Annotated in this window: 50 protein-coding genes (1 of these 50 cut by a window edge); 20 read left to right on the plus strand and 30 right to left on the minus strand. The window is 57.7% G+C overall.

Annotation, left to right across the window (positions count from 1 at the left end; genetic code table 11):
* The 3 genes from WFK59_RS13080 to WFK59_RS13090 form a co-directional block, all read right to left on the minus strand.
* Nucleotides 1–240, minus strand: partial view of a carbohydrate ABC transporter permease gene (locus WFK59_RS13080; protein ID WP_094122208.1) — the 5' portion only. The gene continues 633 nt to the left of window position 1, outside the view; only the first 240 of its 873 coding nucleotides appear in the window; its start codon is at nt 238–240; its stop codon lies beyond the left edge, outside the window.
* A 57-nt stretch (nt 241–297) separates the two neighbouring features.
* On the minus strand, nt 298–1638 hold the full coding sequence (locus WFK59_RS13085) for an extracellular solute-binding protein (protein WP_336755955.1): 1341 nt from the start codon (nt 1636–1638) through the stop codon (nt 298–300).
* 101 nt (nt 1639–1739) lie between these two features.
* Nucleotides 1740–1940, minus strand: a complete 201-nt coding sequence (locus tag WFK59_RS13090; RefSeq protein ID WP_233985525.1) for a hypothetical protein — start codon at nt 1938–1940, stop codon at nt 1740–1742.
* A 249-nt stretch (nt 1941–2189) separates the two neighbouring features.
* Between WFK59_RS13090 and WFK59_RS13095 the strand changes: the two genes are divergently transcribed.
* Nucleotides 2190–2789, plus strand: a complete 600-nt coding sequence (locus WFK59_RS13095; protein ID WP_336755956.1) for a GNAT family N-acetyltransferase — start codon at nt 2190–2192, stop codon at nt 2787–2789.
* 12 nt (nt 2790–2801) lie between these two features.
* Complete coding sequence (locus WFK59_RS13100; protein ID WP_233985527.1) at nt 2802–3893, plus strand: ABC transporter ATP-binding protein; 1092 nt, start codon at nt 2802–2804, stop codon at nt 3891–3893.
* A gap of 56 nt (nt 3894–3949) precedes the next feature.
* On the opposite strand, the gene WFK59_RS13105 is transcribed toward WFK59_RS13100, so the two are convergent.
* Both WFK59_RS13105 and WFK59_RS13110 read right to left on the minus strand, forming a co-directional pair.
* Nucleotides 3950–5065 (minus strand): ROK family transcriptional regulator, encoded by a 1116-nt coding sequence (locus WFK59_RS13105; RefSeq protein ID WP_233985528.1) that lies wholly within the window; start codon nt 5063–5065, stop codon nt 3950–3952.
* A gap of 40 nt (nt 5066–5105) precedes the next feature.
* Entirely contained in the window at nt 5106–6011 is a 906-nt protein-coding gene (locus WFK59_RS13110) for a BadF/BadG/BcrA/BcrD ATPase family protein (protein ID WP_336755957.1), read from the minus strand.
* Between the two features lie 277 nt (nt 6012–6288).
* Here WFK59_RS13110 and WFK59_RS13115 point away from each other — a divergent pair, with 277 nt between their 5' ends.
* A complete protein-coding gene (locus tag WFK59_RS13115) occupies nt 6289–7446 on the plus strand; it encodes a Gfo/Idh/MocA family protein (RefSeq protein WP_233985530.1) in 1158 nt (385 codons plus the stop codon).
* Between the two features lie 97 nt (nt 7447–7543).
* Here the strand turns inward: WFK59_RS13115 and WFK59_RS13120 are convergent, their stop codons facing one another.
* Nucleotides 7544–8785, minus strand: coding sequence for an MFS transporter (locus tag WFK59_RS13120; protein ID WP_233985531.1), 1242 nt, complete (start codon nt 8783–8785; stop codon nt 7544–7546).
* A 375-nt stretch (nt 8786–9160) separates the two neighbouring features.
* Here WFK59_RS13120 and WFK59_RS13125 point away from each other — a divergent pair, with 375 nt between their 5' ends.
* The gene (locus tag WFK59_RS13125) at nt 9161–9760 is read left to right on the plus strand and encodes a hypothetical protein (protein WP_233985532.1); all 600 of its coding nucleotides are present in this window, start codon (nt 9161–9163) and stop codon (nt 9758–9760) included.
* A gap of 276 nt (nt 9761–10036) precedes the next feature.
* The gene (locus tag WFK59_RS13130) at nt 10037–12427 is read left to right on the plus strand and encodes a glucose/quinate/shikimate family membrane-bound PQQ-dependent dehydrogenase (protein WP_233985533.1); all 2391 of its coding nucleotides are present in this window, start codon (nt 10037–10039) and stop codon (nt 12425–12427) included.
* Nucleotides 12428–12448: 21 nt separating this feature from the next.
* On the opposite strand, the gene WFK59_RS13135 is transcribed toward WFK59_RS13130, so the two are convergent.
* The 3 genes from WFK59_RS13135 to WFK59_RS13145 all read right to left on the minus strand — a co-directional run bounded on the left by WFK59_RS13135 (nt 12449) and on the right by WFK59_RS13145 (nt 15225).
* Nucleotides 12449–13687 (minus strand): MFS transporter, encoded by a 1239-nt coding sequence (locus WFK59_RS13135; RefSeq protein ID WP_336755958.1) that lies wholly within the window; start codon nt 13685–13687, stop codon nt 12449–12451.
* A 110-nt stretch (nt 13688–13797) separates the two neighbouring features.
* The gene (locus WFK59_RS13140) at nt 13798–14694 is read right to left on the minus strand and encodes a LysR family transcriptional regulator (protein ID WP_233985535.1); all 897 of its coding nucleotides are present in this window, start codon (nt 14692–14694) and stop codon (nt 13798–13800) included.
* 162 nt (nt 14695–14856) lie between these two features.
* Nucleotides 14857–15225 carry a helix-turn-helix domain-containing protein gene (locus WFK59_RS13145; RefSeq protein WP_003855685.1) on the minus strand — a complete coding sequence of 123 codons (369 nt, stop codon included), beginning with the start codon at nt 15223–15225 and terminating at the stop codon, nt 14857–14859.
* Nucleotides 15226–15693: 468 nt separating this feature from the next.
* On the opposite strand from WFK59_RS13145, the gene WFK59_RS13150 reads away from it, so the two are divergent.
* From WFK59_RS13150 to WFK59_RS13160, 3 genes are all read left to right on the plus strand, one after another.
* Nucleotides 15694–16353, plus strand: coding sequence for a response regulator (locus WFK59_RS13150; RefSeq protein ID WP_094122195.1), 660 nt, complete (start codon nt 15694–15696; stop codon nt 16351–16353).
* Nucleotides 16350–17705 carry a sensor histidine kinase gene (locus tag WFK59_RS13155; RefSeq protein ID WP_336755959.1) on the plus strand — a complete coding sequence of 452 codons (1356 nt, stop codon included), beginning with the start codon at nt 16350–16352 and terminating at the stop codon, nt 17703–17705. The genes WFK59_RS13150 and WFK59_RS13155 overlap by 4 nt, the downstream gene beginning before the upstream one ends.
* A 277-nt stretch (nt 17706–17982) precedes the next feature.
* A complete protein-coding gene (locus tag WFK59_RS13160) occupies nt 17983–18849 on the plus strand; it encodes a nucleoside-specific channel-forming protein Tsx (RefSeq protein ID WP_336755960.1) in 867 nt (288 codons plus the stop codon).
* Between the two features lie 87 nt (nt 18850–18936).
* Here the strand turns inward: WFK59_RS13160 and yjdN are convergent, their stop codons facing one another.
* Nucleotides 18937–19374, minus strand: a complete 438-nt coding sequence (yjdN, locus tag WFK59_RS13165; protein WP_094122193.1) for a VOC family metalloprotein YjdN — start codon at nt 19372–19374, stop codon at nt 18937–18939.
* Between the two features lie 75 nt (nt 19375–19449).
* Entirely contained in the window at nt 19450–20349 is a 900-nt protein-coding gene (locus WFK59_RS13170; protein ID WP_233985537.1) for a LysR family transcriptional regulator, read from the minus strand.
* 115 nt (nt 20350–20464) lie between these two features.
* Here WFK59_RS13170 and WFK59_RS13175 point away from each other — a divergent pair, with 115 nt between their 5' ends.
* The 4 genes from WFK59_RS13175 to WFK59_RS13190 all read left to right on the plus strand — a co-directional run bounded on the left by WFK59_RS13175 (nt 20465) and on the right by WFK59_RS13190 (nt 26493).
* Entirely contained in the window at nt 20465–21778 is a 1314-nt protein-coding gene (locus WFK59_RS13175; protein WP_336755961.1) for an amidohydrolase, read from the plus strand.
* Complete coding sequence (locus WFK59_RS13180) at nt 21775–23217, plus strand: M20 family metallopeptidase (protein ID WP_336755962.1); 1443 nt, start codon at nt 21775–21777, stop codon at nt 23215–23217. Before WFK59_RS13175 ends, WFK59_RS13180 begins: the two co-directional genes overlap by 4 nt.
* A 166-nt stretch (nt 23218–23383) precedes the next feature.
* Nucleotides 23384–24901: a p-aminobenzoyl-glutamate transporter gene (gene abgT, locus WFK59_RS13185; RefSeq protein WP_336755963.1), complete on the plus strand. Its 1518-nt coding sequence runs from the start codon at nt 23384–23386 to the stop codon at nt 24899–24901.
* Nucleotides 24902–25080: 179 nt separating this feature from the next.
* On the plus strand, nt 25081–26493 hold the full coding sequence (locus WFK59_RS13190; RefSeq protein WP_336755964.1) for an MFS transporter: 1413 nt from the start codon (nt 25081–25083) through the stop codon (nt 26491–26493).
* Between the two features lie 51 nt (nt 26494–26544).
* Here WFK59_RS13190 and WFK59_RS13195 read toward each other — a convergent pair whose 3' ends face one another.
* Genes WFK59_RS13195 through WFK59_RS13205 form a run of 3 tightly spaced genes read right to left on the minus strand, consistent with a single transcriptional unit; the run spans nt 26545 to nt 30388 of the window.
* Nucleotides 26545–27855, minus strand: coding sequence for a c-type cytochrome (locus tag WFK59_RS13195; protein WP_233985542.1), 1311 nt, complete (start codon nt 27853–27855; stop codon nt 26545–26547).
* 11 nt (nt 27856–27866) lie between these two features.
* Nucleotides 27867–29651 (minus strand): GMC family oxidoreductase, encoded by a 1785-nt coding sequence (locus tag WFK59_RS13200; protein WP_233985543.1) that lies wholly within the window; start codon nt 29649–29651, stop codon nt 27867–27869.
* Nucleotides 29652–29653: 2 nt separating this feature from the next.
* Nucleotides 29654–30388, minus strand: a complete 735-nt coding sequence (locus WFK59_RS13205) for a gluconate 2-dehydrogenase subunit 3 family protein (RefSeq protein WP_233985544.1) — start codon at nt 30386–30388, stop codon at nt 29654–29656.
* 274 nt (nt 30389–30662) lie between these two features.
* Between WFK59_RS13205 and sbmA the strand changes: the two genes are divergently transcribed.
* On the plus strand, nt 30663–31904 hold the full coding sequence (gene sbmA, locus WFK59_RS13210; protein WP_233985545.1) for a peptide antibiotic transporter SbmA: 1242 nt from the start codon (nt 30663–30665) through the stop codon (nt 31902–31904).
* 184 nt (nt 31905–32088) lie between these two features.
* Here the strand turns inward: sbmA and yncE are convergent, their stop codons facing one another.
* The 3 genes from yncE to WFK59_RS13225 all read right to left on the minus strand — a co-directional run bounded on the left by yncE (nt 32089) and on the right by WFK59_RS13225 (nt 34958).
* The gene (gene yncE / locus WFK59_RS13215; RefSeq protein WP_336755965.1) at nt 32089–33141 is read right to left on the minus strand and encodes a 7-bladed beta-propeller protein YncE; all 1053 of its coding nucleotides are present in this window, start codon (nt 33139–33141) and stop codon (nt 32089–32091) included.
* A 207-nt stretch (nt 33142–33348) separates the two neighbouring features.
* Entirely contained in the window at nt 33349–33558 is a 210-nt protein-coding gene (locus WFK59_RS13220) for a DUF1471 domain-containing protein (RefSeq protein ID WP_233985547.1), read from the minus strand.
* A 212-nt stretch (nt 33559–33770) separates the two neighbouring features.
* On the minus strand, nt 33771–34958 hold the full coding sequence (locus WFK59_RS13225) for an MFS transporter (RefSeq protein WP_293000149.1): 1188 nt from the start codon (nt 34956–34958) through the stop codon (nt 33771–33773).
* A gap of 104 nt (nt 34959–35062) precedes the next feature.
* On the opposite strand from WFK59_RS13225, the gene WFK59_RS13230 reads away from it, so the two are divergent.
* Nucleotides 35063–36028 carry an AraC family transcriptional regulator gene (locus tag WFK59_RS13230; RefSeq protein ID WP_233985549.1) on the plus strand — a complete coding sequence of 322 codons (966 nt, stop codon included), beginning with the start codon at nt 35063–35065 and terminating at the stop codon, nt 36026–36028.
* On the opposite strand, the gene WFK59_RS13235 is transcribed toward WFK59_RS13230, so the two are convergent.
* The 4 genes from WFK59_RS13235 to gltP all read right to left on the minus strand — a co-directional run bounded on the left by WFK59_RS13235 (nt 36025) and on the right by gltP (nt 41905).
* Entirely contained in the window at nt 36025–37569 is a 1545-nt protein-coding gene (locus WFK59_RS13235) for a methyl-accepting chemotaxis protein (RefSeq protein ID WP_336755966.1), read from the minus strand. The genes WFK59_RS13230 and WFK59_RS13235 overlap by 4 nt on opposite strands.
* Before the next feature lie 236 nt (nt 37570–37805).
* Complete coding sequence (murP, locus tag WFK59_RS13240) at nt 37806–39236, minus strand: PTS N-acetylmuramic acid transporter subunit IIBC (RefSeq protein WP_336755967.1); 1431 nt, start codon at nt 39234–39236, stop codon at nt 37806–37808.
* Nucleotides 39236–40147, minus strand: a complete 912-nt coding sequence (murQ, locus tag WFK59_RS13245) for an N-acetylmuramic acid 6-phosphate etherase (protein WP_336755968.1) — start codon at nt 40145–40147, stop codon at nt 39236–39238. Before murQ ends, murP begins: the two co-directional genes overlap by 1 nt.
* A 456-nt stretch (nt 40148–40603) precedes the next feature.
* Nucleotides 40604–41905 (minus strand): glutamate/aspartate:proton symporter GltP, encoded by a 1302-nt coding sequence (gene gltP / locus WFK59_RS13250; RefSeq protein WP_233985553.1) that lies wholly within the window; start codon nt 41903–41905, stop codon nt 40604–40606.
* 585 nt (nt 41906–42490) lie between these two features.
* On the opposite strand from gltP, the gene acs reads away from it, so the two are divergent.
* The 3 genes from acs to actP all read left to right on the plus strand — a co-directional run bounded on the left by acs (nt 42491) and on the right by actP (nt 46568).
* Entirely contained in the window at nt 42491–44446 is a 1956-nt protein-coding gene (acs, locus tag WFK59_RS13255; protein WP_336755969.1) for an acetate--CoA ligase, read from the plus strand.
* A 140-nt stretch (nt 44447–44586) separates the two neighbouring features.
* The gene (locus WFK59_RS13260; RefSeq protein WP_069729448.1) at nt 44587–44916 is read left to right on the plus strand and encodes a DUF485 domain-containing protein; all 330 of its coding nucleotides are present in this window, start codon (nt 44587–44589) and stop codon (nt 44914–44916) included.
* Nucleotides 44913–46568: a cation/acetate symporter ActP gene (gene actP / locus WFK59_RS13265; protein ID WP_233985555.1), complete on the plus strand. Its 1656-nt coding sequence runs from the start codon at nt 44913–44915 to the stop codon at nt 46566–46568. Before WFK59_RS13260 ends, actP begins: the two co-directional genes overlap by 4 nt.
* 73 nt (nt 46569–46641) lie before the next feature.
* Here the strand turns inward: actP and WFK59_RS13270 are convergent, their stop codons facing one another.
* The 3 genes from WFK59_RS13270 to WFK59_RS13280 all read right to left on the minus strand — a co-directional run bounded on the left by WFK59_RS13270 (nt 46642) and on the right by WFK59_RS13280 (nt 48442).
* Nucleotides 46642–47187 carry a YfaZ family outer membrane protein gene (locus tag WFK59_RS13270; protein WP_031375496.1) on the minus strand — a complete coding sequence of 182 codons (546 nt, stop codon included), beginning with the start codon at nt 47185–47187 and terminating at the stop codon, nt 46642–46644.
* Between the two features lie 141 nt (nt 47188–47328).
* A complete protein-coding gene (locus tag WFK59_RS13275) occupies nt 47329–48024 on the minus strand; it encodes an LrgB family protein (RefSeq protein WP_336755987.1) in 696 nt (231 codons plus the stop codon).
* Nucleotides 48017–48442, minus strand: a complete 426-nt coding sequence (locus tag WFK59_RS13280) for a CidA/LrgA family protein (protein ID WP_233985557.1) — start codon at nt 48440–48442, stop codon at nt 48017–48019. Before WFK59_RS13280 ends, WFK59_RS13275 begins: the two co-directional genes overlap by 8 nt.
* Nucleotides 48443–48545: 103 nt before the next feature.
* Between WFK59_RS13280 and WFK59_RS13285 the strand changes: the two genes are divergently transcribed.
* Complete coding sequence (locus tag WFK59_RS13285; protein ID WP_233985558.1) at nt 48546–49448, plus strand: LysR family transcriptional regulator; 903 nt, start codon at nt 48546–48548, stop codon at nt 49446–49448.
* A gap of 44 nt (nt 49449–49492) precedes the next feature.
* On the opposite strand, the gene WFK59_RS13290 is transcribed toward WFK59_RS13285, so the two are convergent.
* The 4 genes from WFK59_RS13290 to soxR form a co-directional block, all read right to left on the minus strand.
* Nucleotides 49493–51142: a Na+/H+ antiporter gene (locus tag WFK59_RS13290; RefSeq protein ID WP_233985559.1), complete on the minus strand. Its 1650-nt coding sequence runs from the start codon at nt 51140–51142 to the stop codon at nt 49493–49495.
* Nucleotides 51143–51288: 146 nt separating this feature from the next.
* Complete coding sequence (locus WFK59_RS13295; protein WP_233985560.1) at nt 51289–52638, minus strand: NCS2 family permease; 1350 nt, start codon at nt 52636–52638, stop codon at nt 51289–51291.
* Nucleotides 52639–52995: 357 nt separating this feature from the next.
* Entirely contained in the window at nt 52996–53661 is a 666-nt protein-coding gene (locus tag WFK59_RS13300) for a glutathione S-transferase family protein (RefSeq protein ID WP_233988232.1), read from the minus strand.
* Nucleotides 53662–53700: 39 nt separating this feature from the next.
* The gene (soxR, locus tag WFK59_RS13305) at nt 53701–54186 is read right to left on the minus strand and encodes a redox-sensitive transcriptional activator SoxR (RefSeq protein ID WP_336755970.1); all 486 of its coding nucleotides are present in this window, start codon (nt 54184–54186) and stop codon (nt 53701–53703) included.
* A gap of 100 nt (nt 54187–54286) precedes the next feature.
* Between soxR and soxS the strand changes: the two genes are divergently transcribed.
* Both soxS and WFK59_RS13315 read left to right on the plus strand, forming a co-directional pair.
* Nucleotides 54287–54712, plus strand: coding sequence for a superoxide response transcriptional regulator SoxS (gene soxS / locus WFK59_RS13310; protein ID WP_094122160.1), 426 nt, complete (start codon nt 54287–54289; stop codon nt 54710–54712).
* A gap of 246 nt (nt 54713–54958) precedes the next feature.
* Entirely contained in the window at nt 54959–55240 is a 282-nt protein-coding gene (locus tag WFK59_RS13315; protein ID WP_046288557.1) for a YjcB family protein, read from the plus strand.
* 92 nt (nt 55241–55332) lie between these two features.
* On the opposite strand, the gene WFK59_RS13320 is transcribed toward WFK59_RS13315, so the two are convergent.
* Complete coding sequence (locus WFK59_RS13320) at nt 55333–56283, minus strand: ATP-grasp fold amidoligase family protein (RefSeq protein WP_031375505.1); 951 nt, start codon at nt 56281–56283, stop codon at nt 55333–55335.
* Between the two features lie 8 nt (nt 56284–56291).
* Complete coding sequence (locus tag WFK59_RS13325; RefSeq protein WP_233985562.1) at nt 56292–57548, minus strand: oligosaccharide flippase family protein; 1257 nt, start codon at nt 57546–57548, stop codon at nt 56292–56294.
* Between the last annotated feature and the right edge of the window lie 123 nt (nt 57549–57671).

A 57671-nucleotide genomic window follows, 5' to 3' on the forward strand; every position in this document is an offset into this window, starting at 1 on the left:
CGGCAACAGGGTGTAGAACAGCATCAGGATGGCGTTATTGCCCAGCGCGATCCAGAACACCGGATCGCTGAACATCCGCAGATAGTTGCTGACGCCGCTGAACACTGGCAGCGAGGTGCCGTCCCATTCGGTGAAGCTGATGCCGAGCGAGGCCAGCAGCGGCAACAGCAGAAACACCGCATAGACCAGCACCGCCGGCAGAACATAGAGAAAATTACGCCAACCGCTTAAATTCAACATAACCGTACTCGTGGCTCAGAACGACGCTCAGGCCCGGCGGTGCGCCGGGCCACCGGCTTAGTGTTTCAGGGTTTTCAGGGTTTTCAGGTAACGCTGATAGTTGTTATCGAAATTGAGCACCATCTGATCGGCAGTCTGACGCCCGGCCAGCAGTAACTGCACGTTCTGGTTCAGTTCGGCATTCATGGTCGGCGTCGCCCAGTCCACGTAGTGGCCTAAACCGTCATAGTCGTTGAGCGTCAGCCAGACCTGATACGCCTCCGCCAGCAGCGGATTGTCCGCCGGCATTTTGGCGGCTTTGTTGGTGCTGGCGGGCAGGAAGCCCACCTTCAGCCAGCGGTCTGCCATCGCATCTGACACCATATAGTTGATGAACTTCGCCGCCGCATCCTGCTGCTCTTTGCCCTTCGCGGTGCTGGTCACCGAGAAGGCCAGATCGGTGCCGCCGACCATCAGCGGCTGTTTCACGCCCTCACCGGCCGGCATCGCGGCAAAGTGAATATCTTTGTTATCTTTAAACTGGCCGAGATACCAGGTGCCGCTCACCAGAAACGCCGCCTGATTGTTCTGGAACAGCGTGGCGGCATCATCGTGACCGATGCCCTGGAAGCCAGGGAAGAAGTAGCCTTTATCGGTCCAGCTCTTCATCATGCTGGCGGCCTTAACCAGTTTGTCATCTTTGAAGCTGCCGCCGACGTCGTAGATCAGATTATCCAGCGTCTTGCGGTCATGACTTTCGATCTGCGCCTGCCACAGCGTGCTGAGCAGTTGCTGACCCATGTTGCCATCCAGCAGACCGAGCATCATCGGCGCGGTGCCCTGCTGCTTCAGCTTCGCCATCGCACTCTCCAGCTCGGCCAGCGTTTTCGGCACCGCGATTCCCGCTTTATCCAGCAACGCTTTGTTGTAGTAGAGTCCGACCATTTCGCCGAGGCTGGCAACGCCGTACAGTTTTCCGCTGCCGAACTCGCCGCTGTCTGACCAGCGGTTACGTTTGAGGATCGAGTCGGGGAAGCGGGTGGTCCAGCCATCTGCGCTGGCGTAACTGTCCAGCGGCACCAGCAGCTTATCTTTGACCAGCGATCCCATATCACCGCCGCCCTGATTGACCTGGGCGATCTGCGGACCGTCGCCTGCGGTCAGTGCCAGCTTGAGCGGAATACGCGTGTCTTCAAATGAGTGAACCGAGCGGTTAATCACGATGCCTGGATTCTGCTGCGTGAACTCTTTGATACCTTCATCCACCGCCGCGGTCTGCTGCGGATAGTTATAGATATCCCACTCATTCAGGGTAACGGCAGCCTGCGCGACGTGGGCAACGCTGCCCGCCAGCAAGCCCGCCGCCAAAAGTCGACCCAGACTGCAAACCCGGAACAAACCAACTGAGGAAACAGACATTATGCTCACCTTCTCCAGACCAGGATCGGCATCCCTTCATCTCACCGCCTGCCATCCCGCAGACTGAAGCCGCATAGAAAATGCACTCACTCATACTTACTTTAATAAAAAAATAAAGTCAAACAGCCAGCTGGTGAAATTGCAACGCTGTGAGCGCGCGCAAATAAACAGCGATCTGCGGCTAAAATCAGCCGTTTGCGCTGGCCGGGTGAAGGATTGCCACGGTGAGAGAGGCTGAAGCAGCCTGCACGCAGCATGATATTCCAGCGCCATTCTGACAAAATAACTGCCTGATAAAACATATGAAAATCCTATCACGCTCACAGTTTACTGTTTTTTCCAGCCGTCAAAGCACAGACAAGTGCCGTGCGCCGGGCGTGTTGGCGATCACAGTTGTGAAGTGAGAAACGGGTAAAGTTTGCTGAACCAGGGGGGTTAGTGCGATAAGGTAATTATTCTATCTTGAAAACTAAGTCCACTTTCATTAACGTAACTTTTATCGGCGGGCAGCCTCTGTCACTGTCCCCTTCATCCACTCATGAGAACTCACCATGGCGAATCAAGGTGTCATTCGTCCGGCGACCCCGGCGGACTATCCGGCGCTCTACCGTATCTGCCTGGAAACAGCGGATGCGGGCGGAGATGCCCGTGCGCTCTACTCTGATCCCGACTATCCCGGCCAGCGGTTTGCCGTGCCTTATGCGCGCTTCGCACCCGATTTTGCGTTTGTGCTGGAGAGCGCCGGTGAGGTAGTGGGCTATGTGGTCGCCGCGCCCGATACCCGCGCCTTCGAGGCGCAGCTGGAAACGCAGTGGTGGCCGCTGCTACAGCAGCATTATCAGCAACGCCGCGCCGACGCCCCGCTCGACGACAAAATACTCGACGCCATTCGCCATCCCGATCGTGCGGCTGACGCGCTGGTTACCCAGTGGCCCGCTCACCTGCATATCAACCTGTTACCGGCCGCACAGAAAGGCGGCTGGGGACGCAAAATGATTGAGCATGAGCTGGCGGCGCTGCGGGCAGCGGGCGTCAGCGGCGTTCATCTTGGCGTCAGCCTGCAAAACGAGCAGGTCTGCGCCTTCTATCAGCGCATGGGATTCACCCCGATTATGCGCAGCAACGCCATCTACATGGGCCAGTTACTCTGAGTGAGGTAGCCGATGACCAGCCTGCGCTTGCAGAATGTGAAGAAGTCTTACGAGCACGTTAATGTGATTCATGGTATCGATCTGACGATCAACAGCGGGGAATTTGTGGTCTTTGTCGGCCCATCCGGCTGCGGTAAATCGACGTTGCTGCGGATGATCGCCGGGCTGGAGGAGATCAGCAGCGGGCAGCTGCTGATTGAGGAAAAGGACATGACGCAACAGCCCGCCACCGAGCGCGGCATTGCGATGGTGTTTCAGTCCTATGCGCTCTACCCCAACATGACGGTGCGCGGTAACCTGGCCTATCCGCTTGAGGTGATGAAGAAGTCGAAGGCGGAGATTAACCAGGCCATTGAGCAGACCGCCGCCCGTCTGCACCTGACCGAACTGCTTGACCGTCTGCCACGCGCGCTTTCCGGCGGGCAGCGGCAGCGCGTGGCGATTGGCCGGGCGATTATTCGTCATCCGCGAATCTTCCTGTTCGATGAACCGCTCTCAAACCTTGATGCCGAGCTGCGCCTGCAGATGCGGATTGAGATCGCCCGGCTGCACGCCTCGCTGGGCAACACCATGATCTATGTGACCCACGATCAGCTGGAAGCGATGACGCTGGCGGATCGGATTGTGGTGCTGCGGCAGGGCCGGATTGAGCAGGTCGGCGCGCCGCTGACGCTCTATCACGACCCGGATAACCTGTTTGTCGCCGGTTTTATCGGCTCGCCGAAGATGAACTTCCTGCAGGCGGAGATCGCGGCGGTCGGAAACGGTGAAGTGCAGCTGCGGCTGCCGGAACTGAAGATAGATGGCCTGGTGCTGAACATCGCCGCGCCGTGCCAGGAAGGACAAACCGTGACGCTCGGCATTCGTCCGGAACACTTTCAGCCCGCCGCGCAGACGCCGGACGCACTGCGCTTTCACGGCGAGCTGGCCTATGGCGAGATGCTGGGCCATACCAACTATCTCTATCTCGATATTGGCCGGGAGCAGATGCTGGTCGTGGAAGAGCGTGAGGCGCATCAGCGTGAGCTGGGGGCGCAGGTCGAACTGGGGATTTCCGCCGCCCACTGCCTGCTGTTTGATCAGCAGGGATTACGCCTGCGTTAGGGCGAAGAGGTGACGATCGGCGGGCGCTTCGGCGCCCGTTTTGCTGGCAGAAGCGGTCAGGTGACCGGCTCTTCATCCGCCTGGGCGGCCAGCAGGTCGAGCAGACGATTCACCGCAAAGCCGGCCGCGCCGAGTGCCCACATCCGGTTGGATTCGGTGAGAAACTGCAGCGGCGTCATATGTGGCGTCAGTTTCAGCCGGTAAGCCTGAAAGCTCTGGGTGATGTGGTCGAGCAGAATGCGTGACGCCATATGCGGCTCCATCGCCAGATAGACCACGTCCGGATCGTAGGCCACCGACAGGTTCGCCAGCGAAATCCCTAATTCCCGTCCCGCCTCTTCCAGCGCCGCCAGCACCTCAGGCGTCGGGCGCTGATCCAGCGCCTGTAAGGTCAGCGTGGCCGGTTCGTCTTCCGCCACCCGCTGTAAAATAGCGCGCGAGGAGGCCACATCTTCCAGCAGGCGCAGCGAGCCATCCCCGACCAGCCCGTTACCGATCTCGCCCGCTTTGCCGTGGCGACCGCGATAGAGCTGACGATTAAGGATAATCCCGGCGCCGATCCCTTTACCGTAGGTGGCAATCACCGCCGACTGGGCGGTGCCCAGCTGGCCAAACACCAGTGCCGCCATTGCCATCGCGTTGGCGTCATTCTCAATAAACACCGGCAGCGAGAAACGTTCCTCCAGCTGGCGGGCAATGGGAACGTTATCCCAGTCGAGCACCTTCGAGCGGATGCAGTAACCATTTTCGGCATCCACCAGTCCCGATAACGCCAGCCCGATGGCCCCGACCCGCTTCTCTTCCACCCCGCGCAGAAATTTCGCCAGAGCATCACCGAGCTGGCGTGGGGACATGCTGCCCGGCGGCATCTGCTGTTCACCCAGCAGATTGCCACTGAGATCGGTCATGACGATCAGGTTACGCTCTGCGTTGAGCTGGATGCCGATGACGCTGGCACGATCGGGATTGAGTCCGAGCAGCGTCTTTGGCCGCCCCATCGACACGCGCCGCAGTCCCAGCTCCTGCACAATCTCTTGTGCCAGCAGGCGATTGGTCGCTTGCGAAACCGTCGACATGCTCAGCCCGCTGCGGACTTTCAGGTCGGACTGGCTAATCGGCGCATTTTCAACAATCAACCGCAGGATGCGTGCAGTCACGTTGGGAGCGGTCATAAATTCCTCAGATTGACGCACTGACGCTGGGGAACCGGCTTCAGGTCAGTGATGGGGTAAAGGGAGCGGGCTGGTCGCCGGCAGCCAGCGTCCGGGCGAGCGTTAAGGCTCCGCTCAGCGCGTCACCCAGCGGCGTGACCAGCCGGGTCTGAATATCGGTCGCCAGCCAGCGGTAAACCGGCGCGGCCAGCCCGCCCATCAGTGCGACCCGTCCATTGCTCAGCGCGGTCAGACGACGCACCATCATGCCGATATCGGCTGCGGTCTGCTGCAGCAACGCCTGCGCATGGTCATCACCGGCGCTGGCCGCCGCGAAAATCTGCGGTACCACGCGCGCCCAGTCGGCAGGCGCGGCGGTACGGGTCCACAGCAGCATGGCTTCCGGACTGTGATCAAACTGCGCCATCAGCTGCTGCGTCAATGCGCTGTGTTCAACCATCGCCTCGTGGGCCAGCAGCGCCAGACGCAGCGCCCGGCGACCCAGCTCCGCGCCGGAACCCTGATCGGAAAGCGCAAAGCCCCAGCCACCCAGCAGCGTGAAGCGCTCGCCATCCCAGGCCGCGCCCTGACTGCCGGTGCCAATAATAAATACCGCGCCAGGCTGCCCGGCGTGCGCGCCCGCACAGGCGATTTCCACATCGCTGACCACCTGCAATGCGGCACAGGCAGGCTGCCAGCCGGAGAGACGCGCCTGCACCGAGGCGACGTTGGCACCGGCTAATCCGGCCACCAGTGAGGTCTGCGCCAGCGCCTGCGGCGTTAATCCGGCCAGGGAAAATACCCGATCAATCAGCTGTTCAACGCAGGCCAGCGCCGCCTCATACTGCGACCAGACGTTGGCGGGTCCGCCCGTGGCTTCCGCCAGCACCGTACCCTGAAGGTCGGTTAACCGCGCACGACACTGGGTGCCGCCGCCATCAATGCCAAGGAGATAGTGTGATTGCACGCGCTTCCTCCCGCCTCCACTGATTAAGAGTTGTTGCCATCATCAGCGAACGATAGGGTAAAAAAACTTAAATCGCAATAACAAATAAATATGGCAATAAAAGATTGGCTCTTTTTTGTTAATTTACATAGAGATAACACAAAACACCCCGCAAAACGCGCAGGCGGATATTGACATTACTTTTTCTGTCGTAATAAGTTGATGGTCAGATTATCAACAGCCGCGCCGGGCGACGGGCGGGCTCTGCATCATCCGAATTCAGCATCAGGGGTTTAACATGAAAGTAGGCATTATCGGTCTCGGCTTTCGTCTGTCCCACGTGATTAAAGAGTTTAACAACGCCGACGACGCCTTCTCGGTAGTGGGTTATTACGACCCGGCACCTGCCGGACTGCCCAATCTGCACAGCTTCGCTATCGATCCGGGCCAGTCGTTTGAGTCGATTGAGGCACTGTTGCAGCACGGCGGTATGGATGTGGTGCTGGTCGGCTCACCCAATTTTCTGCATCTTGAGCATGTCGGCCAGGCGCTGGCAGCGGGCTACACCGTGTTTACGGAAAAACCGGTGGTGATCAATGAACAGCAGACCATGGAGATGGCCAAGCTGGTGCGGCAGTATGGCGAGGCGCGCATTCTGGTCGGTCTGGTGCTGCGCTATTCCCCGCTCTATCACGATCTGCTGGCGGCGCGTGACGCTGGCCGGCTGGGCGAGATCACCTCGATTGAAGCCACGGAACATATCAAGCCGTATCACGGCGCTTTCTTCCAGCGCGACTGGCGGCGGCTGGAAAAGTACGCCGGCCCCTATATTCTGGAAAAATGCTGCCACGACATCGATCTTTATCAGGGCTTAATGCAGCAGCGTCCGGTGCGGGTTGCCAGCTTTGGTGGCCGTAAATCCTTTACGCCAGCCCATGCGCCGCAGGGTGCAATCACCGCCGACGCAGAGGTGTATCACATCAAGCCCAGCGGCTGGTCCAGTACCGATGCGGTATTCGACAGCGACGCCGATATTGTCGATTACCAGACCGCGCTGATTGAATATGCCGGCGGTGCCACCCTCGCCTTTCACGCCAACCTCAACGTGCCGGATGAGTTCCGCCGTTTCTGCGTGATCGGCACTGACGGCATGGCTGAAGGCGATTTCGTCCGTAACTACTTCCGCGTTCACAACGCGCGCAGCGGCGAGAAAGAGATCGATACCGCCTACAGCGGCAATGCTTACGATGGCCACTACGGCGCTGACGCGCTGATGGCGGAAGAGATCGTCAAACACATTAAACAGGGAACGCCGCTGAAAGTTTCAGTGGTGGACGCGCTGGAAGCGGGCCTCACCGCGATAAAAATCGATGAGGCGCGCAAAACCCGCAGCGTAGTGGACATGCGTGAAAGCTGGCAAACATTTGACGCCAACCTGGGAAAAACCGGGGCCTGATGGCCCTACCTGCGGGTCGGCCTCCCCCGTCGCCCCACAGGCTGTGACTAGCGGTATGACTGGAACCTGACTGTAACCGGCCTGCGGGCCGGTTTTTTTATGCCGGATCGACGTCGTTCTCCAGCTTCTGACGCCGCCGTAAATGCGGAAACAGCTTCATCCACAGCGCCACCACCACCAGCGTGCCAATACCGCCAATCGCCACTGCCGGTACCGCTCCCAGCCAGGCCGCCAGCAGCCCCGACTCAAATTCCCCCAGCTGATTAGAGGTGTTGATGAAAATGGCGTTCACCGCATTGACCCGCCCGCGCATCGCATCCGGCGTATCGAGCTGCACCAGCGCGCCGCGAATCACCATGCTGACCATATCAAATCCGCCCAGCGCGGCCAGCGCCAGCAGCGACAGCCAGAGCTGACTGGAGAGCGCGAACACCAGCGTCGCGACGCCAAAACCGGCCACCGATCCGAACATAATCATGCCGACATGCTTGTCCAGCTTGTGACGACTCAGCCAGATCCCCACCAGCAGCGCGCCTACCGACGGCGCACCGCGCAGCATCCCTAATCCCCACGGTCCGGTGTGCAGAATATCTTTCGCAAAGATCGGCAGCAGCGCGGTGGCACCGCCCAGCAGCACCGCAAACAGGTCCAGCGAGATCACTCCCAGCACATCTTTGCGCTCACGGATGAAGTGAATCCCGGCAAACAGGTTCTTCATGTTCATCGGCAGCCGCGGCTGGCTGGGTCGCTGATAGCGCAGCAGGGCGACCAGCGTCAGCGAGATAAAATAGAACAGCCCGGAGACGCCATAAACCACTTCAGGACCGGCCACGTAGAGCAGTCCGCCCAGGGTCGGTCCGACAATCACCGCCGCCTGCCCGCCCACCGAGTTCATCGCCATCGCGCGCGCCAGAATCGACGGCGGCACCAGTGATGGCAGCATCGAGGACATGGCGGGCCACTCCAGCGCTTTGGCGACCGCAATCATAAACACCAGTCCCCACAAAGCGGTTTTATCGACCGAATGAAACAGCGTCAGCACCACCAGCCCCAGCAGTGCGGCAAACTCCACCAGCTGACCGAACAGCACGATACGTCGCCGATCGTACTGATCGGCCAGATGTCCGGCCGGCAGCGCCAGCAATACCGAGGGGAGAAACTGCATCAGACCGATCATGCCTAACGCCAGCGCACTGTTGGTCAGTGCGTAAATCTGCCAGCTGATCGCCACTGAAAACATCTGAAACCCAAACGACGAGCAGGTGCGTGCCAGCCAGAATGCGACAAACGTCCGGTGTCGCCACAGCGACTCTTCTGCTGCCGGTGCCATCAATCCCATGTTCTATCCCATATTAAGTGATGATTCCCGCGTTGTTGCGCGGTGTTATTGGTGCAGTCTGACGGCATGATAAGGGTCAGGATGCGCGGACCGGCCGCGTCAGCCTTGCCTGCCTGCACGGCCAGCGGGTCTCATCGGGATCTGCCCTGATAATTACCAGCCTATTGGTCCTTACTGTTGAATATATTCCAGGTAATCATCAGACGCCAAAGGAATAATTTTCTCTTTCATATCGGCTTTATTTACTTTTTCCGGCAACAAAGGGGTGATTTGGAATAAGCAGTTGATCTATATTTATTCACGCGTTCAGAAAAATGCGACTTTTTATATCAATAATTATCAACACCACCTTTTATATTGCATTTCATAGAGATAATGAAAAACAGTTTATATAACCCCTATGTGACTGAACCTATCCATCATGTTGAGCGACAAGTCGCTGGCATTTGCTATAGCGTTCCCTATCTTCAACAAACTCAGGACAGCAGTAATATACTTAATACACACAACATTATTTCGCTACACAATCAAATTGCTACTGAAGCAGCATTAATGATTATTCCGGTTGAGGCTATTCGTTTACAGGGAATGATTGCCCTGCCGGAAGCCTATTTGCATTTACAGGACCCGCGTGTCCGGGTAGGGATTAATTATCGCAGTTTAGTGGCGCACGGCGCGTCACTGCTTGAATTAACGGAGAAATTTAATTTCTGGCTGTATGATTTTGCTCCACCCGGTGCCGACTGGCGATTACTGGAATCGTTCCCCTTTTCCGGTATTGTTTTAAGCGAACCGTTCTTTAAAGATAATTATCAAAAATTCACCTTCCCTTATTTTATGGCGTCGTTTCGGGAAAAAGGGGCAGAAGTGATTGTCCGCAGTCAGTCGCCAGCTTTAACGGCGGAGCAGTTCGCTGAGATTAATATCAGCGGCTGGCAACAACAACGCTCGGATGGCGAACTTATTAGCTGCTGATTCACAAATCCTGCCTTCCGGCGTTAAGGGCACATGGCGGTGCGCTTAACGTCTCATAACCCCCCATAAAATGTCGTATGACTTCGTATGTGAAGCGATTTAAGCTAAAAAAATCAAACCTTGATCTAATTTTGCTATAACATTTAACACAAAGGGATCGTCTGACTTAGCGGAAGAGAGATTTAAGAACACCCTTCATCATTTGTACTTGATAACTGAAGACAACCTATCTGGTTGTTTTCGTGTGTTTTATGGCAACGAAACGAGGTCGATATTATGGGGAAAAACTCCTCATCTTTTGGCGTAATTCGTTTCCTGACGGTGCTGTTCGCAGTGCTGACGGGTGCGTTTATGCTGATTGGCGGTATTTGGTTAGCCGCCATTGGTGGTTCCTGGTATTACATCGTCGGCGGTGCAGCAATGCTGATCACCGCTTTCCTGCTGTGGCGTCGAAACAGCGCCGCGCTGGTGGTATACGCCCTGCTGCTGCTGGCTACGCTGGCCTGGGGCGTCTGGGAAGTCGGTACTGACTTCTGGGCGCTGGCACCGCGTACCGATGTGCTGGTGATCTTTGGCGTCTGGCTGGTGCTGCCGTTTGTCTGGCGCAGCCTGCACAATGTGGGTAAAGGTCCGCTGGGTGCCATGGCCGTGGCGCTGATCGCCAGTGCGGTGGTACTGGCTTACGCCGTGTTCAACGATCCGCAGGTCATCAACGGGACGCTGCCGGAAACCGCTGACAACGCCCCGCAGGCACAGCCGCTGAGCAACATTCCGGACGGTGACTGGCCAGCTTATGCGCGCGATCAGCAGGGAACCCGCTTCTCTCCGCTCAAGCAGATTAATCATCAGAACGTTAAAGAGCTGCAGGTCGCCTGGCAGTTCCAGACCGGTGATTTAAAAACCGCCAACGATCCGGGTGAAATCACCGACGAAGTGACGCCGATTAAAATCCGCGACACTCTTTACCTCTGCTCGCCACACCAGATCCTGTTTGCACTGGACGCGGCTACCGGCAAACAGAAGTGGAAATTTGATCCGGGCATGAAGGTGAATCCAACCTTCCAGCACGTCACCTGTCGCGGCGTCTCTTATCATGAAGTGCCGGCCGCTGCCGATGCAGCTAACAGCCAACCTGCGCTCTGCTCACGTCGCATCTATCTGCCGGTCAACGATGGTCGTCTGTTTGCGCTGGATGCGGAAACCGGCGAACGCTGCCCGTCATTCGGCGTCAACGGCGAGCTGGATCTGCAACACAAACAGCCCGTGACCACGTCAGGTCAGTATGAGCCGACTTCACCGCCGGTGATTACCAACACCACCATCGTGATGGCGGGTGCAGTCACCGATAACTACTCAACCCGCGAGCCGTCAGGCGTGATCCGTGGTTTTGATGTGAATACCGGTAAACTGCTGTGGGTGTTCGATCCGGGCGCGAAAGATCCAAACGCGATACCGGCCGATGAACACACCTTCACCATGAATTCCCCGAACTCATGGGCACCGGCGGTGTACGATCCGAAACTGGATACGGTCTATCTGCCGATGGGCGTGAGCACACCGGATATCTGGGGCGGTAACCGCACGCCAGAACAGGAACGTTATGCCAGCAGCGTGCTGGCGCTGAACGCCACCACCGGTAAGCTGGTCTGGGCCTATCAGACCGTGCACCACGATCTGTGGGATATGGACCTGCCATCGCAGCCGACGCTGGCTGATATCACCGATAAAGAGGGCAACACCGTACCGGTGATTTATGCGCCGGCGAAAACCGGTAACATCTTTGTGCTGGATCGTCGTACCGGCAAGCCGGTTGTTCCGGCTCCTGAAACACCGGTTCCGCAGGGTGCGGCGAAAGGCGATCACGTCTCCGCTACCCAGCCCTACTCTGAGCTGACCTTCCGTCCGAAACAGAATCTGACGGATAAGGACATGTGGGGCGCGACGATGTACGACCAGCTGGTGTGCCGCGTGATCTTCAAGCGTCTGCGCTATGAAGGTCCGTTCACCCCGCCATCTGAGCAGGGTACGCTGGTGTTCCCGGGTAACCTCGGTATGTTCGAATGGGGCGGCATCGCTGTCGATCCACATCGTCAGATCGCGATTGCTAACCCGATGGCGCTGCCGTTTGTCTCGAAGCTGATCCCTCGTGGTCCAGGCAACCCGATCGAACCGCCGAAAGGCGCTGAGGGGGGTTCAGGCACGGAAACCGGTATTCAGCCGCAGTATGGCGTTCCCTACGGTGTTGAGCTGAACCCGTTCCTGTCACCCTTTGGTCTGCCGTGTAAACAGCCAGCGTGGGGTTACGTCTCTGCGGTGGATCTGAAGACCAACAACGTGGTGTGGAAACAGCGTATTGGTACTACCCGCGACAGCGCGCCAGTACCGATTCCGTTCAAAATGGGTATGCCGATGCTGGGCGGTCCGATCACCACCGCCGGTAAAGTGTTCTTTATCGGTGCAACTGCCGATAACTACCTGCGTGCTTACAGCACCGATACCGGTGAGCTGTTGTGGCAGGCACGTCTGCCAGCCGGTGGTCAGGCTACGCCAATGACCTATGAAGCGAATGGCAAGCAGTACGTTGTCATCGCGGCCGGTGGTCACGGCTCGTTTGGCACCAAACTGGGCGATTATGTGATCGCCTACGCGCTGCCAGACCAGAAATAATCCTGTCATCAGCGGTTAACATCAGGCGGACTCCGGTCCGCCTTTTTTGATCGCGCTATCTTTCATCGCCCGCCCGTTCAGCCATCCGCACAGCAGCATCACCGCGCTGGTCGCCAGAAATACCGGCCGCATCCCAAACGATCCCCCGACCAGACCGCCGAACAGCGGGCCCGTCACCTGGCCGATATACTGTGCCGATGTCGAATAGCCCAGCATCCGTCCGACCTGCGATCCCGGCACGCTGTGCCGGATAATAGCGGTGATGCAGGGCAACAGTCCGCCCAGCGCCATCCCCATCAGAAAACGCAGCAATACCAGTTGCCAGGCAGCGGTAATAAAAGCCTGCGGGATCAGCAGCAGCGCACTCACCACTAAGCCCGCCGTCAGCACCCGCTCGTGTCCGACACGGTCCGCCAGCCGTCCGAGCCGCGGTGCGGCGATCACCGTGCCCAGTGCGGCAGCCGACATCGCCAGTCCGGCGACCTGCGTTATCTGGTGATTACCCGACACAAACTCGCCGACATAGAGGGTGATAATCGGTTCAATCGACATCGTAGCGAAGATCAGCAACATGCCTGACAGCCACATCAGCCAAACCCGCCGCTGATTTACCGGTGTTGCTGCAGGCGCTGGCGCGGAATTTTCCCGCGGCGAGGCGGCGGCGCGTGGCTGCTCTTTCAGCAGAAAAGTGGTCGCCAGGAAGGCGAGAAAAATCACCGCGCCGGTTAACCAGAAGGTCTGGCGAATACCGATCAGCGGCGGCAGCACGCCGCCCAGCAGCGGCCCAACCACGTTGCCCGCCATGATACCGGAGGATAATATGCCCAGCGCCCAGCCGGTCTGGCCTTTGGGCGTTTGCGCCGCCACCAGAATGGTCGATCCGGAGGCGTATCCGCCCAGCAAACCCGCCAGCAGACGCAGCGCCACCAGCTGCCACGGCGCGGTCGCCATGCCGATCAGTGACATGGCGATAGCCATCCCGAGGCTGGCGCGGATCAGCATCAGCTTACGACCATAACGGTCAGCCAGTCGGCCCCAGAGTGGCGCGGTCAGCGCCGCGCTGAAAAACGTGGCGCCATAGGCCAGCCCCGACCAGCGCGCAATGGCGGCGGGTTGCTGCACGCCAAGCTGCTGAACGTAGAGCGGCAAAAACGGCAGCAGCAGCGTCATCGCCACGATGGTACTGAATGAGCCCAGCACACAGACCCATAAGTTGCGCTTCCAGTGCTGAAATTCTGCTTTTTCTGCTGGCTGTTGCATAAAGATATCCCGTCATTGATCAGGGATACAGGCTAACCAGGCGCGCCGGATAACAACAGTGGCGGCACGATAGTTACTTTGTGGCGCTGACTGTTGCACTACAGCAACAATCACGGGCTAACCAGCGCGGCGATCAGCGTGTCGCATAATAAGCTGACTGGCGAAGCGGGCTGCAGCGTGTCGTGCAGCAGCAGATAGCTCTGTAGCCGATCCATCTGCCACTCCGGCAGCAGTTGCTGAATATCCCCACGGGCGACCGCTTCCTGCGCCATATAGGAGGGCAGATAGGCGATGCCGCTGCCCGCCAGCGCCGCGTTCAGCAGCGCCATGCTGTTATTGGCACGAAAACGGCTGCGGACATCCAGTGCCAGCCGCTGCTTGTCGCGGCGAAACGGCAGCGCGGCGGTATGCGCCGGCCCATGAAACAGCAGCAGGTCATGGCGCGGCAGCATCTCAGGATGATCGATAGCAGGCCGCTGCGCCAGATAACCCGGTGCCGCATACAGTCCCCACTCAATGTCGCTGATCACCCGAAAATGCCCCTGCTGCGGTGGCCGGGATCGAATCACGATGGCCACATCCACCTGCTCATCCAGCCGATCGTGGTTACGATCGGTCAGATCGAGGTCGACGTTAATGTGCAGATGGCGGCGCAGAAAGCGATTAAGCACCGGCACCACGCACTGACAGCCATAGGTCACCGGCGCCTGCAGACGTACGTTACCGGCCGGTTGCTGATGCAGTTGCTGGACAAAGGCATCGGCCCGTTGCACTTCTGCCAGCATCCGGACGCAATAGGGATAGTAAGCCTGACCGAGCTCGGTCAGCGCCAGTCGCCGGGTAGTGCGCTGCAACAGCCGGATGCCGAGCCGCAGCTCAAGACGGGAGATTTCGCGGCTGACGTGGGATTTAGACCAGCCGAGCGCCCGCGCCGCTTCACTGAAACTCTGGAGTTCCACCACCCGCGCAAACACCAGCATGGCGGTTAAATTAGCACTGTTTTCCATGCGTTACCGCTCCGATACCCTGAGGATTCTGGCATCAAACTAGCATGTTCGGGGCAGCTTACGGCGGCAGGTCAGTAAAAAAGAAGGGATGGGATCAGACAGCGGAGCCGTGCCTGCCGACCTTCCCGCGCGTTTCATCTGGCGGGAAGGCCATCAAAGGCATCAACTGGCCATGGCCAGCGGAAACAGTAACCGGTCCGGCTCGACCCGGCGCTGGCGGCGTAGCTGGCCTGGCGTCATCATAAAATAGTTTTTGAAGGTGCGGGTGTAGGCCTGCTGGGTGTCGAACCCGTAGTTCATGGCGACCTGCAATATCGCTTCATTGCTGCTCAGCAGCGTCAGCGCAGATTCGGTTAACCGGCGCTGTCGGATATATTCCGCCAGGGAAAATCCGGTATGCTGGCGAAACAGCCGTTGCAGATGCCAGCGGGAATAGCCAGAGCGACGCGCCACCTCATCCAGATGCAGATCGTGTCCTAAGTTGTTCTCAATCCAGTCCAGCAAACTCCGAATAAACTCGCGCTGATTCATGGGTTCCTCCTGATTTACGCTGATGTGCAGTGAACCCACTTTACCCGGTTAAATTTATCCCTTAATTAGCAGAAAATTAGCGCAGAATTAGCAACCGCCAGATTCCGGCCTGCGGCCCCCTTTATCGGTCAGATAACGGCAACAACCTGCCTGAATAATAAGCATTAAGTGATCCTGGCAATCCGGTAAAATAATTTGCGTTAAGTTACATCGGCGTCGATTTAACTCTTTTTCGATGCCTCCTGGCGGCCAGCATTTAAATAATTTGTGTTAAGTCACCGTCGAATCCGCCAGGCTAATTTGCGTTAAGTCACACCCGATTCGCCCCTATAATTCGTATTACCGCAAGGCGGCCAGACGTAGCCAACGCCGCTGTAGTACGAAGTATGACGGCGGAATGACGGCGGATAATTCTGACCTAACAATTGATGTATAAACTCTCTCCCATCTTTACGAAGGAGATCAGCCATGCGCGTGTTATTGGTTGAAGATGATGAAATGATCGGCGCGAACCTGCAGCAGGCTTTAGAGGGCGCGGGCTGGTCGGTGGACTGGGTACGCGATGGCGTTTATGCCCATAACGCCTGGAGCGAAGGCGGCTACAGCTGCGTGTTGCTGGATCTCGGCTTACCGCGTGATGACGGATTGCAGGTGCTGCGCCGGGCGCGCGGGCGCGGCGATTCTACGCCGGTGCTGATCCTGACTGCGCGCGATACGGTGGCGCAGCGGATACAGGGGCTCGACAGCGGCGCTGACGATTACCTGCTTAAACCTTTTGATCTGCAGGAAGTGCTGGCCCGGATGCGGGCGATTACCCGACGTCGCCACGGTGCGGCGGATTCGGTGCTGGGCAGCGGCGATGTGCAGCTGGATATGATGACGCGCGAAGTGCTCTATAAGGGCCAGCGCGAGCAGCTGACCGCGCGCGAATATGCCCTGCTTTATGCCTTGCTGGAGCGTCCCGGCGCGATTCTCTCGCGCGAGCAGCTGGAGAACCGTATTTACGGCTGGGGCGACGAAGTGAGCAGCAACGCGGTTGATGTGCTGATCCACGGGATGCGGCGCAAGCTGGATAACGACGCGATTCGCAATGTACGCGGGCTGGGCTGGCGGGTGCCGGCAATATGAAACCGTTCCCCTTTATGCGTTCGTTACGCAATAAATTACTCAGTACGCTGCTGATTATTCATCTGCTGATGATTGGCGGCGTCACCTGGTATTTTTTCAGCTGCTATGGCGACATGGTCGGCACCATGAAGGACGATCAGCTGTCGAAAATCGCCGATGCCTGGTCGACCAACAAGCAGATGCCGGCACTGATGCCGATGCTCATTCCGCCTGACAAGGCGAAGAGCGCTTTTGTGGTGCAGCTGTGGGATAACCAGGGCAGGCTGCGTGCCAGCTCGTGGCCGGAACTGCACGCACCGCTGCAAGCCCAGCGCGGTTACCGCGATGTCGATGTGGGCCATTGTGATGACTGCGAATGGCGTATCTACACCCGACCCGGTCAGCCAGGCAGTGAGATCAAGACCATTCAGGTGATGCACAACCTCAGCTACATGAAAGCGCTGATGGTCAAACGGGCGCTGTCGGCGATCATTCCGTTGATCCTGATGATGCCGCTGTCGCTGCTGGTGATCTGGCTGGTGGTGCGGAAGATCACCCGCGATCTGCAGGTCGCCTCGCGGCAGATCGCGGCGCAGGAGACGCATCATCCGCACAATGTCTCACCGGAAGGCTTGCCGGATGAGATCCTGCCGCTGGTTGCCGCGTATAACGCGTTGCTGAATAAGCTGCGCGAGGCCTGGTCATCCCAGCGGCAGTTCCTGGAAGATGCCGCTCACGAACTGCGAACCCCGGTCACCGCTGTCACGCTGCAGCTGGAGAATCTGCGTCAGCATATTCAGCCGGGCGAGGCCAGCCGGCAGTTCAGCCAGCTCGAAGCGGGCGTGAGGCGTACCCGTCACCTGGTGACCCAGTTGCTGAACGTCTCCCGTCAGGAAGATCAAAGCGTGGTGGCCAGCATTGAGCAGATTGAACTGGAAGATCTGCTGAAAGAGAGCATTGAGCAGTTGATGGTGGTGGCCGATAAACGCGGCATCGATATCGGCTTTAACGGCTCGACCCAGTATCGCCTGCAGGCCAGCCGCTCTGAACTGCGTAGCCTGTTCGACAACCTGATTGGTAACGCCATGTTGCATACGCCGGAAGGGAGCCTGGTGGATGTTCTGCTGCATCGGGTGGCGGGCAAGACGGTGGTGGATATTGTCGATAACGGACCGGGTATGCCGGAATCCTTTATTGAACGCGCCTTTGACCGTTTCACCCGCTCCCCTGACGTTAAAGCGCAGGGCAGCGGTCTGGGTTTATCGATTGTGCGCAGCGTTGCGCAGAAACATCAGATTCATGTCGCCCTTTCCAATTGCCTGACGCCACAGGGTGCAATTTGTGGTTTGCAGGTCCGCGTCACTTTTCCCTGATCCCGCACGTTTGATCGCGAACCAGACAACGTAAACGGTTGCCTGGTTCCGTTCGATCACCGCCATTATTGTGAAGCACGTCACATTTTCACTGAATTGTAATGCAACACTTTTTGACAAACGTGAGCAAAATCTATTTTCTATCGCTATGTTGCAGGCACGCTACGCGGGCTGGAAACTGGCTGTTATGTCCTGAATAACTCACTCCCCACCCCGGGATCGACTTCTCTCTGACTGCGCCTGCTGTGCAGCGGTCAAAAGCATGTGGTTAATGATAATGAAATTCAAAACGTTGATAGCAGGTGCCGTACTGGCATGTTCCTGGACGGGTGTTGCGCAAGCCGCTGATAGCGATCCGCAATATCTGTCCGACTGGTGGCATCAGAGCGTAAACGTGGTGGGCAGCTACCACACGCGCTTCGGGCCGCAGTTTAACAACGACGTTTATCTGGAATATGAAGCGTTTGCCAAAAAAGACTGGTTCGATTTCTACGGTTATCTCGATCTGACCAACTTCTTCGGCGCGGGTAACAGCAACGCCAACGGTATTTTTGACCACGGTTCGCCGATGTTTATGGAGATTGAACCGCGCTTCTCGATCGACAAACTGACCGGCACCAGTCTGGCCTTTGGTCCGTTCAAAGAGTGGTATTTCGCCAACAACTACATCTACGACATGGGCCGCAACAGCGATAACCGCCAGAATACCTGGTATATGGGTCTGGGCACCGATATCGATACTCACAGCGATGTGGGTCTGTCACTGAACGTCTATGCCAAATATCAGTGGGAAAACTACGGTGCGGCAAATGAAAACAGCTGGGATGGCTATCGCTTCAAGGTGAAATACTTTGTGCCGATCACCACGCTGTGGGGCGGTAACCTTGGCTATGTCGGCTTCACCAACTTTGACTGGGGTTCCGATCTCAACGAGAAAGGCGGTTCGTCGCGCACCAGCAACTCAATCGCCTCCAGCCATATTCTGTCGCTGGGTTACGATCACTGGCACTTCTCAGCCGTGGCGCGTTACTTCCACAATGGCGGTCAGTGGGCGGATGGGCAGGAGCTGAACTTCGGTAGCGGTCCGTTTGAAGTGAAATCGACCGGCTGGGGTTACTACCTGGTGGCGGGTTACAACTTCTGATGAGCAGGCGGCTGGCTGCAAGGCTGGCCGTGCTCAGGCGACCCTACAACGGCGCCGCTGTCACCGGCGCCGATCCCGCATCCTGCTTTATTCCTGCGGCTTCACCACGTTGATGCGCCACGGAATGCCGAACTGATCGATAAACATCGCAAATCCATTTGACCAGAACGTCTCCTGCCACGGGGTCGTCACTTTGCCGCCCACGGACAGTTTTTCAAACCAGGTTTTGCCCTGCTCTGCATCCGTGGTGGCGAGGCTGACCGCGTAACCGGCGTGATCCGAGGCCGGCGGCTTCTGCGTGTTACCGTCGCTCAGCATCAACTCTCCCTGACCGATACGCAGATGCGCGTGCATAATTTTTTCCGGCGGCTGCGGCGGCGCAGATTGATCGCCTACCTGCTCGCCCTGCTCTGGCATATCGCCAAAGGTCATTTTCTCCAGCAGTTTCCCGCCTGTGGCCTGCAGGTAAAACTCGATTGCCTCTTCACAGCGACCATAGAGAAACAGATATGGACAGACTTGCATCGTCACCTCCGATTGTGGGTTGAACTCACATTTACGCGAATACACCAAGTGTAGACGATGAGAGAACGCTACCCGTCAGCGCTGGCAATAACGACGAAATAACTGCGCCATATAACTGCTCATCGGCGTCAGCGCGGTATCCTTACGCTGAATCAGATAAAAGATCGCTTTCGGCAGCGGTTCGTCCAGCGACAGCGCCACCAGCGAGCGGCCGAGAATCGGATCGTCGATCACATCCACCGATAAAATACTGATGAAATCGCTTTGCGCCACCAGGCTGGTACAGGCCATAAAGGTTTCGCAGGTCACCACAATTTTGGGTGCCATGCCGCGCTCGTCAAACAGATCGTGCAGTAAGCGATAGTAGCTGCCCTTGGGCGTCGGCATGGTCCAGTCCGCCTGCTGCAACTCGGCCAGCGAGCGGGCCTTCTCCAGCGGATGGCCCTTGCGCACCACCACTTTGTACTCGCGCTCCATCATTCGCTCATACATCAGCTCCTGATCGAGATGACTTTGATCGTAGGTATTGATGGTGAAATCAAGCGCGCCCTGCCGCAACTCATGCACCATCGACACCAGTTGCCCTTCTACGATGCGCACCTTCACCAGCGGGTATTCACGGTGAAACTGGTTAATCACCTGCGGCATGATGGTGCGCGCCACGCTGCCGCCGACGCCGATGTTCACCTGCCCGCCGCCCAGCCCCAGCCGCTGCTGGATATCCTCCTGCGCCACCCGCAACTCCGCCAGCACCAGACTGGCATGTCGAAAAAAGTTATCACCGATATCGGTTAAGACCACGCCCTGCTGACGGCGGATAAACAACCGGGCACCGAGTTCACGCTCCAGTTCCTGAATCGCTTTGGTTAATGCCGGCTGCGAAAGCCCGGAAAGACGGCTTGCCGCCCGGATACTGCCCTGGCGTGCCACGTCAACAAAGGCGCGCAGCTGATGAAGTTTAAGGTTAGCAGTCATAGTTTTTGTGATAACCGTTGTTTATCAGTCACAAGATATTCGCATCTTATGCCGGCTAATACCATTGTGTAGATTCGAGGCAGTGCGTAAAAAACCAACAGTAAGGACAGTGCCGATGAATACCCTTTCCGACCTTATCAGCGCCCGGCTGGCGCAGCTCAAAAGCTGGCGCCGGGAGTTCCATCATTACGCGGAATCTGGCTGGCTGGAGTTCCGTACCGCCACGCGGGTCGCCGACGAGCTGCACAAGCTGGGTTATCACCTGCAACTGGGCCGTGAGGTGATCGACGCCGATGCGCGTATGGGCTTACCCAGCGAGACCGTGCTGCAGCAGCAGGAAGCCCGGGCACTGCAGCAGGGCGCGTTACCGCAGTGGATCAGCCACTTCTCCGGTGGGTTTTGCGGCATCGTTGCCACGCTGGAAACCGGTCGTCCCGGCCCGGTGATCGGCTTCCGGGTCGATATGGACGCGCTCGATCTCAATGAGAGTCAGGCGGAAGATCACCTGCCACAGCGTGAAGGCTTCGCCTCCTGCAATCCCGGCATGATGCACGCCTGCGGACACGACGGCCACACTACCATCGGCCTCGGCCTCGCCTCGGTGCTGATGGCGATGAAAGCTCAGCTGAGCGGCACGATTAAACTCATTTTCCAGCCCGCCGAAGAGGGGGTTCGCGGTGCCAGAGCGATGGTGGCGGCTGGCGTGGTGGATGATGTTGATCTGTTTACCGCTATCCATCTCGGCACCGGCGTGCCAGCGGGTGAGCTGGTGTGTGGCAGCGACAGTTTCCTCGCCACCACCAAACTCGACGTCAATTTCACCGGCGTCGGCGCGCATGCCGGTGGCCGACCGGAAGAGGGCCGCAATGCCCTGCTGGCGGCGGCTCAGGCAACGCTGGCGCTGCACGGTCTTACCCAGCACAGCGGCGGTGTGGCGCGTGTCAACGTTGGCGTACTGCAGGCCGGTACCGGACGTAACGTGGTGCCCGACTGTGCGCTGCTGAAAGTCGAAACCCGCGGCGTCACCAATCAGGTTAACGATGACATCTACCAGCAGGCGCTGCGGGTCATCGCTGGCGCGGCGGCGATGTATGGCGTTGAGCACCAGATCACGCTGATGGGGGCCGCCCGCAGCTGCACCCCAACCCAGCCGTGGGTCGATTTTATCCATCAGCAGGCAGAGGCGCTCGGCATCTTCGATTCGGTGGTCGATCGTAAGGCTCAGGCGGCCGGATCGGAAGATGCCACTTACATGATGGAGCGGGTGAAGCAACGCGGCGGTCAGGCTTCGTATGCCATCTTCGGCTGCGATCTGGCGGCGGGTCACCATAACGCGAAGTTCGACTTTGATGAGCAGGTGATGCCCGTGGCGATCGCGATGCTGGCAACCCTGGCGCTGAATCAGGCGCAGTTTGACGGAGGCCGATGATGGAAGCGTTCATTGCTGATTATATCGACCGTCATCAGGCGCGCTTCAGCGCACTCAGCGACGCCATCTGGGATACGCCGGAGACCCGCTTTGCCGAGACCCGCTCCTGCGCGCTGCTGGCCGATGCGCTGGCGGCGGAGGGCTTCACGGTAGAACGCGGCGTGGGCGGCCTGGATACCGCCTTTATTGCCAGCTTCGGCAGCGGTAAACCGGTGATTGCCATCCTTGGCGAGTTTGATGCGCTGGCGGGCCTGAGCCAGCAGGCGGGATGCGCCCGCCCGCAACCGCTGGAGGCCAACGGCAACGGTCACGGCTGCGGCCATAACCTGCTCGGTACCGCAGGCGTGGCGGCAGCCAGTGCGGTGAAAGCCTGGATGCAGCAACATCATACCGGCGGAACGGTGCGCTTTTACGGCTGTCCCGGTGAAGAAGGCGGCTCCGGCAAAACCTTTATGGTGCGCGAAGGGCTGTTTGATGATGTCGATGCCGCGGTGACCTGGCATCCCGAAGGCTTCAGCGGGATGTTTAATCTGCGCACGCTCGCCAATATCCAGGCGGCATTCAGCTTCAAAGGCGTCGCGGCACATGCCGCTAACTCACCGCACCTCGGTCGCAGCGCACTGGATGCGGTCACCCTGATGAACACCGGTGCCAATTTTCTGCGTGAGCACATCGTGCAGGAAGCACGGCTGCACTATGCGGTGACTAACAGCGGCGGCGTCTCGCCGAATGTGGTACAGGCCGACGCGGAAGTGCTCTACCTGATCCGCGCGCCGGAACTGCAGCAGGCGCAGGATATTTACCAGCGGGTGATCAATATCGCCCGCGGCGCGGCGCTGATGACCGACACCACCCTGACGGTGCGTTTTGACAAAGCCTGCTCTGACTACGTGCCCAATCGCGCGCTGGAAGCCGTGATGGAGCGTTATTTGCATCAGTTTGGTCTGCCCGATTACAGCGATGAGGAGCGAGCGTTCGCGGCAGAGATACGCGCCACCCTGACCGACGACGATCTGCGCAATGCGCGGCTCAACGCAGCCCGAACCGGCGGCGAAGCAGGCCAGGCCTGGGTTGAGCAACTGGGTGACCGGCTGTTTATGGATCAGGTAGCGCCTTATGCCGTGACGCGCGAGCTGCTGTATGGCTCAACGGATGTCGGGGATGTGAGCTGGGTGACGCCGACCGCGCAGTGCTTTGCGCCCTGCTTCACCTTCGGTACGCCGCTGCATACCTGGCAGCTGGTGGCGCAGGGTCGCACCAGCATCGCGCATAAGGGGATGTTTCTGGCTGGCAAAGTGATGGCCGCCACCGTCGTCACGCTGTTGCAGGATTCGGCGGCGCTGGCCCGCTGTCAGGCGGAGTTCGATCGGGTGCGCGCCTCACAGCCTTATCACTGCCCGATCCCGGCGGGGATCACACCGACAAAACTGGCCGAATGAGCCAACGGCCGCGTCACCGGCGCGGACCGCTATAAAAAAATATGATTGCAAACACCTTCCCGGATTCCGGCGTGCCGTTTGTAACCTATCGCCGGACGTCTCACTCAACGACTGGCGTCAGCGAACGCGCACCCGGATGACGGGACACAAGACGAGACCAGAAACTATGGAAGCAACATCAGAGAACCGCAGCCCTGGGCGACTTTTTAGCTGGGTTGAGCGGGTGGGAAATAAAGTTCCTAATCCCTTTTTACTGTTTGTCTATTTGATTGTGGTGCTGATGATCGCCACCGCCATTATCAGTGCGCTGGATCTGGCGGTTAAAAACCCCAGCAACGGCGAAATGGTGCGGGTAAATAACCTGCTGAGCGTTGCTGGCATTCAGTGGATCCTGCCCAACATCATCAAAAACTTCAGCAGTTTTACCCCGCTGGGATCGATTCTGGCGCTGGTGATTGGTGCCGGTCTGGCGGAAAAAGTCGGCTTACTGCAGTCGCTGATGGTGAAGATGGCGTCGCGCGTCAACCGCCGCTACGCCAGCTACATGGTGCTGTTTATCGCCTTTTTCAGCCATATCTCTTCCGATGCGGCGCTGGTGGTGATGCCGCCGCTGGGCGCGCTGATCTTCCTGGCGGTCGGCCGTCATCCGGTGGCCGGACTGCTGGCGGCGATTGCCGGTGTGGCCTCCGGCTTTACCGCCAACCTGCTGATCGTCACCACCGACGTGCTGCTTTCCGGCATCAGTACCGAAGCAGCCAAAGCGGTGAGCGACACGGTGCACGTCAGCGTCATCGATAACTGGTTTTTTATGGCGACCTCGGTGATTGTGCTGACCCTTGTCGGAGCGCTGCTGACCGATAAATTTGTTGAGCCGCGCCTGCCACAGTGGCAGGGCAGCGGCGAAAAACTGGCGGCTCTTACGCCGCTGGAGAACCGCGGCCTGCGCGCCGCCGGGATTGCCGCCCTGCTGTTTATCGCCCTGATGGCGCTGCTGGTGATACCGGAGAATGCGCCGCTGCGTAACCCCACCAGCGGGGCCATTATTCCCTCGCCGTTTATTCAGGGTATTGTGCCGATCATTATTCTGTTCTTCTTTGTGGTGGCGATTGCCTATGGCGTGGTGACCCGCCAGATCCGCCGTCCGGATGATATTCCGCAGCTGCTGGTCGATCCGATGAAAGGGATGGCGGGGTTTATTGTAATGGTGTTTCCGCTGTCGCAGTTCGTGGCGTTCTTTAACTGGAGCAACATGGGCAAGTTTATGGCGATCGGCCTGACCGACGTGCTGGAGAGTGCCGGCGTAAGCGGCGCACCCGCCTTTCTCGGGCTGATGTTCCTGTCGGCGTTTCTCTGCATGTTTATCGCCAGCGGCTCGGCGATCTGGTCGATTCTGGCGCCGGTGTTTGTGCCGATGTTTATGCTGCTCGGCTTTCATCCCGCCTTTGCGCAGATGATTTTCCGTATCGCCGACTCGGCGGTGCTGCCGCTGGCGCCGATGTCGCCGTTCCTGCCGCTGTTCCTCGCCTTTTTGCAGCGCTACCAGAAAGATGCGCAGCTCGGCACCTACTACGTGCTGATCTTCCCCTATCCGCTGGTGTTCTTTATCAGCTGGATTGCGCTGCTGGTGGTGTGGTACTGGCTGGGACTGCCGATCGGACCGGGCATCTGGCCGCATCTGCCGTAATGCACAACGCCACGGACGGCAAAAAGTGCAACGTACGTTGCTAAAAACTCACCAACATGCCTCTCGGCAACCGCAGGCGAATTGATTATTCTGCTATTTCTTCGCGTGCTAAGGGTTAACTATTTTAATAAGCATCAGCCCTGCGATTCCTGCAAACACTGCCCGAGGTCTGCCCCGACATGACAACCACCGTTACCACCGGGATCACGCCGATGCCTGCCGCATCGGCCTCCCGTTCCAACTTAGCTGGCCGTATTGATGCCCTGCCCTCGTCCGCCGGATTATGGCGCTTTATCACCCTGCTGGCGCTGGGCGGCTTTTTCGAACTCTACGATCTGTTTGAAACCGGCTATATCAGCTCCGGCCTGCTGGCGGCCGGACTGTTTCACACCGGCGGCGCTGGCGTGTTCGGATTCTCCGATCAGGCGGCGTTTGCTTCTGCCACCTTTCTCGGTCTGTTTATCGGTGCCAGCCTGCTGGCTCCTTACGCCGACCGCTTTGGCCGCCGTCTGACCTTTATGTGCGCGCTGTTGTGGTACGGCCTGTTTTCACTGCTGATGGCGTTTCAGCAGAGCGCAGAGATGATTATCCTGTTCCGCCTGCTGGTGGGTATCGGCCTCGGCGTCGAGCTGGTAACCATCGATACCTATCTGTCGGAATGGGTGCCCAGTCATCTGCGCAGCCGGGCGTTCGCCTTCGCCTTTTTTGTACAGTTTCTGTCGGTGCCCGCCGTGGCACTGATCTCCTGGTGGCTGGTGCCACAAACGCTGCTCAGCCTCGAAGGCTGGCGCTGGGTGGTGATCGCCGGTGCGGTCTGTTCGCTGGTGATCTGGTTGATTCGCAAAAACCTGCCGGAATCGGCGCGCTGGCTGGCACAGCAGGGCCGTCATCAACAGGCACACCAGGTGCTTTCTACCATGGAACAACGCTGCGGCCTGACGCCAGGCGCGCCCTTTCCGCCCGATGACGCCGCCGCACAGCTGCCAAAACGGGGGCGTTTTCGTGAAATCTGGTCACCCGCATACCGCCAGCGCACCCTGATGCTGGTGGTGATGAACTTCTTCCAGGCGATCGGCTTCTTTGGTTTTGGTAACTGGCTGCCTGCGCTGCTGTCGGGCAGCGGCACCACGGTGACCCACAGTTTGCTGTATGCCTTTTTTATCACGCTGGCCTATCCGCTCGGTTCGCTGATCTCCAGCCGCTACGCGGATAAGCTGGAGAATAAATGGCAGATCGTGTTGTCATCGCTGATGACCGTGGTGTTCGGCACGCTGTTTGCCTTTCAGACCCAGCCGCTGATGCTGATCGCCTGTGGTTTCCTTATCACCTGGTCTAACGCCTGGCTGACCTTCAGCTATCACGCCTATCAGACCGAGATTTTCCCGACCCACATTCGCGCCCGTGCCGTTGGCTTCTGCTATTCGTTCAGCCGTCTCTCTACGGTGTTCAGCAGTATCCTGATCGGTGTGATTTTGCAGTACGCCGGTACGCCAGGCGTGATCGCCTTTATCGTACTGAGCATGTTGATTGTGATGCTGTCGGTGGGCTTGTACGGACCTAAGACCCGCGGGATCGATCTGGAGAATATCTAGCAGAAAAGAAGCGGCCGGTACCGCCAGGGTACCGGCCCGCTTTATGGCAGTTTACTTACCTTCCAGCACCCGGATATCGGCGCTGCCCAGGCGATCTTTCTCATCTTTACGCAGCTCAGCGACCTGCTTTGCGCTGACCGGTTCAGACGCTTTGTTGCCCCAGCTGTTGCGCACGAAGTTCACCACATCGGCAACCTGCTGATCGTTCAGACGCCAGCCGAACGCCGGCATGGTAATGGTCGACGGTGCGCCCTTCACGCCAGGCAGCTGACCGCCCACCAGCACGATATGGATCAGCGAGGTCGGATCATCGGCCTGTACCACCGGATTGCCACGCAGCGCCGGGAAGAAGCGCTGATAGCCGCTGCCGTCGGTTTTATGGCAGGCGGCACAGCTGTCGACATAGACCGATGCGCCGGTCGCGCTGTCATCGCCTTTCCACAACGCTTTGGCGGTGGCGTCATCGACGCTGAAGACCGTCTGGTGCGGATCTTTCGCACCTAGCGACTTCAGATAGCGCGCAATGGCGGTGATATCGGCGTCGCTCAGATGCTGCAGACTGTGCTCCACCACCTCGGTCATGCCACCAAAGGCGGCGGTCTGATCGTTGCGGCCATAGCGCAGGAACTGACGCAGATCCTCTTCACTCCAGCGGCCCAGGCCGTCACGGTTATCGCCGCGCAGGTTGCTGGCGGTCCAGCCATCAATCGGCGCGCTGCTGCCAGCCAGATAGTCGTGGCCTTCCTCGTTGTTCAGCGCTTTTTCCTGCATGGTGACGCTACGCGGCGTGTGGCAGGCACCACAGTGGCCCAGCCCTTCGACCAGGTAGCGACCGCGCGCCAGCACCGGGTCTTCCTGTGCGGCAGGCTGGAACGCCTTCACTTCCGGCGCAAATACCGTACGCCAGATCGCCAGCGGCCAGCGCATCGACAGCGGCCACGGAATGTCACTCTCTTTATTCGGCTGCTTCACCGCCGCCACGCCGTGCATGAAGTAAGCATACAGCGCCTTCATGTCCTCATCGCTGACCACCGCGTAAGAGGGAAACGGCATCGCCGGATAGAGCGTATCGCCATTTTTCGCCACGCCGTGACGGACCGCTTTCTGGAAGTCATCGTAGCTGTAGTCGCCAATGCCGGTCGCCGCATCGGGCGTGATATTGGTGGAGTAGATTGTGCCAATCGGCGTCGCCATCGGCAGGCCGCCGGCAAACGCCGCACCGTCTTTTGCGGTGTGGCAGGCCACACAGTCACCGGCTCGCGCCAGATACTCGCCCCGCTTCACCAGCTCGTCACGGTTGTCATCCGCCAGCGCGGCGAAGGTCAGGGTGCCCAGAATCAGGGCCAGAATGCCATTTTTCATCGCCATGTTCCTTATGCCTGCACCAGTGGACCTGGGCTTTTCAGGTACTGCTCACGAATCGCTCTGGCTGACCAGTATGTCAGCGCCGCCACCATGCCGGTCGGGTTGTAGCCCAGTCCCTGCGGGAAGGCGGAAGCGCCTGGCACGAACACATTTGGCACATCCCAGCTCTGCAGATAGCGGTTGACCGCGCTGGTTTTCGGGTCCTCGCCCATGATCGCGCCACCGCTGATGTGGGTGGTCTGATAGACGGTGGAATCGAAATGGGCACCCGGCTTTTTCGCGCCGCCGATGATCATTTTCGGGTTCATCGCTTCGGCGATTTTATGCATCTTGCCGACCATGAACTGCGCCATTTTGATGTCGTTCTCCTGCCAGTCGAAAGTCATGCGCAGCAGCGGCTGACCATAGGCGTCTTTGTAGTTCGGATCGAGATCGAGGTAGTTCACGCGATAGGACTGGTGCGCACCGTGGGCATCCATCGACAGATGATGGGTATAGGTGTCGGCCACGGCGGCTTTCCACTGGCTGCCCCAGTTTGGCGTGCCCGTTGGCACCGGCAGGCCAGAGACCGGTTTGGTGCCCGCCTGGTTGACCCAGAATGGCGATCCGCCGACAAAGCCATGCGGGCCGTGATCGAAGTTATCAGCATTGAAATCATCAATCCCGACGCCCGCGCCACCCGCACCGATAAACGGGTTGGTGGTGGTATTTTTGTCGAACAGCGCCTTCAGCGTCGAGAGGTTCTGATAGGCAAAGTTACGACCGACGGTGCCTTCGTTGGTGATCGGGTTGTAAGGCTTGCCGATGCCCGACAGCAGCATCAGGTGCACGTTGTGGAACTGGAAGGCGGAGAGGATCACCAGATCTGCCGGCTGCACCTGCTCACGGCCCTGTCCATCCACATAGGTCACGCCGGTGGCGCGCTTTTTGTCGTCGGTGAGGTTAACGCGCAGCACGTAAGCGTTGTTGCGCAGCTCAAACTTCGGCTCCTGGCGCAGCGCGGGCAGAATATTGACGTTCGGCGAGGCTTTGGAATACATGTAGCAGGCATAGCCACTGCAGAAACCGCAGAAGTTGCACGGTCCCATCTGTGCGCCGTAGGGATTGGTGTAAGGACCTGAGGTATTCGCAGACGGCAGATCGTAAGGATGATAGCCCACTGATTCCGCCGCCTGGGCGAACAGCTGCGCCGAATAAGTGCGCTTCTGCGCGGGCAGCGGGAAGTTATCTGAGCGATCGGGCGCAAACGGGTTACCGCCCTTCTCTTTCCCCACCACTTTGCCTTTGATGCTCCAGGCGCTGCCTGAAGTACCAAACACCTTTTCCGCCTTGTCGAAGAACGGCTCCAGTTCGTCATAGCTGACGCCGAAGTCCTGAATCGTCATGCCTTCCGGAATGAAGTTTTTGCCGTAGCGCTCTTCGTAATGGCTGCGCATCTGCAGCTCAATCGGATCGACGCGGAAATGGACGCCGGACCAGTGCAGGCCAGCGCCGCCGGTGCCGGTACCCGGCAGAAACGCCGCCAGCTGGCGATAAGGCACTGCAGTCTGCGAAGCATCATGACGGATGGTGACGGTGCTTTTAGAGAGATCCTGGAACAGTTTTTTGCGAACGTTATAGGTCAGCTCGTCAATTGACTGCGGATACGCGCCGTCAGGATAGGTATCGCGATGCGGTCCGCGCTCCAGCGCCAGCACGTTGAGGCCCGCCTCGGTCAGCTCTTTCGCCATGATCGCGCCTGCCCAGCCGAAGCCGACAATTACCGCATCCACTTTTTTCATTTCGTTTGCCATGCTTACGCTCTCTCCCCGCGAATTGACACTGACGGGAACGGATAACGTTCACCGCGCTCTACCCAGTCCATAAAGTCGGCGCGTGCGCCAGGGAAGTTGATCAGCTTCCAGCCCACCATCCCCTGATTGCCGCCGTGGATGGGATCGCTGAAGAAGCCTTCGCGGGTGTTTTGCAGCAGAAACGCAAAGAAGGTTTTGGCCGGTAGCTGGCTGAACTGCGCGCTGCCGCTTTCCATCGCCTGCAGCAAGGCATCCTGCTGTTCGCCGCTCAGCTGCGCGAACGCCTTGCCATGCTGCTGTTGGCTGAAATGATCGGCGTCTGCAATGCCGAGGCGATAGATCTGCTGCGGTACCAGCGGCAGCTGGTAGCCCAGCTCTTTGGGCAGGTCGGGATTAAACGGTCCCTGCATATACCAGTTGGAGCCGGTGGCGTACGGGGTGTTCATCTGACGATCGATGAACTCAGGTACGCCCGCCTCCAGCGCGCCAGGACCGCGTTCATCGTTTGGGATCAGGCGCGCAACGGCGGCGGTGATAAACGCAAATTCTTCGGCGGTGAACCAGGCTGGCTGGTAGTCACGCGCCTGTTGCGGTGCGGCCGGGGCCTCAGCCGCCTGTGCCGCCAGCGGCAGCGACAGTGCGCCCATCGCCGTGGTGCCTACCGCCATTGCTGGCGCCAGGGTAATAGTCTTCAGCAAAAAATCCCTGCGTGAATGACCCTTTTTTTGTTCTGACATGACATTGCCTCATTCCCGCCATTCAGGCGGTATGAAAGGGTAAATGGTTGCGTTGTTATGGTTTTTATTAGCGGATTCAGGGTTACAGCTTGATTGTTACCGGTAACAATGGGCGCTAGTGTAACACTGCTGTCGAGAAAGATTTAGCCTCTGGAAACAAAACCGCACAATTTCATTAACATCTATCCCCTTACTGTCATCAGCAGAAACAACAGACTACAGACATCAGGCAGGCAAAACGTTATAACAGGCAACACACAACAGCGGAGTGCCTATGTTTAAGTCTTTTTTCCCGCGGCCAGCGCTGTTTTTCAGCTCAGCGGCCATCTGGAGCTTATTAGCGATTTTTGCCTGGTTCGGCTTTGCCGCGCACCTGCCCGGTATGTGGCCAACATTCGAAGCCGCCATGAAACAACCTTTGCCAACCACTGCCGCACGGTTTATCGCCGCCAGCCAGCTGTGGTTTTATCTCTATTACTGGGTAATGGTGGCCATTTTTGCCCTCGCCTGGCGGCTGATTGATAATCATCCGTGGCAGCGCTGGTCAGTCTGGGGTTCGGCGCTGATTATCTTTGTCACCTGGTTTGGGGTGCAGGTCGGCGTAGCGGTCAACGCCTGGTATGGCCCGTTTTACGATCTGATTCAGAAGGCGCTGACAAAAGCAGGATCGGTGCAGATCGTCGAGTTTTACCACGAAGTACGCGCATTTCTCGGCATCGCGCTGATTGCGGTGGTGATTGGAGTCCTTAATTCCTTCTTTATCAGCCACTGGGTTTTCCGCTGGCGTACCGCCATGAACAATTACTACATGCACAACTGGCAGCGACTGCGTCACGTTGAAGGTGCGGCGCAGCGTGTACAGGAAGACACCATGCGGTTTGCCTCCACGCTGGAAGACTGGGGCGTCAGTTTTATTCAGGCGATCATGACCCTGGTGGCCTTTTTGCCGGTGCTGGTGGCGCTATCACACCACGTTAAAGATGTGCCCTTCCTTGGCAATATTCCTTATGCGCTGGTGATTGCCGCCGTGCTGTGGTCGGTGTTTGGCACCGGATTACTGGCGATAGTCGGGATTAAACTGCCAGGCCTGGAGTTTCGTAATCAGCGGGTGGAAGCGGCTTACCGTAAAGAGCTGGTGTATGGCGAGGATAATGCGGACCGTGCCCGGCCGCAGACGGTGCAGGAGCTGTTTGGTCGGGTGCGGTTCAACTACTTCCGCCTCTACTTTCACTATCTCTACTTCAACATCACCCGCATTCTCTATCTGCAGGTTGATAACGTGTTTGGCCTGTTCCTGCTGTTTCCGTCGATTGTGGCGGGCACCATTACGCTGGGCCTGCTGAACCAGATCACCAACGTGTTTGACCAGGTGCGCGGTTCGTTCCAGTACCTGATCGCCTCATGGTCAACGCTGGTTGAACTGATGTCGATCTACAAGCGTCTGCGCAGTTTTGAGCAGATTCTGGATGATATCCCACACGATGAGATGATGCGCGAAGCGTCAGAAGAGGTCTGATCGATTAAGGATAGCGACACTGTAGCTAGCGTGATCGGCTTCCCGCCTCGGTCGGAAATGACCTCAGCTCCCGGCCCGCGTCAGCGGGCTTTTTTACGGCAAAAAGCCACTCGTCAGAGTGGCTTCAGAGTACACAACGCCGGGGTTAAACGGCTCGCCCGCGCCGATAAGCGGCGATCACCTTTTACAGTGCAATACGCATTACGCTGTCAGGATCTTTTGGCGGCGCTTTACGCGAACCCGGTTGCTTCACGCTGACATACAACGCTTTGCCGTCAGCAGAGAGCGCCAGACTGTTGGGTAAACCGGGGGTTTTCACGCTGCGCTTCACGCTGAAACTGCTGGCATCAATGATGCTGACTTCACCCGCTTTACGATGGGTGACATAGAGCTCATTACGATCCGGATTGAACAGCACCGCCAGCGACTCCGGCACAGCGATCCGCTGGATCACCTGCTGATTACGCAGATCCACCACCAGCACCTGCGCCTGCTTCGAATCGCTGAGGAAGGCTCGCTGACCGCGCGTATCCAGCGCAATGTTCAGGAAAAAGTGCGCTTTATCGCCATCGATCTTCTGCTTTTTCTCCACGGCATTGGTGCGAGCGTTGATGGTGACCAGTTCACCGTCGCCGTTGGTCACGTAGACTTTCTGCGCCGCCGAATCGACCGCCAGGCCGGTTCCCATCTTGCCGGTATCTGGCACGGTACTAATCAGTTGCAGCGTGCTGCCATCCACCACCCAGACCACGCTCTGCGGTCCCAGACCGGTAACATAGACGCGATTGGTTTTGACATCGACCGCCACCTGTCGCGGCTGCAGCGGACGCACCGTTTCACTGCGCTTACGGCTATCCAGTACCAGAGTGTTCAGCACTTTTCCGCTGCTGGCATCGATGGCGGTCAGCGAACCCTCAACGGTATTGCCGACGTAAAGCACATTTGTCTGCGGATTGATCGCCGCGCCAAACGCCTTCAGTTCGGTATTGATCGACTGCTGCACCGCCAGCGTGGTGGGATCGAGACGGAACACCGTGCCGCCGTTACCGCTGCTGTTCTGCGATGAGGCCACAAACAGCGCGTTATCTTTTGGGCTGACGGCCAGTTCATATACGCCTTTGCCGATCGGCTGATTGATATCGTCTGCCTGCGCCGTCACTAATCCTGACGCAGAAAACAGCGCGGTTGCCAGCACCAGAGGACGCAGCGCCCAGCGGGTTTTGATTAACGCTTTCATAACTTCTCCATAGTTAATTCACCGCAGACGCGGTGAAAAGAAAGCCCGACATTGCAACCAGAAAGTCTCTGATCCGGGATCAGATGAGTTTGTTTTTGAGAATAATAATTATTTCGGGGGGAAAGAGACAGGATTATTATGGATGAGCGGCAAACGCCGCCAGGACGCCGGGTGGCGTCCTGTCAGCATAAGCGGATAAAGCGTGGCTTATTTCAGCAGTTCAGCGGTCATGTGAACGCCGTTATTGGTGTAGGCTTCGGTGATTTTATATGAAGCACCTTGTTCCTGCGCCTGAGCAGCAATTTTCGCTTCAGCGCCATCAAGCGTAGAGTCGATAGCGGTCACAGACTGGGCGAAACTGGCGAATGGCAGAACAGAAAGCGCGATAACTGCTGCAAAAGTTTTGATAGATTTCATGGTCAATTCCTCGATTAAGTTTTATCAGGTAAGGCGTGCTGCCTTGTTGATAGATATACTAGACCGGATCTTGATCAGTAAAAAGCGGAGACTTTTGCTTAACTCATTCAATAAAACTGATGATAAAAAGCACGTCTTGTATAGTTATCGCTCAAAAGGTTAATAATCCACACTCAGAAAAAAAGGCAGCATAAATGGCTGCCTTGCTCGATTTAACCGTGATGCCGTACCCGGGTGAAGATAGTCAGCGCCGCCAGCAACATCAGTCCCCCGCTGGCGAGGAACACACCGCCTGCGCCGCGCAGGTCAAACATCCAGCCGCCTGCCGCTGCCCCAACGGTGATCGCCAGCTGGATGGTAGCCACCAGTAAGCCGCCGCCCGATTCGGCATCGTCCGGCACGGCGCGTGAAATCCAGGTTGACCAGCCGGTCGGCATCGAACCAAACGCCATGCCCCATACCGCCACCCCGACGCCTACCAGCCAGCTGACGTCGCCGAAGCTCACCAGCAGCAGCGCGGTGAGGCTCATCAGCAGCGCCATGCCGCTCAGGGTCAGCGATACGCTGCGGGTCACCAGATAACCGGCCAGCGAGGTGCCAAAAAAGTTCGCCACGCCAAAGGCCAGCAACGCCAGCGACAGCTGGTTGAGATTCAGTTGGGCAACGCTTTCCAGGAACGGGCGCAGATAGGTAAAGAAGGCGAAGTGACCGGTAAACATCATAATGACGGCCAGCATACCCCAGCGCATCACCCCGATACGCAGCAGATCCAGTACCCCGCCGCTGCGCGTTTTGTTCTCTGGCGGCATCGCGGGCAGGGTAAAGAACTGCCACAGCAGCGCTACCGCGCCTAATCCGGCGGTCAGCATAAAGATGTTACGCCAGCCGACCAGCCCACCGAGGTAACTGCCGAGCGGCGTTGCAATGATTGTCGCCAGCGAGATGCCGCTAAAGACAATCGATAACGCGCGTGGCACCTGATCGGCCGGCACCAGCCGCATGGTAATGGCGGTCGATAACGTCCAGAAGCCACCGATCGCCATTCCCAGCAGCACGCGCGCCAGCAGGATTGTCGTCAGGCTGCCAGCCAGCGCTACCATCAGCGCTGAAGCGATCAGCAGCAGCGAAAACACCAGCATCACGATGCGGCGGTCAATCCGTCGGGTGACGCTGGCGGTGATCAGACTGGTAAACAGCGCAACCAGCGCGGTGATGGTAACAGTCTGGCCCGCCTGGCCTTCGGAGACGCCAAGGCTGTGGGCCATTGGCGTCAGTAAACTGACCGGTAAAAATTCGGCGGTGATCAGGCTGAATACGCCAAACGCCATAGCAAATACCGCGCCCCACGCGGGACGGGCGGGCGAGGAAACCTCATCAGCCACTTCGGTTGTCAGACTCATGCTGCTTCTCCGGATAGAAAAAAAGTAAGTGTGAGCATAGAGGGCAGACGCAAGACGATCTATGATGCTTACACCGTCATTTTTGATAATTCGTCTGGATTCACATGAGCCATTATGAAGATCTGACCAGTGAACTGCTGATGGGAATGCGGCTGTACGGCGTGAACTATCAGCGCATCGCCGTCAGCGCCCCGTTTGGGTTGCGCTTCGACAATTCGCCAGGCCGGGCGCAGTTTCACTTTGTCGGACGCGGTTCGCTGCTGGTGCGCAGTGCCTCAGGCGAGGTGTTTCAGCTTAACAGCGGCGATGCGTTGCTGGTGCCGCACGGTAAACCGCACAGCCTGATCTCCAGCGAAGAAGCGGATTGTCAGTGCATCGCCAATATGACCAGCAAGCCGATCTGCGACAGCGTCTGCGCCATTAATGCGCCAGCCGATGCCTGCGACGATGAGCATAGCGTGCTGCTGTTCAGCGCCTGTATGGCGTTTGAACTCGGAGGGATGCAGCCGCTGATCAATACCATGCCGGATGTGATGCTGGTCAGCACGCTGCTGTCGCAATACCCGGAGATCCGGCCGATTCTGGAAGCGATGGAGCGCGAGTCGCGGACCCGTCAGGCGGGCTTCGCTGGCATTCTTTCGCGGCTGGCTGACGTGGTGGCGGCGCTGATTGTGCGCGGCTGGGTGGAAAACGGCTGCGGCAAAAGTAGCGGACTGGTACAGGCGATGCGCGACCCGCGGCTCAGCCAGGCCATTGCGGCCATGCACCGCGAACCGGGTGAAAACTGGACGGTAGCGCGGCTGGCGCGCGTGGCGGGCTGCTCACGCTCGGTATTTGCCGAACGCTTTCTGAACGCCACCAGCATGACGCCGCTGCGTTACCTGACCGAACTGCGGATGCGGCTGGCAGTGCAGCGCATTGTGAATAACGGTGAAGCGGTGGAAGCCGTCGCCTTTCATCTCGGCTACGGCTCGATTGCCGCCTTCAGTCGCGCCTTTAAGCGCATTGTCGGTCAGTCGCCTGGCGCGCTGCGGGCCGGACGCGAGAGCGCCCAGGCGCTGGCCTCTTAGCGAAAGACGCTGATCGCCTCGACCAGGCGGTTAGCCTGATGCGTCATCCGACCGGAGGCTTCAGCGCTTTCGGCCACGCGGGCGGCGTTCTGGTGGGTGATGTCGTCGAGATCTTCCACCGCGCTGCTGACTTCGCTTAACGCCGTCGCCTGTTCCGCGGTGGCCGCGCTGATCTGCGCAATCAGTGCCGTGACGTTCTGTACCTGCGACACGATATCCTGCATCGTCCGGCCGGCCGCGCTGGCGTGATCATTGCCGGATTGCACCCGGCTGGCGCTGGTCTCTACCAGCGTTTTAATCTCGCTGGCGGCTTTGGCGCTGCGCTGCGCCAGGTTACGCACTTCACCTGCCACAACCGCAAACCCTTTGCCCTGTTCGCCAGCGCGTGCGGCTTCGACTGCCGCGTTCAGCGCCAGGATATTGGTCTGGAAGGCAATGCCGTCGATCACGCTGGTAATGTTGGCGATACGCTTTGAGCTGTCGGCAATTTCGCCCATCATCTCCATCATCTCTTTCATCACGTCGCCGCCTTTCATCGCCGCGCTGCTGGTATCTGACGACAGGGTGTTCACTTCATGAGCGGTTTCGGTGTTGCTTTTCACCGTCGCGGTCATCTCATTCATGGTGGCGGCGGTCTGCTGCACGTTGGCCGCCGCCTGCTCAGTGCGGCGACTCAGTTCATTGTTGCTGCGGGCGATGGCATCGCTGGCGCTGAGCACGTTGATTGCCTGTCCGCTGACGTCATCGACCAGCCAGCGGAACATAAGTCCGAGCTGGCCGATGGCGCGCAGCGTCACGCCGACTTCATCCACCCGATCCATCTGCTCGACTTTATGACTGGCACCGGTCGCCACGCTCAGCGCCTGTTTGCACATCCGCTCGATAGGTCGCGAGATCTGCTGCTCCAGCCACAGGCTGGACAGCGCCAGCAGCGCCGCCATGCCTGCGGTGAAGCTGCCCAGCGCCGGCGGCGTGACGCCCAGCGCCCAGACACCCGCCACCGACAGCGGCAATAAGGTCAGTAGCGTGCTGCGGATGCGCCAGCGAAGCGGTAGCGTTTTCAGCAGTGAGGCGGGACGACGCCAGCCGCTGCGCACCACCAGCCCCTTGTAGAAACGTCGCCCTTTCGCGCGTCCGGCCTGGAAATCCTGATACAGCGCCTCGGCCTGACGCACCTCTTCCACGCCCGGTTTAGTGCGCACCGACATATAGCCCTGCACATTGCCGTCCCGGACTACCGGAATGGCGTTGGCACGCACCCAGTAGTGATCGCCATTTTTACGGCGGTTTTTCACCAGTGCCGTCCAGGGTTCGCCCTGTTTCAGCGTCGCCCACATATCGGCAAAGGCCTCAGGCGGCATATCCGGGTGACGCACCATATTGTGTGGCTGCCCGTTAATCTCTTCGGTAGTAAATCCGCTCGCTTCGATAAAGGCATCGTTGGCATAGGTAATGTAGCTGTTGAGATCGGTAGTCGACATCAGGGTCGCATGATCGTCGAACAGATATTCACGCTGGGAGACAGGCTGGTTGTTACGCATCACAAGAGTCCTTGAGTACCCATCTCCTGCACGCTGCCGGTGGACGCCAGTGTGAAAAAGTCAGGTTGAGAAATAACGATTATCTTTTTTTATGTTTTCGGCATGGCCCATCACTCCCTTTAGCGTTTTGACTTAATTAACCGCAATAAAAAAGCCGCTTTGCAGCGGCTTTCACAATTTTTCCTTTATTCATTCGTTAGCACGACTGGAGAATAATGCCGCGGCGGGCCGCAGAGTCAGCTGAGGTCCACGTTGCGGGTACCAAACCACCAGGTCAGAAAAAATCCGCCCGTCCACGCGACCACCAGTCCCGCCAGATAAACCGCCATACCGGCAAAAATGCCCTGGCTGGAGGTCATCAGCGGCAGCGTCACCAGTCCGGACGGGCCAAACACGGTGTTCATGCCGACCGGTAAGCCCAGCCACGCCATCAGGCCAATGAAGAAACCGCCCAGCGCGCCGCCACCACAGGCGGTGATAAACGGCTTGAGGCGCGGCAGCGTGACGCCATAAATCAGCGGTTCGCCGACGCCAAGCAGCCCCGGAACAATCGCCCCTTTGATTTGCGCCCGCAGCAGCGCTCCTTTTTCCGCCTTACACCATAACGCCAGCGAGGCCCCGACCTGGCCTGCACCGGCCATCGCCAGGATCGGGAACAGCGAATTGAACCCCTGGGTTTCCATCAGCGCAAAGTAGACCGGAATAAACCCCTGATGAATGCCAAACATCACGGCGATCAGAAACAGTCCGGCCAGCAGTGCGCAGCCAAAAGGGTTGTTATTCAGGTGGATAAACAGCCAGGACATCCCTTTAAACAGCTCGCCACCCAGCGGCATAATCAGCAGGTAGGTGATTGCACCGGTGATCAGCAGCGTAAACAGTGAGGTGAGGATCATATCCAGATTATCCGGAATGATTTTGCGGATCTGCTTTTCAATGCCCGCCCCGATGATCGCCGCCAGCAGTACGCCGATGATATTGCCGCGCGGGTCGATGGTCAGGCCAAAAAAGCTCTCCATACCGCTGTAGTAGCCGACGGTGGCGGTCGGGACATAGCCGAGCACAAACAGTGAGGCGATGATCGCGCCATTCACTCCGCTGCCGCCAAACGCCTTCTGCGCGTTATAGCCAATCAGGATGCTGAGAAAGGTGAACAGCCCTTTGCCGAATACCTTCATGTAAGCCACGCTGTGCAGCAGCCACGGTGCATGGTCGCCTGGCGTATTGAGGTGCAGGCTCTGTTCTATCAGGGTGGCAAAACCCAGCAGTAAGCCCGCGCCGATAAAGCCCGGAATAAGCGGAGTAAAGATAGTGGCGAAGCGCGACAGAAACTGATGCAGGCCGCTGGTCTGTTTCGCCTTTAATTGTTGCTTATGCTGTGCGGCCAGTTCGCCGAGCGCAGGCGCTTCGCTCTGTGCCAGTAAGGTCTGCATCCTTTCGGCGGCGGTCTGCGCTTTGCCAGGACCCAGTACAATCTGTAGCTGGGCATCACTGTCGATCACCCCGAGCACGCCCGGCAGGCTTTTCAGCCGGGTGAGGTCGACCCGTTCGGGCTGGCTGAGCGTCAGCCGCAGCCGTGTCATGCAGTTGCCGCAGGCCGCGATATTCTGCGCGCCGCCGACCGCCTGCAGAATGTCGCGTAATAGCGCGTCAGTGATTTTCGCCATCAGCGTGCTCCCGCCGCCTGCAGCGCCTGGCGGATAAAGCCCTGATGTTGCCCCAGCAGCGTTTTCGCTTCTTCCGCCGTGAGTCCGGCCAGTACCATCAGGATCGCCGTTTTGCAGTGGCCGCCACAGGCGTTCAGCGCGGTGCTGGCAGTGGTATCATCGCAGTCGGTTGCCTGTTTGACGATGTTGACCTGGCGCTGCACCAGTTTCTGATTGGTCGCTTCCACATCCACCATCAGGTTGCCGTAGACTTTCCCGCTGCGGATCATCGCACCGGTGGTCAGCATGTTCAGCACCAGTTTCTGCGCGGTTCCCGCTTTCATGCGCGACGAGCCGGTGACCACTTCCGGCCCCACCACGGGCGTCAGGGCGATTGCAGCGGCCTGCGACATCGGACTGTCGGGATTACAGGTTAGCGCGACGGTGGTGGCACCAATCTCACCAGCATAGGCCAGCGCACCCAGCACGTAAGGGGTGCGGCCGCTGGCAGCGATGCCCACCAGCACATCCTGGCGGCTGAAGTGGATGTCGCGCAGATCCTGCGCGCCCTGCTCCCGGTTATCTTCGGCATTTTCTACCGCCTGCAGAATGGCTTTATGACCACCGGCGATCAGCCCTATCACCTGTTCGCGCGGTGTACCAAAGGTTGGCGGGCACTCGCTGGCATCCAGAATACCCAGCCGGCCCGAGGTGCCGGCACCGCAATAGATCAGCCGGCCACCGGCCTGGAATGCCGCGCAGATAGCATCAACCGCCGTGGCGATCTGCGGCACAATCGCTTCCACCGCCAGCGCCACTTTTTTATCTTCATCATTAATGACGCGCAGCATCGCTTCGGTCGACAGTTCGTCAATGTTCTGACTGGCAGGATTACGGCCTTCGGTGATCATCTGGCTGAGGTCAATTTTCATAGCAGGCTCCGTATAGGAATAAATTATTCAATAGATGAACTATCATAACGAATGATTAATTCATGGGGTGAGATCTTTTTTTTATTGCTGCGAGGTGGGGATCAAATAAAACGGGAATCCTGGTGGGCAGGTGTCCAGTTCTGAGCGGGTGCCGGAGGCGTGCTTCAGGTCGGGTGCCGGGTCAGAAAAGATTCACCCGATCGTAAAGACGCATTCGTCATCCATGACGCTCGGCCCGCGCCTTCCCTGGCGCGGGACGCTTTACTCTTCGGGTGAACCTTTTCTTCCCGCGGGCTTTTGGATCGCTTTTGAAAAGAGAAGAGACAAGGTCAGGTGTCAGGTGTCAGGTTTCAGGTGTCAGGTGTCAGGTAAGGTGTGCGGTTGAACCGGTCACAGTCATTTGCCGGAAACAAAAAAGGCCCAACCTTCGTTGAGCCTTTTTATTAAACCGCGTGATTAACTGGCGGTCTGAGTCCGCAGTTGCAGTTCGTACTCTTTCGCCTGCTCTGCGTCGAACTGGTTTTCCCAGCGGGCAATCACCAGCACCGCCAGGGCGTTACCAATGACGTTCAGCGCGGTACGCGCCATATCCATAATACGGTCGACACCGGCGATAAACGCCAGCCCTTCCAGCGGAATACCGACGCTGCCCAGCGTTGCCAGCAAGACCACAAACGAAACGCCCGGCACGCCAGCGATGCCTTTCGAGGTCACCATCAGCGTCAGCACCAGGATAATCTCGTCGCCCAGTGACAGGTCGATGCCATACAGCTGCGCGATAAAGATGGCAGCGATACTCTGGTAGAGGGTTGAGCCATCCAGGTTAAACGAATACCCGGTCGGCACCACGAAGCTGGTGATCGCTTTCGGCGCGCCGTAGGCTTCCATCTTCTGCATGATGCGCGGCAGTACCGTCTCCGAGCTGGAGGTGGAGTAAGAGAGAATCAGCTCATCTTTAAGGATGCGCATCAGCGTGGTGATACGCAGCTTACAGAAACGCGCCACGCCGCCCAGCACCACAAAGGCGAAGAACAGAATCGCCGCGTAGACCAGCAGCACCAGCTTAGCCAGCGGCCACAGCGAGGCGAAGCCGAAGTTCGCGATGGTGACGGCAATCAGCGCAAACACACCGATCGGCGCATAGCGCATGATCATGTGTGTCACTTTAAACATCGCTTCTGAGATGCCACGGAACAGGTTCACCAGCGGATCGCGCTGCTCTGATGGTAGCGATGAGAGGCCTAAGCCAAACAGCACCGAGAAGAAGATAATCGGCAGCATGTCACCTTTCGCCATCGAGGCGAAAATGTTCTGCGGGATCAGCGACAGGATAGTGGCGACCAGGCTATGCGGCCCGCCCTGCACTTCTGCCGTGGTGGCTTCATATTTAGAGATGTCCACCGTTGCCAGCGTTGACATATCGATGCCGGTGCCAGGTTGAAATACGTTAGCCAGGGTAATCCCGACCACAATGGCAAGGGTGGTGATCACTTCAAAGTAGAGAATCGTTTTGACGCCGATGCGCCCCAACTTTTTGGCATCGCCGACGCCGGCAATGCCGACGATCAGTGATGAGATCACAATCGGTACCACAATCATCTTAATCAGATGGATAAAGATGTCGCCCGCCGGGCTGAGAATATTGGTGACTAACCATTCACGATTGTCTGGCTGATTATGCAGCACGGCACCCACAACGATGCCAAGCACCAGGGCTATCAGAATCTGCCAGGCCAGGCTGATTTTAAAACCTTTCATAACGCGTAATTTCCTCAGTCAAAACCCGTTTCTCTCTACTGCGAAGGTGCAGAAGACAATACACACAGGGAAGTGAGCAAAAAGCCCGGTAAATTAGAGGGTGTTTGGAGACAGCGCCTCGCACGAAAATCTGATGATTCCCATACCCATTTTCAGACGCGGTCTGAGTTGATACCTGCAGAACAGGGGCGAGATAAGTACCATTTTCACTGTGGTAAATGCAACCCTTGGCGTCTTCGTTTAAAAGTTCACCACCTGAGTAGCATAAAATGCTGCGCCAGCCGTAAATCCCTAACCTGCTGTTATGAAAAGTATTAGTTCGATGAATTAACGCATAGCTATGCAGAATTGCGCAAAAACTCACCCGGCGCGTTTGCTCGCTTTTTGAACACGGGAAAACACAAAAGGTTACACCTTAATTCCCTATTACCGGCAGGGAGTTAAGCGCAATTCGGCCGTCATCGACGCGCGGGCGCGCGCAGGGTTTATCGCGTGATCTACGGCGCAAAAAAGAAACAAAGCCTCAGGGCGGGCTTCAATTAACCATTGATTGACATATCATTAACATCTTCAAGGAGATCCGCCATGAGCCAAATACATAAACATCCCGTTCCAGAGAATATTGCAGCAAACACCCTGATTACCGCTGAACAGTATCAGACGATGTATCAGCAATCTGTCACTGATCCGGATGCGTTCTGGGGCGAACAGGGCAAAATCCTCGACTGGATCAAGCCCTACAGCAAAGTGAAAAACTGCTCGTTTGCGCCGGGAAATATTGACATTCGCTGGTACGAAGATGGCACGCTCAACCTGGCGGCAAACTGCCTTGACCGGCATTTGCAGACCCGCGGCGACCACCCGGCAATTATCTGGGAAGGCGACGACGCCAGCGAGAGTAAGACCCTGACCTTCCGCCAGTTGCATGCTGAAGTCTGTCGCTTCGCCAACGTGCTGGAATTACTCAAGGTGAAGAAAGGCGATGTGGTAGCGATCTACATGCCGATGGTACCGGAAGCCGCGGTAGCGATGCTGGCCTGTGCGCGCATCGGTGCCGTCCATTCGGTGATTTTTGGTGGCTTCTCACCGGAAGCGGTGGCGGGCCGGATCGTCGATTCCAGCGCCTCGCTGGTGATTACTGCCGATGAAGGGATTCGTGCCGGACGCAGCATCCCGCTGAAGAAGAACGTCGATGATGCGTTAAAAAATCCTAACGTTACCAGCGTGAAGAACGTGGTGGTGTTTCAGCGCACCGGCAGTGATATCGGCTGGGTAGAAGGCCGCGACAGCTGGTGGCATGAGCTGATGCTGAATGCCAGTACCAATCACTCTCCGGCTGAAGTCGGGGCGGAAGATCCGCTGTTTATCCTTTATACCTCCGGCTCGACCGGCAAGCCGAAAGGGGTGCTGCACACCACCGGCGGTTATCTGGTTTACGCTGCCACTACCTTTAAATTTGTCTTCGATTACCATCTGGACGACGTCTACTGGTGTACCGCTGACGTCGGCTGGATCACCGGTCACAGCTACCTGATTTACGGCCCGCTGGCCTGTGGCGCGACCACGCTGATGTTTGAAGGCGTGCCGAACTGGCCGACCCCGAGCCGCATGGCGGAAGTGGTGGATAAGCACAAGGTGACGCTGCTCTACACCGCTCCGACCGCTATCCGCGCCCTGATGGCCGAAGGCGATAAAGCGATTCAGGGCACCGACCGCAGCACGCTGCGCATCATGGGTTCGGTCGGTGAACCGATTAATCCGGAAGCCTGGGAGTGGTACTACAAGAAAATCGGTAACAGCCGCTGCCCGATCGTCGATACCTGGTGGCAGACTGAAACCGGTGGCTTCATGATCACGCCATTGCCGGGTGCGACCGAACTCAAGGCGGGATCGGCCACCAAACCTTTCTTCGGCGTGCAGCCAGCGCTGGTCGATAATGAAGGCCAGCCGCAGCTAGGGGCCTGTGAAGGCAATCTGGTGATCACTGAATCCTGGCCGGGTCAGGCGCGTACGCTGTATGGCGACCATGAGCGCTTTGAACAGACCTACTTCTCTACCTTTAAGAATGTCTACTTCAGCGGCGACGGCGCGCGTCGTGACGAGGATGGTTATTACTGGATCACCGGACGGGTAGATGACGTCCTCAACGTCTCCGGCCACCGTCTGGGCACCGCTGAGATTGAGTCAGCGCTGGTGTCGCACCCGAAAATTGCCGAAGCCGCGGTGGTGGGCATTCCGCACAGCATCAAGGGCCAGGCGATTTACGCTTACATCACTCTGAATCATGGCGAAGAGCCGTCGCCGGAGTTGTACACCGAAGTGCGTAACTGGGTACGTAAAGAGATCGGCCCGATTGCCACCCCGGATGTGCTGCACTGGACCGACTCGCTGCCGAAAACCCGCTCCGGCAAGATCATGCGCCGTATTCTGCGCAAAATCGCCACCGGTGATACCACCAATCTTGGCGATACCTCGACCCTCGCCGATCCTGGCGTAGTGGAAAAACTGCTTGAGGAGAAACAGTCGATCAAAATGCCGTAAGCGCACCTTATCCGGCGGGAAGATCATTTCCCGCCATGCCCGCCCTACGCAGTGTGTTTCTGTAGTCACAAATAAAATTACCAGCCGAACCCGCGCCCAGGCGTGAGGTTTACGCCTGCAAGACCTCTGGAGAAAATGTGATGAATGACGCCCTTTCGAAACAGGATGCAATCTACCAACAGATTGAACGTAATCCCCGCTTTCATGAGTTAGTTCGTAAGCGCCAGGCGTTTGCCACGCTGCTGTCGCTGATCATGCTGGTGCTCTATGTCGGGTTTATCCTGCTGATCGCCTTCGCGCCGGGCTGGCTCGGCACGCCGCTCCATCCCGGCACCAACGTTACCCGCGGTATTCCTATTGGCGTCGGACTGATTGTGATGTCATTTGTGCTGACCGGCATTTACGTCTGGCGCGCCAACGGCGAGTTTGATCGCCTGACCAAAGCGATCCTGAGCGAGGTGAAATCATGATACGTCTCTGCTTATGGATGCTGGCGGCGCTGCTGCCGTTTTCGGCGCTGGCCGCCGATGCGATTACCGGCGCGGTGCAGCGTCAGGCGGTCAACTACCAGGCGATCATCATGTTTGTGATTTTCGTGGGTGCCACGCTGGGCATTACTTACTGGGCGTCAAAGCGCACCCGTTCGCGTAGCGACTATTACACCGCTGGCGGCAACATTACCGGCTTTCAGAATGGCCTGGCGATGGCAGGCGACTTTATGTCTGCCGCCTCGTTTCTCGGTATTTCGGCGCTGGTCTATACCTCCGGTTATGACGGCCTGATCTACTCGCTCGGCTTTTTAGTCGGCTGGCCGATGATTCTGTTCCTGATCGCCGAACGGCTGCGTAACCTTGGGCGCTACACCTTCGCCGACGTGGCCTCATATCGCCTGAAGCAGAAACCGATCCGTACCCTGTCCGCCTGTGGTTCGCTGGTGGTGGTGGCGCTCTATCTGATCGCCCAGATGGTCGGTGCCGGTAAACTGATTCAGCTGCTGTTTGGCCTCAATTACCATGTGGCGGTGGTGCTGGTCGGCATTCTGATGGTGATGTATGTGCTGTTTGGCGGCATGCTGGCGACCACCTGGGTGCAGATTATCAAGGCGGTGCTGCTGCTGTTTGGTGCCACCTTTATGGCGGTGATGGTGATGAAAACCACCGGCTTCAGCTTCAATACGCTGTTTACCGAAGCGATGGCGGTCCACCCGAAAGGCATCGCGATTATGCAGCCGGGCGGGCTGGTGAAAGATCCCATCTCGGCGCTGTCGCTGGGGCTGGGATTGATGTTTGGTACCGCCGGCCTGCCGCATATCCTGATGCGCTTCTTTACCGTCGCCGATGCCAAAGAGGCGCGTAAAAGCGTTTTCTGGGCCACCGGCTTTATGGGCTATTTCTACTTCCTGACCTTTATTATCGGCTTTGGCGCGATCCTGCTGGTCGGTGCCAATCCGGCGTTTAAAGATGCCAGCGGCGCGCTGATTGGCGGCACCAATATGGCGGCGGTGCATCTGGCCAACGCGGTGGGCGGCAGTACCTTCCTCGGCTTTATCTCGGCAGTAGCTTTCGCCACCATTCTGGCGGTGGTCGCGGGCTTAACCCTGGCCGGTGCCTCGGCGGTTTCGCACGACCTCTACGCCAGCGTCTACCGTAAAGGCCAGGCGAGCGAACGTGATGAGCTGCGGGTCTCTAAGATCACCGTGCTGGTATTGGGGATTGTGGCGATTGCGCTGGGTATCCTGTTTGAGAAGCAGAACATCGCGTTCATGGTAGGCCTGGCCTTCTCAATTGCCGCCAGCTGTAACTTCCCGATTATTCTGCTGTCGATGTACTGGTCAAAACTGACCACGCGCGGCGCGATGGTCGGTGGCTGGCTGGGGCTGATTACCGCCGTGGTGCTGATGATCCTCGGCCCGACCGTCTGGGTGCAGGTGCTGGGTCATGCTAAGCCGATCTATCCGTATGAGTATCCGGCGCTGTTCTCGATGGCGATTGCTTTTATCGGCACCTGGCTGTTCTCGGTCACCGATCACTCGCAGCAGGGAGCCGAGGAGCGTTCACGCTTCCGGATGCAGTTTATCCGTTCGCAGACCGGCTCCGGTATCGATCAGGGCAGAGCGCACTAGGTTCCGGTTAAGCGAGAGATAAAAAAAGGGCGGCACCCCTCAGGGTGCCGCCCTTTTCTCTTGATCGGCAGAATCAGAAACGCAGCGAAGCGCCGACGTACGGACCGTCGACCAGTACGTTATCTTTACGGCCATCTTTGTTGTTCAGTTCGATGTACTGATAACCGACGCGCAGGTTAAGCAGTGAAATCGGGGTGAAGCTCAGGCCACCGCCCGCTTCCTGGTAGCTGTCGAGCTGATCGGTAAACGATTCTGGCGCATAGTAATATTCGCCATACAGACCCCACATGCTGTTGAAGTTGTATTGCGCTGCGCCACCCAGCGCCACCGCAAATCCATCTTTTCCATCTTCAGGATGGGTGAAGATCGCTTTTGCGGTCGGCGCCAGACGCAGAGGTCCGAAATCAACGTTGTAACCCAGACCGGCACCGTAGGTGCTGCCGTCATGGTCGCTGCGCAGCCAGTTGCCTTTCAGAAACAGGCCGGGTGTGGTGGTGCCAAGACCTACATTCAGGTTGGTGTTGTGCTCGCTGACGTCAACACTGCCTTCGATAGCCTGTGCTGCACCGCTCAGTAAAACGAGGCCAAGTGCGCTCCCGGTAACAAGTTGCTTAAACATGATTCCACTCCATGAAGGACAATTAATTCGGCGGCAAGGTTAACAGCCTGAAATCGGGAAACAACAAAATCTGGAAAACTTTACGTAAAAATACGTGTCTCATTCAGGTCGCCCGCCGTCGCCTGCGTAACGCAGTCTGGACTATATCGCCCACATCAGGCGGCCGATCAGCGGCGCCAGCACCACGGTAACCACGCCGGACAGCATCATCACCAGACTGGCGACCACGCCCTCCTGCTGACCGAGCTGATAGGCGCGAGCCGTACCGGCACCGTGCGAGGCTGCGCCGAATCCCGCGCCTTTTGCCACGCCCTGCTTAATCGCGATCCGCAGAAACAGCACATCACCTACCGCCATGCCAAACACCCCGGTGATGACCACAAACAGCGCCACCAGATCCGGCTGACCGCCAATCGGCCCCGCCGCCGCCAGCGCAAACGGCGTGGTGATGGAGCGCACCGCCAGGCTGCGCTGAATCGACTCCGGCAGCGTTAACAGACGCGCCAGCCAGACGGAACTGCAGACGGCGACCAGAGTAGCAGTTAACACGCCCGCGCTGAGCGATAGCCAGTGGCGTTTGATGATGGCCACGTTCTCATATACCGGTACCGCAAACGCCAGCGTTGCCGGTCCCAGCAGCCACAGCAGCCAGTGGTTTTCGGCAATATAATCCTGCCAGCTGATGTGGGTCAGCAGCAGCAGCGCCACCAGCACCACGGGCGTCATCACCAGCGGCATCAACAGCAGCGTGCGCCAGCGGCGATAAAGCCGTTTATTCAGCGCATAAACCAGCAGCGTGACCGCCACGCACAGCAGGCTGACCATCAGATCACGCATCATTGCCCTGCTTACGCGCGGCACGCGCGACTTCGTAACGGTAAAGCCGATCGACCACCAGCGCGGTCGAGGCCAGCACCAGCAGCGTACTGACGCCAATCACCACGCAGATGCGCCAGCCATCAACCCGCAGCAGATCACCGTAGTTCACCACCGCCACCACCGCCGGAATAAAGAACAGCAGCATCTCCGCCAGCAGCCAGCGGGAGCCCGCTTTAACCCAGCTCAGCGGCAGCACCCGCGTGACGATTAACGCCAGCATCAGCAGCATACCGACAATATTGGCGGGCAACGGCAGATGCAGCCAGTTGACCAGTTGCTGACAGGCAACAAACACACCGATATACAACCCCAGCTGTAACGGCAGGCTGAGCCACTGCAACCGGCCAGGCCTGTGTGAACTGAGCGCGAGTGCCATCACCTTTTCTCCCCGATTAAATTCAGGGGAACAGTATAAATCGCCGACAGAGAGTGAAAAAAATGAATTAATATTATTGAAATCATGCCTGAAAGGAATAGTTATGGACGTTCGTGCCCTGCGTTACTTTACCGAGGTGGTCCGCCAGCAGAGTTTCACCCGCGCCGCGCAAAAACTGTTCGTCACCCAGCCGACCATCAGCAAAATGCTGCGCCAGCTGGAGGAGGAGTTGGGCTGTACCCTGATTCTGCGTGATGGTCGTCGCCTGCACCTGACCGACAGTGGTCAGGCGGTCTATCAGCGTGGCGTGGCGATTCTGCAGGAGTTTCATCAACTGGAAGCGGAGATTGGCGACATTAACCAGCTAAAGACCGGTGAACTGCGGCTCGGTATTCCGCCGATGGTCGGGATGCAGATTGCCGGATCGATCTCCGCCTTTCGTCGTCGTTATCCCGGCGTGAAGCTGAAAATCTCTGAGTTTGGCGGTCTGACGGTGCAACAGGCGGTGCTGGCCGGCAGCCTCGATATCGCCCTGACGGCGCTGCCGGTCGATGCCGACCTGCCGCTCAACACTCTGCCACTGATGCATCATCCGCTCTGCGTGCTGCTGCCGCGTCGGCCGGAATGGCTGAGCCGCAGCCAGATAGGGCTGGCCGAACTGGCGCAGCATCCGTTGCTGATATTCAATGAGGAGTTTTCGCTCAATCGTCAGCTGATGCAGGCGTTCCAGCGACAGAATCTGACGCCAACGGTGGCGGTGCGCAGCGGTCAGTGGGATTTTCTGGCGGCAATGGTACAGGCGGAAATGGGGCTGGCGATTCTGCCGGAGCCGATCTGTCAGCGTCTCGATAAGCAGTCGCTGCTGTGGCTGCCGCTGGAGTCGGAGCTGAAGTGGAGCCTGGGATTGATCTGGCGTGAAGGGAATTATCTGTCGCGTAGTGCTCAGGCGTGGATTGACTGCTGCCGCGAACACTGGCCCGATCGGGTACCGCGCCTGTCGGTGTGAGCCAGCGGCACGCTGCAACGGCTGCGCAGCGTGCCGGCCGGGTATTACTCTTCTTTTTCGATCAGTAACGCTTCAAGCAGGTCGAGATCGTGCAGTAACTTCTGCATCGTCTCGTTGGAGATCTGCTGAGTGGCGCGCAGGTGATAGACCTCGGCCCGTTCGGCACGCAGGCCGGTCAGGCGGAAGCGGCGCTCCAGGTTTTCCGCGAACAGCGCATGTTCAAGGTCGTTCTTGCCTTCGGCGCGGCGGCGTAAGTTGCCAATCACCCGCAGGCTCACCTCTTTCAGCAGTTCCGGGTCGATATTCTGATCCGACTCATTCTCCAGTCGCGCTTCCATCTTATGCAGGCTCTCAATCGCCACGCTGGCCATCACCGCACGGGCATTTTGCAGCTCGCGGCGCTGTGCGCCTTTATCGATGGTATCGATGCCGCGCAGCAGAATCGGCAGGATCACCACGCCGACCAGCAGCGAGAACAGAATCACCCCGGTGGCGATAAAGACCAGCTCATAGCGTGCCGGGAAAGGGTCGCCATTGCTGAGGAACAGCGGAATCGACAGCACACCAGCAAGCGTAATTGCCCCGCGGACCCCGGCAAACGAGGCGATCAGCAGTTCACGCAGCGAGTAGTTGGAGAACTCCAGTGGCTTTTTCTTCAGCAGACGTTTGCTGAAGCGCTGCATGATATACAGCCAGCCAAAACGCACCAGCATCAGCGCCAGATAGACCAGACCGATGTCGGCGAACAGCATCCACAGCTCGACGTTAGGATCGGCATTCGCCTGGTCCACCGAGGTTTGCAGGATATCTGGCAGCTGCAGGCCCAGCATCAGGAACACCATGCCGTTGAACACGAATTCCAGCATCTGCCAGACGCTGTTGGCGCGCAGACGCATCGCCAGCGGTGCCTGACGAATAATGCCGGAACGGGTGATGGTCATGCCCGCTGCGACCGCAGCCAGGATACCCGACACGCCGAGGTGTTCAGCAATCAGATAAGAGGCGAACGGCAGTAACAGCAGCAGCACGGTCTGGGTGGCCGGATCGTCACCGCTCCAGCGGCTGAGGATGCGCAGTGATTTGCCGTAGAGCCAGCAGACCGCCACACCGGCGATCAGACCGCCAATCGCGACTTTCAGAAATTCGACGCTGGCTCCGCCCCAGGTGAACACCATGGTGCCCATCGCGACCGCGACGGCAAACTTCAGCGACACCAGGCCAGATGCGTCGTTCATCAGGGCCTCGCCCTGCACGATCGACATGATTTTTTTCGGAATGCGGCCTTCGCCGACAATCCCGGAGAGCGCCACGGCATCGGTCGGTGACAGCACCGCCGCCAGCGCAAAGGCCGGAATCAGCGGAATGCCCGGCACCATCCAGTAGATCAGATAGCCAATCCCGACCACGGTGATCAATACCAGCACCAGCGCTAAGCCAATAATCTCCCGGCCATGATGCAGGAACTCGCTGATGGGCGTTTTCCAGCCGTCGGCAAACAGCAGCGGCGGGATAAACAGCACCAGAAACAGTTCCGGGTCAAAATCAACATGCAGACCAAAGTTGGGCCAGGCCATCAGCGCGCCAGCGGCGATCTGTACCAGCGGCAACGGGATCTGAAAAGGCAGAATGCGAGCCGCGACGCCAGAGAGCGACACGACCAGCGTCATGATGAGAATAGTAAAAAAGATTTCCATGCTTTCCTTAGGCGTCGTTATCTTTCAATCATTGTTTGAGCGCTAAAGTGTAAAACAAACCGAACTCTGAAGGGTCAGCTACGCGTGCGGCGGGCGGGAAAAAAGTGAAAAATACCGGACGCACGCCTGCACGTCCGGTTGAACAGTCAGATCGCCCAGCCTCCGGCGTAAAATGCCACTAACGCGACGGCAATCACCACCGTGCCGACATTCAGCTTGCGCCACTCGCCGGCAAAAATACGGCCCACCACCAGCGAGGCAAAACCGATCATAATGCCGGTAACGATGTTGCAGGTCAGCACGATAATCACCGCGGTTAACAGGCCAGACATCGCATCGACAAAATCATTGAAGTCGATTTTCGCCACGTTACTCAGCATCAGCAGGCCGACATACATCAGCGCCGGCGCGGTAGCGTAGGCCGGAACCAGCCAGGCCAGCGGCGACATAAACAGAATCACCAGGAACAGCAGGCCAACCACGATAGCGGTCAGGCCGGTTTTGCCGCCCGCCGCTGTTCCGGCTGCCGATTCGATATAGACCGCCGCAGGTGAGGCACCGACCAGGCCGGCAAACAGGCTGCTGACCGAATCGGTCGTCAATGCGCGGCCGCCATTGATTATCTGTCCCTGCTTATCCAGCAGGTTAGCCTGGCCCGCGACCGCGCGAATGGTGCCGGTGGCGTCAAACACGGCGGTCATCACCAGCGCCAGCACGCTTGGCAGCACCACCGGCTGCAACGCCCCCATGATGTCCAGACTGAACACCAGCGACTGACCGCTGGCGTCACGCAGGCTGGGCAGCGCAAATAACCCTTTGTAGCTCACCGTCGGGTCAAAGATCAGTCCGAGCAGCGAAATGGCGATAATGGTCATCAGAATGCCGCCCGGCACCCGCCGTTTTTCCAGGCCAAAAATCGCCGCCAGCCCAAGCAGTGACATGATCACCGGAAACGTGGCGAACTGGCCCAGCGCCACCGGCAAGCCAGGTGCCGGATTTTTTATCACCAGCCCGACGCCATCCGCCGCAATCAGCAGCAGAAACAGGCCAATCCCGACGCCGGTACCGTGCGCCACGCCCATCGGCAGGTTACGCAGGATCCACGCACGGATGCCGGTGACCGAAATCAGGGTAAACAGCAGCCCCATCAGGAATACCGCGCCAAGCGCGACCGGTACGCTGATGTGCTGGCCCAGCACCAGGCTGAAAGCGGTAAAGGCAGTCAGCGAGATGGCACAGCCAATCGCCATCGGCAGATTGGCCCACAGCCCCATCAGGATTGAGCCGAAGCTGGCGACCAGACAGGTCGCGACAAAGACTGCCGTTGGGGGGAAACCGGCTTTACCGAGCATCCCCGGCACCACAATCACCGAATAGACCATCGCCAGAAAGGTGGTCAGTCCGGCCAGAATTTCCTGGCGCACGCTGCTGCCGCGCGCCGAGATCGCGAACCAGGCGTCCAGTTTTCCACTGGCCGGGCGTGATTCAATTGACATAGTTGAGCCTCAAAGATTTTTTGTTGTGTGGATCGCTCTGCGACCGTCGCTGTCCCTGAAATAAGCGGGTAATCCGGGCGCGCTGACGGAATAAACCCGTCAGGCAAACGTTTACCTTGCCGCAGATAGTTGGCAGTCAAAGGACCGCCAGATAAAAAGGCAAACGATTATCCGGCGTTTAGCGGCACATTTTCAACTGGCTGGAAGACATTATTCAGCACAAAGATCAGGTAACAGCCCTACAGCCTGGCAGGACAAAGGCTGCCGCGCGCGGCTGACACCTTGAAGTTACAGGCCTTTTTTACTGCGGAGAGGCTGGCGTCACCGGGCGAAAAAACGGTGCGCCAGCAAAGAGGATTAACCTGGCAGGGAAAGCTCACCGCCCTGATCGATAGCCCGCTGCCAGGCGGCGCGCTGCTGGACGGTTTGCAGCCATTTCTCACTGGCGGGCATCTGCTCCAGCCCGGCGCGTTGCGCCAGCGCCAGCAGCGGGAAGCTCATCTGTATATCGGCAATGCTGAAACGCTGCCCGGCAAACCACGGATTGGCTGCCAGATGCTGTTCAATCATCTTCTTATGCGGTTGCAGCTGCTTGTCCAGCCAGGCTTTCTGTACCCCTTTGCCAAACGCGGCGCCCACCGGACGCAGCAGCCACGGCACCGGCGCTTTCCCCATCTGTCCGAAGATCAGCTTCATCACCAGCAGCGGCATCAGCGATCCCTCGGCATAGTGCAGCCAGTAACGCGACTGCAGCCGCGCCTCTTCATCACTGAGCTTCAGCCGAAATTCGTGATCGTATTTCTCCTCCAGGTACTCCAGGATGGCGCCCGATTCGGCCACCACCCGGTTTTCATCGGTAATCACCGGTGATTTACCCAGCGGATGCACTTTTTTCAGCGCCTCGGGCGCCAGCATGGTGGGCTCGCGTTGATAACGTTTGATCTGGTACGGCACTTCCAGCTCTTCCAGCAGCCACAGCACCCGATGCGAGCGCGATTGCTCAAGATGGTGAACGGTGATCATCATGATTCCCTGTGTGTTGACCTTCCACCAGTATAGACCTCACCCGACGTCCGGATGTTTATCGTCCTGTTCTGGGTCGAGCAGCACCGCACCCGATCCTTGCTGACCGAGCCGGTCGCCGGGATTGCGCAGCGGACAATCACGCATCGACAGACAGCCACAGCCGATGCAGCCATCCAGATCGTTACGCAGTCGGGTCAGGGTTTCGATGCGCTTGTCCAGCTCCTCACGCCAGTGCTGGGTCAGTGCATCCCACTCCGGAGCCGACATCCGCTTATTGGCCGGAATATGCTCCAGGCTGTCGCTGACCGTCGCCAGTGGAATGCCAATGCGTTGTGCGATCTTGATGATGGCGACGCGGCGCAGCACGTCACGGCTGTAGCGTCGCTGATTGCCGCCGTTGCGGGTGCTGAAAATCAGCCCTTTGGTTTCATAAAAATGCAGCGCAGACACCGCGACACCGCTGCGGCGCGCCACTTCGCCCGGCGTTAATACCGGTTTGGGGTAGTTGCGATCTTTTTTCATCTGGCTCTTTACCTCAAGTTAACTTGAGGAATTATACTCGCATCCCATCAAAACGACTAAACTCCCATTATCGCTAATTAAGCACCAGAAGGATGAGGCCATGATGCAAGAAGAGATCATTCATTCCCTGACGCACTGGATTGACCAGAATCTGGACAAAAGTCTGTCCATTGATGAAGTGGCTGCAAAATCGGGCTATTCGAAATGGCACCTGCAGCGTATGTTCCGTACCGTGACGAAACAGACGCTGGGTGGCTATATTCGTGAACGCCGCCTGACGCTGGCTGCCGAGGCGCTCTCTCAGACTCAGCGTCCGGTCTTTGATATTGCCATGCAGTATGGTTATGACTCGCAGCAGACCTTTTCGCGGGTGTTTCGCCGCCAGTTTTCGCAAACCCCTACCGCCTATCGCCATACCATGCGTCGTCAGGCGATTCAGCGCCCTCGTCTGCTGAGCTTTGACTGCAAAGAAAGCATGGCCAGCTTTACCCAACGTACCACCGGCGAGTGCTGCCCGGTCCGCTAATGCCCAGGCCGCCCGTCATCGGGCGCGCCTGACCGCCTCTGCTTCCCCTGCTGTTCAAATCTGCAACACTTTCCTGCCATACCAGTGTCAAATTTTGTTCAAAATTTCAAATCGGGTGATATAATGTGACCCAAGTCACACTATGAACCTGGGTTGACGGCGCTAAAGCACTTCCTGACACGCTTTTCCGCCGCCGGTGATGTCCGCAGATTGTCAGGAATACTTACTGATATTGAGGTCCGGCCGATGGCTACGTTAACCACCAGTCTTCTTGTTATGCGTTGGGAATTGTTGAGCGCCGTAATGATGTTTTTCGCCAGCACCCTGAAAACCAAACTGCGTCAGGATAGTCATCATGTGATGGCATTCATGTGTGGCGGCATTGGTTTGGGCATGACCTGCTGGTTTGTTACCGGTCTGATGGGAATAACCCTGAGCATGGAAAACGTGCACAACTTTATGGAAATCTCTAAGCACGCCTTTATCGACGTAATGAGTCAGGCGCCCGCTGAGTGGCCGATGCCCTGATGGAGGGCGCGCGTCATGATGCGCGTTTAATGTGCTGATTTTTCCCAATAAAAAACCCCGCTAAGCGGGGTTTTTTACATTGCTGTGTGTGCTTAAACTTTCTTCAACATGGCAGGGATATTAACATCCTGCACTGTGACGCCCGGTCTCTGCGTTCCGCGGCGGTCCTGAATCCACATATCTCCCATCATCTGGTTTAAACCCCGATCCAATCCGGTCACCAGGCCTGCACCCGGCGTGAAAGTGAGTTCACCGAAATAGATCTGTTCTTCATGGATATACCAATCGACCCGCACGTAGTCGAAGTCACTGGCCAGCTTTTTGCTCAGATCGAGCGCATGTTGCAGTGACGGCAGAATCGGTGAGACATCCAGACCGGTATCGCGAATCTTATGAAACGCCTCGTTGAGGTTATTCACATAGAAATTCATCGACAGCAGCGGCTGGCAGCGGTTGTAGATCACCTGCAACACATATTCGAACTTGCCATCACGCTTGTTGAACATATGAAACTTGTAATCAATCGGCGCGCTTTTGCCATCACCAATGTACTTCTCAACCAGAATGCGCGGCTTGATGTAGCGATAGTGGATCTCACGCGCTTCGTTAGCGAAATCGGTTTTCAGCCAGCGATAGCAGTCATGAATAATCTGCTGTTTGCGCAGCGCGTCTGGCTCTTCCAGCAGAATCTCCACCATGTTGGAGGCGTGGTTCGGCTTGATCACCGTCCCTTTCCAGCACGGTAAGCTGTTCAGCGTGGTCGGGTCAGTGGTTTCGTGTACCAGCGGAATCAGGTACTCATTACCGATTTTTTCAGCAATGAATTCGCGTACCGAATATTTGTCCGACAGACGACCGTAGTTCTGGTAATCGCCATAGACAAATTTACGGTACAGCACCTTTTCGTTGAACACTTTTGGCTGACGCAGATTGGGCAGCTTTCTGAACTTGTGGAAGTAGTAGATGCGGTCCTGGTACGCCCAGGGCATCTTCTTAATAAAGTACTGCACACTTCTTCTGAGTTCTTCTTTCAACTTGAGCATATCTGACCTCATTTGTAGGTTTTGTAGTTGAGTGAGGAAACCTGAATCTTTTGAATGACGCCGTTTTTAAAGAAGTAATTCATTACGGTCAGGGACAAAAGCTCGGAAAGGAACACGCTCCATGCGGCTCCCATGATGCCGTGGCCCTGGATCAACCACCATGAGAGCGGCAAACTGATGACCATCAGACAAATGATTTTCTTCAGCAGGTAGTTAAACCCTCCTTCCTTGACCATGTAGCGATAAGCTACTGTCCCCATTGCCGAAAAGCTGGTCGCTATCGACAGCAACGTAATGAGACTTCCTGACTGTGTGTATTCCGGACCGTACAACGCGATAATGATCTGCTCGCCATACATCGAGATGACCAGCAGCATCAGCAATGAAACACCCATCACATAACCATTGAGCCGGGCAGCCAGCCGGATGGCGACCTCGCCACGCTCTCTGAAGATTTCAGTGAAGCAGGAGGTGATCAGCGCCACCGGGATAAAAATCCAGGAGGCAGAAATGGTATTGGCGGCGGCAAACAGCCCGAGATCCCGCGCCGGCGCGGTGCCCGCCAGAAACATCTGCGCCGCTTTGACCTGCACAGAAATAAAGATGCTGGAGATCGCCAGCGGCAGACCGGCATACATCAGGTAACGCAGATAAGCCGTGCGCTTTTCACGCGGCGGCATCTGATCCTGATGTTCCTGATAAAAGTTGTGACGTTTGATCAGGTAAGGCACCAGCGTCACCGCCACAATCGACAGCGTCAGCCACAGCGGATTGAGGCGCAGCCAGGCGATGGTGAAGCTAATCGCGAAACTCAGCAGCATACCGACCGCATTGGCGATGGTGTTCAGCCGAGAAGCGAGACGCGCATTGTTATAAACGCTGAACGTATCCTGGGTGACAAAAACCGAGGCAACAAATGAGGCCAGTGCAAATGCCAGGAAATTTTCCTGCATGTTGTACCAGACCCAGATTAAGACTGGCACCGAGGTGAGCAGCAATAACACCATCCGCAGGGTGCGCGCGATGGTCATCAGGCGTAAGCCTTTCGACGCATTTTTACTGACGCGCTTAAACAGAATGGTTTCGGTGCCAAAGATTGCCACGGTTTGCACCATCGCAAATAGTGAGGTTGAAAACGCCATCTGGCCAAACACCGTTGGGCCAAAGGATTTCGCCACGTAAGAAGTCACAAATATGACGCCAAACACGGAGATGATCTTCTCAGACATCATCCAGGCGGCATTCGACATTACGCTCAATTTCATCGACTCTTCCTTAGTATTACTCAACTACAACCGCTTCGGTACAACATCCCTGTAACGAATTAATAAGCGCTCAGTGGGCCTGGCGAAAATGTAAGACTTCAAACCAAGCTGGTCCGAAAATTG

Origin of the sequence: Pantoea sp. USHLN298, from assembly GCF_037149395.1 — a bacterium.
Lineage (GTDB): Bacteria > Pseudomonadota > Gammaproteobacteria > Enterobacterales > Enterobacteriaceae > Pantoea > Pantoea astica.

Bases quoted from the DNA above. Each gene is read 5' to 3' on its own strand.
- WFK59_RS13235 (WP_336755966.1), bottom strand. From the start codon at position 37,569: ATGCGTAACAACCAGCCTGTCTCCCAGCGTGAATATCTGTTCGACGAT.
- WFK59_RS13145 (WP_003855685.1), bottom strand. From the start codon at position 15,225: ATGAATCAGCGCGAGTTTATTCGGAGTTTGCTGGACTGGATTGAGAAC.
- WFK59_RS13290 (WP_233985559.1), bottom strand. From the start codon at position 51,142: ATGGAAATCTTTTTTACTATTCTCATCATGACGCTGGTCGTGTCGCTC.
- WFK59_RS13115 (WP_233985530.1), top strand. From the start codon at position 6,289: ATGAAAGTAGGCATTATCGGTCTCGGCTTTCGTCTGTCCCACGTGATT.
- WFK59_RS13285 (WP_233985558.1), top strand. From the start codon at position 48,546: ATGGACGTTCGTGCCCTGCGTTACTTTACCGAGGTGGTCCGCCAGCAG.
- WFK59_RS13225 (WP_293000149.1), bottom strand. From the start codon at position 34,958: ATGAGTCTGACAACCGAAGTGGCTGATGAGGTTTCCTCGCCCGCCCGT.
- WFK59_RS13270 (WP_031375496.1), bottom strand. From the start codon at position 47,187: ATGTTTAAGCAACTTGTTACCGGGAGCGCACTTGGCCTCGTTTTACTG.
- WFK59_RS13230 (WP_233985549.1), top strand. From the start codon at position 35,063: ATGAGCCATTATGAAGATCTGACCAGTGAACTGCTGATGGGAATGCGG.
- WFK59_RS13125 (WP_233985532.1), top strand. From the start codon at position 9,161: ATGAAAAACAGTTTATATAACCCCTATGTGACTGAACCTATCCATCAT.
- WFK59_RS13325 (WP_233985562.1), bottom strand. From the start codon at position 57,548: ATGAAATTGAGCGTAATGTCGAATGCCGCCTGGATGATGTCTGAGAAG.
- WFK59_RS13315 (WP_046288557.1), top strand. From the start codon at position 54,959: ATGGCTACGTTAACCACCAGTCTTCTTGTTATGCGTTGGGAATTGTTG.
- WFK59_RS13205 (WP_233985544.1), bottom strand. From the start codon at position 30,388: ATGTCAGAACAAAAAAAGGGTCATTCACGCAGGGATTTTTTGCTGAAG.
- WFK59_RS13120 (WP_233985531.1), bottom strand. From the start codon at position 8,785: ATGGGATTGATGGCACCGGCAGCAGAAGAGTCGCTGTGGCGACACCGG.
- WFK59_RS13155 (WP_336755959.1), top strand. From the start codon at position 16,350: ATGAAACCGTTCCCCTTTATGCGTTCGTTACGCAATAAATTACTCAGT.
- WFK59_RS13275 (WP_336755987.1), bottom strand. From the start codon at position 48,024: ATGCGTGATCTGATGGTCAGCCTGCTGTGCGTGGCGGTCACGCTGCTG.
- soxS (WP_094122160.1), top strand. From the start codon at position 54,287: ATGATGCAAGAAGAGATCATTCATTCCCTGACGCACTGGATTGACCAG.
- yjdN (WP_094122193.1), bottom strand. From the start codon at position 19,374: ATGCAAGTCTGTCCATATCTGTTTCTCTATGGTCGCTGTGAAGAGGCA.
- soxR (WP_336755970.1), bottom strand. From the start codon at position 54,186: ATGAAAAAAGATCGCAACTACCCCAAACCGGTATTAACGCCGGGCGAA.
- WFK59_RS13195 (WP_233985542.1), bottom strand. From the start codon at position 27,855: ATGAAAAATGGCATTCTGGCCCTGATTCTGGGCACCCTGACCTTCGCC.
- actP (WP_233985555.1), top strand. From the start codon at position 44,913: ATGATACGTCTCTGCTTATGGATGCTGGCGGCGCTGCTGCCGTTTTCG.
- WFK59_RS13280 (WP_233985557.1), bottom strand. From the start codon at position 48,442: ATGGCACTCGCGCTCAGTTCACACAGGCCTGGCCGGTTGCAGTGGCTC.
- WFK59_RS13175 (WP_336755961.1), top strand. From the start codon at position 20,465: ATGAATACCCTTTCCGACCTTATCAGCGCCCGGCTGGCGCAGCTCAAA.
- WFK59_RS13130 (WP_233985533.1), top strand. From the start codon at position 10,037: ATGGGGAAAAACTCCTCATCTTTTGGCGTAATTCGTTTCCTGACGGTG.
- WFK59_RS13160 (WP_336755960.1), top strand. From the start codon at position 17,983: ATGAAATTCAAAACGTTGATAGCAGGTGCCGTACTGGCATGTTCCTGG.
- WFK59_RS13140 (WP_233985535.1), bottom strand. From the start codon at position 14,694: ATGGAAAACAGTGCTAATTTAACCGCCATGCTGGTGTTTGCGCGGGTG.
- WFK59_RS13100 (WP_233985527.1), top strand. From the start codon at position 2,802: ATGACCAGCCTGCGCTTGCAGAATGTGAAGAAGTCTTACGAGCACGTT.
- acs (WP_336755969.1), top strand. From the start codon at position 42,491: ATGAGCCAAATACATAAACATCCCGTTCCAGAGAATATTGCAGCAAAC.
- WFK59_RS13095 (WP_336755956.1), top strand. From the start codon at position 2,190: ATGGCGAATCAAGGTGTCATTCGTCCGGCGACCCCGGCGGACTATCCG.
- WFK59_RS13260 (WP_069729448.1), top strand. From the start codon at position 44,587: ATGAATGACGCCCTTTCGAAACAGGATGCAATCTACCAACAGATTGAA.
- sbmA (WP_233985545.1), top strand. From the start codon at position 30,663: ATGTTTAAGTCTTTTTTCCCGCGGCCAGCGCTGTTTTTCAGCTCAGCG.
- WFK59_RS13150 (WP_094122195.1), top strand. From the start codon at position 15,694: ATGCGCGTGTTATTGGTTGAAGATGATGAAATGATCGGCGCGAACCTG.
- WFK59_RS13220 (WP_233985547.1), bottom strand. From the start codon at position 33,558: ATGAAATCTATCAAAACTTTTGCAGCAGTTATCGCGCTTTCTGTTCTG.
- abgT (WP_336755963.1), top strand. From the start codon at position 23,384: ATGGAAGCAACATCAGAGAACCGCAGCCCTGGGCGACTTTTTAGCTGG.
- WFK59_RS13200 (WP_233985543.1), bottom strand. From the start codon at position 29,651: ATGGCAAACGAAATGAAAAAAGTGGATGCGGTAATTGTCGGCTTCGGC.
- WFK59_RS13320 (WP_031375505.1), bottom strand. From the start codon at position 56,283: ATGCTCAAGTTGAAAGAAGAACTCAGAAGAAGTGTGCAGTACTTTATT.
- WFK59_RS13170 (WP_233985537.1), bottom strand. From the start codon at position 20,349: ATGACTGCTAACCTTAAACTTCATCAGCTGCGCGCCTTTGTTGACGTG.
- WFK59_RS13295 (WP_233985560.1), bottom strand. From the start codon at position 52,638: ATGTCAATTGAATCACGCCCGGCCAGTGGAAAACTGGACGCCTGGTTC.
- WFK59_RS13300 (WP_233988232.1), bottom strand. From the start codon at position 53,661: ATGATCACCGTTCACCATCTTGAGCAATCGCGCTCGCATCGGGTGCTG.
- WFK59_RS13135 (WP_336755958.1), bottom strand. From the start codon at position 13,687: ATGCAACAGCCAGCAGAAAAAGCAGAATTTCAGCACTGGAAGCGCAAC.
- yncE (WP_336755965.1), bottom strand. From the start codon at position 33,141: ATGAAAGCGTTAATCAAAACCCGCTGGGCGCTGCGTCCTCTGGTGCTG.
- WFK59_RS13085 (WP_336755955.1), bottom strand. From the start codon at position 1,638: ATGTCTGTTTCCTCAGTTGGTTTGTTCCGGGTTTGCAGTCTGGGTCGA.
- murP (WP_336755967.1), bottom strand. From the start codon at position 39,236: ATGGCGAAAATCACTGACGCGCTATTACGCGACATTCTGCAGGCGGTC.
- WFK59_RS13090 (WP_233985525.1), bottom strand. From the start codon at position 1,940: ATGTTTTATCAGGCAGTTATTTTGTCAGAATGGCGCTGGAATATCATG.
- WFK59_RS13180 (WP_336755962.1), top strand. From the start codon at position 21,775: ATGATGGAAGCGTTCATTGCTGATTATATCGACCGTCATCAGGCGCGC.
- WFK59_RS13105 (WP_233985528.1), bottom strand. From the start codon at position 5,065: ATGACCGCTCCCAACGTGACTGCACGCATCCTGCGGTTGATTGTTGAA.
- WFK59_RS13190 (WP_336755964.1), top strand. From the start codon at position 25,081: ATGACAACCACCGTTACCACCGGGATCACGCCGATGCCTGCCGCATCG.
- gltP (WP_233985553.1), bottom strand. From the start codon at position 41,905: ATGAAAGGTTTTAAAATCAGCCTGGCCTGGCAGATTCTGATAGCCCTG.
- murQ (WP_336755968.1), bottom strand. From the start codon at position 40,147: ATGAAAATTGACCTCAGCCAGATGATCACCGAAGGCCGTAATCCTGCC.